The following is a 51,935-nucleotide window of genomic DNA, read 5'->3' on the forward strand; positions in this document are numbered from 1 at the left end:
GGCCAGGTCCCAGCCCAGCCTGCCGGCCAGAAGTCCCGCGACAGTTGATTTGCCGGATCCGGAGACGCCCATGATCACAAGAACGGGGTGTTGCGCAGTCTTCGCCATCAAAGTCTGCCTTCCATCAATAAATATGATTTAAACAGAGGCCAGCATATGGCAGAGGTTGTGCTGCAGCAACACTAGAAACCGGCGATGGTCCCCTGGCCGTTGACTGTTACGACATGGAACGCCTCGGCGCTGCGCCCGGCGGGAAGTCCGGCGCGGGCCCCGGTGCCGAGCATGAGGCCGCGGACCGTGCGCTCCATGGCGTCGACGTCGGGGTGCTGGCTGACGTGGATGTGGATGGCGGCCAGCTTGCTCTCCACATGCCCGGTGACGTCCACGAAGTGGTTTTCGCGCTCTTCCGGCCCGGCGAAGAGCCACAGCCAGGGCAATTTGTAGGCCTCCAGCCCGGACTCGGCCAGTTCCGGGTATGCGAACGGGTTTTCCAGCGCGGGGTACACGGCGCGGGTCACCGCCTCCCCCACGGCGAGATGATCCGGATGGCTCTTCTGTATCCGGTTCCAGTTGCGTTCCGGATGCATGGAGAGCACGACGTCGGGCCGGAGCTGCCGGATCAGGCGCACCACCTCGCGCATCACCTCATGCGAGGGTTCGAGGTAGCCGTCACGCTGGTGCAGGTAATGGATGTCTGTGACGCCGACCAGGGCGGCGGCGCGCTCCTGCTCCGCAACGCGCAGCCGCACAATTTCCTCGCGCTGCTCCGGATCAAAGCCGCCGGCGTCGCCGTCGGTCATGATGCAGTAGCTGACCTGGACTCCGGCGGCGGTCCAGGCTGCAACCGTGCCGGCTGCGCCGAAATCGATGTCGTCCGGGTGGGCCGTGAAACAAAGCACCCGCTCAATCCGGGTGGTCTCCGGGTCGAACGGGCTTTGTGCCGGGACGGCGGTGGTGCTCATGCGGTCAGCCTCTGCGCTTCTTGATTTCGGCGGTGGCCTGCGGCAGGACCTGGAAGAGGTCGCCCACAATGCCGAAGTCCGCGATCTCGAAAACCGGCGATTCGGCGTCCTTGTTCACGGCCACGATCACCTTCGCGGTCTGCATGCCTGCCTTCTGCTGGATGGCTCCGGAAATGCCCGCGGAGATGTAGAGCTGCGGTGCGACGGTCTTGCCGGTCTGGCCGATCTGCGCGTCGTGGCCGATCCAGCCGGCGTCCGTGGCCGCCCGCGAGGCTCCGATGGCTGCGCCGAGGGCGTCGGCGAGTTCCTCCAGCGGACCAAAGTTGCCGTCCACGCCACGGCCGCCGGCCACGACGATCCGCGCCTCGGACAGATCGGGGCGTCCGCTGGCAGGCTTGTCGGTGCGCGCCGTAACCCGTGCGGCAGCCGCGGTCACGTCAGGAACCTGGACAGTGATGCTCTCCGGCGCCGTGCCGGTGACCGCGGGCTCGGGCGTGATGCTGTTGGGCTTCACGGTCAGCACGGAAACGGGTGTCACCGCCTTCGCGGCGCTGGTGTAGGACCCGGCCAGGACCGACTTGTGCGCCGTTCCGTCGGGATCCACGGCCACGACGTCGGTGATGACGCCGGCGCCGAGCCTGATGCCGAGCCGGGCGGCGATTTCCTTGCCCTCGGCCGAGTTCTCGGCCAGGACCACGCCCGCACCGGCGGCGGCGGCGGCCGCGGCCAGGAATGCCGCCTTGGGTCCGACGAGGTAGTCGTCGAGGTCCGTGGCGGACGGGCGGTACAGTGCCTGGGCGCCGTACGCGGCCAGGGTCGAGGCGGCGTCGTCGTGCAGTTCGCCGTTGACGGCGGCGACGGTCTCGCCCAGGGACCGGGCGATGGTGAGCAGTTCCAGGCTCGACTTCTTCAGCGCCGCACCGGGGTTGTCGATGAAAACGAGTACTTTTGCCATGTTCGGATAATCCCCTTTAGAGCAGCTTCTGGGCGGCCAGGAACTCGACCAGCTGGATGCCGGCGTCGCCTTCGTCGGTAATGATGGTGCCGGCCGTCCGCGGCGGGCGGGCCTCTGCGGTCTCGACGGCGGTCCAGGAACCGGCCTGGCCCACCTGGGCGGCGTCCACGCCGATGTCGGCAAGGCTCAAGGTGGTGATGGTTTTCTTCTTCGCCGCCATGATGCCCTTGAAGTTCGGGTACCGCGGATCATTGATCTGGTCGGTGACGGAAACGACGGCCGGGAGTGTGGCCTCGATGGTGTCCGCGTGGGTGTCGCCGTCGCGGCGGGCGGTGAGCTTGCCGGCGTCGAGCTCGAGGGACGCAGCGAAGGTTACCTGCGGGAGGCCCAGCCGCTCAGCGAGCTGTGCCGGGACCAGCGAGGTCTCGCCGTCCGTGGAGGCCATTCCGGTGAGGATGAGGTCCGCGGGGACATCCGCGCCCAGGTGGCGGATCGCGGCGGCCAGCGCCAGCGACGTGGCCGCGGCATCCGAACCGGCCAGGGCCTCATCGCTGAGGTGCACGCCTTCCGTGGCGCCGATCTGGAGGGACTTCTTCACCGCATTGACTGCCCCGGCCGGGCCCATGCTCAGCGCAATGACCTTGTTGCCGGCCGCTTCTCCGCCGCGGGCCTCGGTCAGCTGCAGCGCAGCTTCCAGGGCGTATTCATCCAGTTCGGACAGGATGCTTTCGGAGCGGTCCACCGTGTTGGCCTCACCTGTGAGGTGGCGGTCGAACTGCGCATCCGGGACGTGCTTGACCAGCACAATGATTTTCAGAGTTTCTTCCACTGTGTCTACAGCAGCCTTCCATGCGGGTGGACAGCCGCCCCTGACGGGGTCATGGCCACGGAATGCCCGGCAGCCGGGCTGTTCCTAGCTAACCATATAGCCGCCGGGCAGCGCGGCCAGGGTTAAGGTCTGTGTCAGTGAACTGGCCCGGGACGGCAAAGGCCGGGCCGCACCTTTTCGGTGCCGCCCGGCCTGTTTGCTGCTGCCTTGATTTACAGCTGCGCTGTTTGCTTCCGCTCAGCTCTACTGCTCGGCTGCAGCGCCGAGCGTCACGTCGACGTCCTTGAGCTGGCCGCCGCGCAGCACCGTCACCTTGACCGTGGCCCCGGCGGCCTGTTCCCGCACCGCCGCGGTGAGCTGGTTGGGATCGCTGATGGTCAGGTTCTGGAACTTCGTCACGACGTCGCCGACCTTGATGCCGGCCTTGTCTGCGGCCGAGCCGGACTCGACGGTCGCGACCTCCGCGCCCACCGAGAACCCGGAGGAGGACGAGCCTGCGGCCTTGGGCTTCACGCTGACCCCGAACTGCCCGTGGGTGGCTTTGCCGGCGCTGATGATCTCCTGGGCCACGCGCTTGGCGTTGTTGATGGGGATGCTGAAGCCCACGCCGATGTTGCCGCTGCTGCTTCCGCTGGCCGCGTCGCCGCCGGCGGAGGCGATCGCGACGTTGACGCCAATGATTTCGCCCTTGGTGTTCACCAGCGCGCCGCCGGAGTTACCCGGGTTGATGGCCGCGTCCGTCTGGATTACGTTGATCGAGATGGATCCCTGATCCGCGGTGCTCGGAGTCTCGCCGCCGCCGGGGGGCGCGAACTGGAAGCCCTGGTCACCGCCCTGGGAGTTGTCCGCACCGCCCTTCGGCGCAGCCGAGGATGCCACGCTGATGGTCCGGTTCAGGGTTGAGACGATGCCGTCCGTGACTGTGCCGGTAAGTCCCAGCGGCGATCCAATGGCGACGGCGGTGTCACCGACGTTCAGCTTGCCCGAGTCACCGAGAGTTGCCGGGACCAGTCCCGAGGGGTTGTCGATCTTGATCACGGCGAGGTCGGAAAGCGGGTCGGTACCGACGATCTTCGCGGAGTAGACCTTGCCGTCGCTCGTCCGGACCTCCATGGTGGCGTTCGCGGCCTTGCCGTCGAGCGTCACCACGTGGGTATTGGTCAGCACATGGCCCTGGGTGTCGAGGATGATCCCGCTGCCGGTGCCGCCGTCGCTGCCGCTGGTCGCTTTGATGGTCACCACACTGGGGGAAGCCTTGAGGGCGGCGGCGCTGATGGCGTTGACGTCTTCCCTGTTGTTGACGATCACCGGACCGGCCTGGCTCGTGTTGCTCGCGGCGGACGGGGAAAGGCGATCGCCCAGCAGGGCGTTGCTGCCGGCCACCACGCCGCCGCCGATCAGGCCGGCGGCCACGATGCTGGCCACGAGGGTGGGGACGCCGAATGCCGCCTTGCGTTTGGGGGCGTGCGCCGGGTCGTTCGCAAAGCCGGGGCCGGAAGGGTAGGACGGACCCGGCTGCGGCTGGCCGCCGTAAGGGTTGGCGCCGTAGTGGGCCTGGCCGTACTGGGTTTGCGGCGACTGCCCGTACGGGGTTTGCTGGGACTGGCCGTAGGGCGGGTGGCCGGGCTGGGCGGGCTGGCCCTGGCCGGACTGGGAGAACCCGCCGTACGGGCCGGTTTGCTGGGCCGGGGCGCCGATCTGCTGGGTATCCGCGGCGGAGGGCTGTTGCTGCTGGTACACCGGACGCGGCGCGCCGTCCTCGGCGCGGTCCAGCCGGAGGGTCGGGTTCTCGGGCGCCGGGCTTCCGACTACTGAGTTTTCGGACGTCGTGCTTTCGGATGCCGGACTTCCCGGTGCCGCCTCAGGCGCGCGGCCGGCAGGCGGCTGCTCCGGCGAGCCCTCCCGCACTCCCGCCGGTTCCTGGTTCTGTTGTGTCGGCTCCGGTGACACACCCGGCACTGGGTTCTCAGTCATGAGACTTCCTTTCGTCCTCGTCTGCCTATAACTATGAACGCTCAGGCTGACACTAGAGCGGACATTTGCTGGGAGGTTCCTGAACGGACAGTTTGCGGCCTGCGGGCCCGTGTTTCCCAGTTTAAGCCCGTTTCGCTGGTGGCATATTCCCCTAGGTGGACTGCCTTTTGGGTGCACCATAGAATCAAATGGAAATGCCACAGCGACCTGCGGCTTTACATCTGCGTGGGGGCGCTGCTGCTTTCTGTGACGGCTGGTTCGACCGAACCGGTCCCAGAAGTGCTGAAGGGTTGCACATGCGGTCTAAGTTGAATCGTTTCCTCGCCGTCCTTGGCGTCGCTGGATTGCTGGCGCTCCCCGCCGCTCCGGCCCTCGCCGAAGATCCGGTGGCCATTCCGTCCGGGCAGAACATCGTGGACAGTGCGAACGTGCTCGGCAGCCGCAAGGCCGAAGTCCAGGACGCCATCCAGAAGCTCCTCAAGGACCACAAGTACAACCTCTACGTCATCACGGCAAAGACGTTCGAGAATCCGGCCGAACCCAAGGCGTGGGCCCAGGCCGTCGCGACCAACAAGGGCATGGGCAAGGCCGACGTCATCCTGACCATGTCCGACGACGGCAAGTACTACTTCTCCCCCAGCTCGGCCAGCGCCATCTATCCCAAGACGTCCACCATCGTCCAGAACGCCATCGTGCCGAACCTGGCCGGCGGAAAGCGCGACTTCGCCCAGGCAGCCATTGACACGGCCGCTGCGGTGGGCGACGCGGCGGGCGGCGGCAGCGGAACGGTGCCGTCCGGCGCCGGAGCGGGCAGCGCCGTCCTCGTGGGAGTCGGCGTCGTGGCTGTGGGCGGTGCGGGAACGTATCTGTACCTGCGCAGCCGCCGGAAGAAGGCCCTGCAAAGTTCGGGGGCGTCAGCCGGGGCCCAGGGCGGGCAGCCGGACCCGCTGGCGGGGCTCAGCGTGGCCGAGCTGCGCCGGAAGAGCGATTCGCTGCTGATCGAGGCCGATGACGCCATCAAGTCCAGCGAGCAGGAGCTGGGATTCGCCCAGGCCCAATACGGGGACGCCGCGGTGGGCAATTTCACCAAGGCTCTGCAGGAGGCCAAGGGCCACATGACGGAATCGTTCAAGCTGCAGCAGCAGCTTGACGACCACATCCCCGACACCGAGGAGCAGCAACGGAGCTGGCTCGTTGAAATCATCGGCCGCTCCGAAGCCGCGCTGGCATCGCTGCAGGAACAGAAAGCCGATTTCGATTCCCTCCGGGAGCTGGAAAAGAACGCCCCGCAGGCCCTCGCCGCCGTCGGCGCCGGCGCCGCGGACGCCCAGGCAAAGCTTGCCGCCGCCGAACAGTCACTGACCGATCTGCGGGCCAAGTACGCCGAGAGCGCCCTGGTCCAGGTCGCGGACAACATCAAACAGGCCAAGGAACGTCTCGACTTCGTGCAGAACGCCTCCACGGCGGCGCAGGAAAAGCTCGCCGCGGGTGAAAGCAGCCTCGCCGCGGTCGCCGTCCGCGCCGCCGAGGAGAGCCTGCACCAGACGAACGTGCTGATCGGCGCCATCACCAAGGTGGCCGGCAGCCTCGACGGGGCACGCAACAGCCTCGAAGCCGCCGTCGTCGATACCGCGCAGGACCTGGCCCAGGCGAAGGCGATGACCCAGTCCGGCGCCCATCCGGAACTTGCCGGCCCCGTGGCTGCGGCGGAAGCCGCGCTCGCCCAGGTCAAAACGGAAATCCAGGGCGGCAAGATTGATCCGATCGCGACGCTGGAACGGGTCGTCACGGCCCACCAGGCACTCGACCAGTCCCTGGCCGGAATCCGCGACCAGCAGGACCAGGCGCGCCGGGCCCAGGCCTCACTGCAGCAGAGCATCATGTCGGCCCAGGCCCAGATCAGCGCGACGTCGGACTACATCACCGCCCGCCGCGGCGGCGTAGGCACCGACGCGCGCACACGCCTGGCGGAAGCCCAGCGGAACCTGGACTATGCGCTCTCCATTTCCCGCACCGACCCCGTCACGGCCTTGCAGTACGCACAGCAGGCCTACGCGCTGGCGGCACAGGCCGCGCAGCTGGCCCAGTCCGACGTCGACCAATTCGGCGGCTACGCCAACCAGGGCCAAGGCTACGGTCGGGGCGGCATGTTCGGCGGCAGCGGCGGGGGCGGCCTCGGCGGCGCGATCCTCGGCGGAATCCTCATCAACTCGATCCTCCACGGCGGAGGCGGCGGAGGCTGGGGCGGCGGCGGAGGCGGAGGCGGCTGGGGCGGCGGAGGCGGCGATGACTCCGGCGGCGGCTGGGGCGGCGGCGACTTTGGCGGCGGCGGAGACTTCGGTGGCGGGGACTCCGGAAGTTTCTAGCCTGTTCGCCACCCCGCAGGGGACACAGTGGGAAAGCAGTAGCAGGAAACTCGACAGACCACGCGCCGGCCGCACGGGCCCGGACAGCGGATAGATGCGATACATCATCGATCACTGGAATCAGTGAGACAACGGAGCAGGACGAAAGGTAACACCATGGTTAAGCAGTCCATTTTCGGCCGCATGGCGCAGCTGGCGAAGGCAAACATCAATTCGCTGCTGGACCAGGCCGAAGATCCGCAGAAAATGCTGGACCAGATGGTCCGTGACTACACGAACAACATCGCGGAGGCGGAGTCCGCCGTGGCCCAGACCATCGGCAACCTGCGCATGCTCCAGGACGACTACAACGAGGACGTCCGCAACGCCCAGGACTGGGGCAGAAAGGCCCTCGCAGCCTCGCGCAAGGCCGACGAATACCGGGCGAAGGGCGACGTCGGCGATGCCGAGAAGTTCGACAACCTGGCCAAGGTGGCCCTGCAGCGCCAGATGGGTTCCGAGAACGAGGCCAAGGCCGCCGAGCCGAGCATCGCGTCCCAGACCGAGGTGGTGGACAAGCTCAAGCACGGCCTCGACCAGATGAAGGGCAAGCTCAACGAACTGACCAGCAAGCGCAATGAGCTGGTGGCCCGGTCCAAGACCGTGCAGGCCCAGAGCCAGGTCCACGATGCCCTCAAGAGCATCAACATCATGGACCCCACCTCCGAGGTGGGCCGCTTCGAACAGAAGATCCGCCGCGAGGAAGCCAAGGTCCGCGGCCAGCAGGAGCTCGCCGAGTCGAGCCTGGACGCCCAGTTCAATTCGCTGGAAGATCTTGGCGAGCAGACCGAGATCGAAGCCCGGCTGGCAGCGCTGAAGTCCGGCGGCGCCCCCGCTGCCATCGGCACCGGCGAAAAGAGCGCCGAGTCCGGTTCCACGGTCGAGGAGGCCGACTTCGACAAGCTCTGACCCGCCGGTCCGGCGCTTCCGCAGGACTGCTGCACGCTTCGGGCCCGGGGCCGGGCTCCGGCGGACGAACCTGACACCTCAGGATCGCCCGCCGGGGCCCGGCCCTCGTTGTGCCCTGCATGGCCCCATGTCTCACCGCACAGGCGCCCGCGGCGGCGGGCGCGCGTGTACCGTGGATCCATGTCTGCGACCCTTGTGTGGCTCCGTGATGACCTCCGGCTGGATGACAATCCGGCTCTGGCGGAGGCCGCTGCCCTGCACCAACCCCTGACCGTCGTCTATGTCCTGGATGAGGAGTCACCCGGCATCCGGCCGCTGGGCGGCGCGGTGAAGTGGTGGCTCCACCATTCCCTGGCCGGCCTGGCCGCCGCGCTCGAGGCCACGGGCTCGCGGCTGGTGCTCCGCCGCGGCCCCGCCGCCCGGGTCATCCAGGACCTCGCGGTGGAAACGTCGGCAGACGCCCTGCTGTGGAACCGCCGCTACGGCGGCCCTGAACGCGCCGTCGACGCCGGCCTGAAGAGCTGGGCCGGCGGGGAGGGCCTCAACGCCACGAGCTTCCAGGCGAACCTCATGTTCGAGCCCTGGACCGTGCGCACCGGCGGCGGGGGCCCCTACAAGGTCTTCACGCCGTTCTGGAAGGCCTGCCTGGCCGGTGCCGAGCCCCGGCAGCCGCTGGCTGCTCCGGACCAGCTGCCGGGCCCTGCACGCACCCAGAGCGGCGGCCTGCCGGCGAGCGAACCGCTCGAAAGCTGGGGCCTGCTCCCCCGGAGCCCGGACTGGAGCCCGGGGCTGGCCGACACCTGGACGCCGGGAGAAGCCGGCGCCCTCAGCCGCCTCGAGGACTTCGTGGACGGCCCGGCCGCAGAATACGGCACCGGCCGCGACGTCCCGGGCGTCGAGGGCACCAGCCGGCTCTCCCCGCATCTGCGCTTTGGCGAAATCAGCCCCTTCCGGATCTGGCACACGCTGCGCCACAGCTTTGCGGCGGGGGCGCCGGCCGACGTCGGGATCTTCCGTTCCGAACTTGGCTGGCGGGAATTCTGCTGGCAGCTGCTGTACGAGAATCCGGATCTGGCGACACAGAACTACCGGCCGGAGTTCGACCGCTTTCAATGGCAGCCGGCGTCGGGCGACGAGCTCCAGGCCTGGCAGCAGGGCCGTACGGGCTACCCGATGGTGGACGCGGGCATGCGCCAGCTCTGGCAGACGGGCTGGATGCACAACCGCGTGCGGATGGCGGCCGCGTCCTTCCTGGTGAAGAACCTGCTGGCCGACTGGCGGCTGGGCGAGGCCTGGTTCTGGGACACGCTGGTGGACGCCGATGCCGCGAGCAATCCGGCCAACTGGCAGTGGGTGGCGGGCTCGGGTGCCGACGCGTCGCCGTACTTCCGGATCTTCAACCCGGTCACGCAGAGCAAGAAGTTCGACGCCGCCGGTCGTTACCTGCGCGGGTACATTCCCGAGCTCGCCGCGCTGGACGACAAAACCGTCCACGAGCCCTGGAAGGCCGACAGCGCCGCCCCCGGCTACCCCGCACCGATCGTGGACCTTGCAGAGTCCCGGGCGCGGGCGCTGGCAACCTATCAGCGGCTCAAGGACGGCTGAGAGCCGGCACAGGGGCGCCGCCGGCGTTGCCCGCCACCGCGGACTTAAAGCGAAAGGTCCGGAACACTGTTTCCAGTGTTCCGGACCTTTTCTCCAGTTGCGGGGACAGGATTTGAACCTGTGACCTCTGGGTTATGAGCCCAGCGAGCTACCGAACTGCTCCACCCCGCGTCGCTTGATCAACTCTACCCTAGTTTCCGGACCGCCCTGACCACGTGCCCAGTCCGGCCCAGCTGGCGTCCAGTCCGGCCCATCCAGGTCGATGGACTGCGGGCCGGGCCGCTCGAGGGGTCGCCCCTTTTGTCCTATGACCGGTTTCCCGGTTTCCGGCTTCCGGACCGTCCCCAGCGGCTTAAAGCAAAAGGTCCGGAACACTGTTTCCAGTGTTCCGGACCTTTTCTCCAGTTGCGGGGACAGGATTTGAACCTGTGACCTCTGGGTTATGAGCCCAGCGAGCTACCGAACTGCTCCACCCCGCGTCGCAAGATCAACTCTACCTGCCGGTGAACTTGAGGCCAAATCGAGGCGACGTGATGTGCATCTCGCCGTCCGCGAGAGCGTCCGCCCGGGCCTCCCGGGCCCGGCCGGCCAAGGCCGCACAGGGATCGAATCCGGTCCGTCTACGCCACAGGCCGGGTTTGCCCCTCCGGAGGGGCAAACCCGGCCTGTCGCACCGTTCACAGCCTGCGCAGCGTTAGCCGCCCGCCGTCGCCGACGGAGAGGGCGACGGCGTGGCGGTGCCCGCCGGCGCCGCAGGTGTTTCCAGCTTCGCTTCGGCCTCGAGCGCCTTCTGCAAGGCAGCGTTCAGCTTCTTTTGCTGCTCGCCATAGGTCGCGAAGTCGCCCTTCGCGAGGGCGTCCTGGCCGGCCTTGATCGCCGCATTGGCCTCGTCCAGCGCGGCCTTCAGGTCTGCCTTCGCATCGGTAGTCCCAGGCGGCGGAGTGGCCCCACCTGGCGTGGCGGGCGTGGCCGGTGTTTGTCCCTTGTTCGCCGAGTCACCTGCTGCGGCCCCCGAATTTCCGCCGAAGAGCTGGTTCAAGGCCTCGTCCAGCGTGGGCGCGAACCCGATCTTGTCGCCGAAGGCCACCAGGACCCGCTGCAGCGTCGGGTAGGAGGTCTCCCCCGTGGAGCGCAGATAGACGGGCTGGACGTACGCCATGCCGCCACCGACCGGCAGGGTCAGGAGGTTGCCGTTGAGCACCGCCGACGCACCCTGGCGCAACAGGTTAAGGGCCTGCGAAACGGTGGGGTCGGAGTTGAATTTGTTCTGCGCCTGGCCAGGTCCGGGGACCTGGGTCTCCGGCGGGATCTGCAAGAGCCTCAGCTGGCCGTAGCTGTCCGCTTTGACGCCCTTCTGGTTGCCGGCGTCGGAGTCCGCGGCCAGGAAGCCGTAGAGCACGTTGCGGGCGTTGCCGTTGACCACCTGCGGGATGAACGACGAGGTCAGCTGGAACGCCGGCTTGTCCTGGTCGGGCATCTTCAGGGACATGTAGTACGGCGGCTGTTTGACTTCGTCCTTGACGGTGGGGTCGTTGGGAACGGACCAGGCGTCAATGTTGGTGTAGAAGCTGTCCGGGTTGGTCACGTGGTAGCGGCCCAGAAGCTCGCGCTGGACCTTGAACAGGTCCTCCGGGTAGCGCACGTGGCTCATGAGCGCACCGGACATCTCCGAATACGGCTTCACCGACGTCGGGAAGATCTTCTGCCAGGCCTTCAGGACCGGATCCTGGTCGTCCCAGGCATACAGCGTCACGGAACCGTCATAGGCGTCCACGGTGGCCTTGACCGAGTTGCGGATGTAGTTCACCGAGCTGTTGGGCAGGGCTACTGTCCGGTTCGCGGCGGTCTGTGAGTCGGCCGTGGCGGCCGAGAGCTGCTCCTGCTGGGAGTACGGGAAGTACGGGCTGGTGGTGTACCCGTCCACGATCCATTTCACCCTGCCGTCGACGACGGCGGGGTACGGATTGCCGTCAACAGTCAGGTAGGGCGCCACCTTTTCGACGCGGTCCCGCGGGTTGCGGTCGTAGAGGATCTGGGACTCGGCGTTCACGCCGTCGGAAAGCAGCAGGTCCGAGGACTGGAACTTGATCGCGTAAAGGATCTTGTTGAAGAAGCTGCCCACATTCGGGCCGCCGTTCCCGGTGAAGGTGTACTGCGTCTCGCCGTCGCCTTCCTTGGCCGCGGGCCGGTCCTGCTCACGGTGCGGTGCACCATCCGGGGCGCCCACGATCGAGTAGTCGGGCGAGTCCTGGCCGAAGTAGACGCGGGGCTGATAGGTCGAATCGTTGCCGAGCGCGCCGGTGGACGGGATGCCCGCCTGCAGGAAGTCCGGCTTGCCGTCCACGGTGAACTTGTTGCCCTTGGCGGCGACGACGCCGTAGCCGTGGGTGTAGACCACGTGCCGGTTCAGCCAGGACTGCTGGTTCGTGGCGAGCCCGTCCGGGTTAAGTTCGCGGACGGCGATGACCGTGTCCTGGATCTTGCCGTCGATCTCGTAGCGGTCCACGTTCAGGGCGCTGGGGAACTGGTAGTAGGGCCGGTACTGTTCGAGCTGCGAGAACGCATCCGAGATCAGGTTCGGATCCAGCAGCCGGATATTGGCGGTGGTCTGCGCATCGGGGGCCAGCGCGCCGGTGGTGGCGTTGGTGGTGGCGTTGTACCGCTTTTCCTGGACCTTATCCAGGCCGTAGGCCGCACGGGTCATCGCGATGTTCCGCTTGATGTATTCGTTCTCCAGCGTCTGCTCCGAGGGCCGGACCTGGAACTGCTGGATGACCCACGGGTAGACGCCGCCGGCCAGGATGGCCGTGATGATGAGCATGGCGGTGCCGATCACCGGCAACCGCCACTTGCCGATGACCGCGGCGACGATGAACAGCACGGCGACGATGGCAGCGGCCACGGCCAGGATGGCCTTGGTCGGAATGACGGCGTTCACGTCCGTGTACAGCGCACCGGCCCAGCGCCCGCCGTTGTTCTGCACCGTGGAGTAGCGGTCCAGCCAAAAGTTGAGGCCCATCAGCACCAGGAAGGCGGCGCCCGTGACAGCCAGGTGGATCTGCGCGGCGCGGCTGGTGAAGATCCCGCGTTCCATGATCCGGATGCTGCCGTAGAGGTAGTGGGTGAGGATGCCGGCAAGGCCAGCGATCACCGTGACGCTGATGAGGAACCCGGTGACGAAGCCGAGGAAGGGAAGAGTCATGAGGTAGAAGCTGATGTCGAGCCCGAACTGCGGATCGTTCTGGCCGAATGGCTCCTGGTTCAGGAACAGGAGGACTTTCTGCCACTGGCTGGCCGCGGCGCTGCCGGCGAACAGGCCAAAGAGGATGGGAAGCCCCACCATCACGACGCGGCGGATCGGTTCGAGCTGCGCCTGGTAGCGGTTGAGGTTGTCCCGGATTTCCGAATCGGGGGCGTACACCGGCCGCGCATGGTAGGCAATCCTGATGGCGAAGAAGACGGCCAGGAACATGACAGCGAAACCTGTCAGGAAGATCACGATCCTGGCCAGGTTCTCGGTCAGGAACACTTCGAAGTAGCCGAGCTGCTGGTACCAGAGGACATCCGTCCAGACATTGGCGAAGAAGATGAATCCGACCACGATCAGGGCCACGATGATCAGCGTCGGCGTCAGGGCGCCGCGTCGTGTCTGGGGTCTTCCGGGCGGGACAGTGCTGGCGGGACGGGACAAACTCGGTACCTCATAGCTGGTCGTCTACTGCTGGTTTTTAGTTATCAGTCGCTGCTGTGGCTCAGTCTGGCGACCAAGTGCCGGTGTTGCAGGTTGATGCATTCTAACGGCCGTCACCGCCGTTCCGTCAGGGCCCTGCAGCAGGGTCCCGGCGGGACGGCGCGGCCGTCAATTAGTGCCACGATTGGGGCCGGCGCTTAGTTCCGCGGCCAGTCTAGTTGTTGGTGCAGACCGGCAGGCCCGATGTGTCGCCGCCTGACGCCGCCAGTTCAACTGCCTTGCGGGCCTCGGTGAGGTTCTCGACCCGGACCACCTGCAGGCCGTCGGGGATGTGGCCCAGGACGTCTTCGCAGTTGGCCGCCGGGGCCAGGAACAGCGTGGCCCCGCCGGACCGCGCCCCCTGCATCTTCTGGGCGATCCCGCCGATGGGTCCTACGGCACCGTCCGGGGTGATGGTTCCGGTTCCGGCGATGTGCCTGCCACCGGTCAGGTCCCCGGGAGTGACGGTGTCAATGATGCCAAGCGCGAACATCATGCCCGCACTGGGGCCACCGACCTTGTCGAGCGAGATGGTGACATCAAACGGGAAGGTGAACTTGTACTGCAGCAAGACACCGAGGATGTAGCGGCCCGCACTGTTTTTGGCCGGCGTGATGGTGACTGGCACCCGGGCGCCGGCGCGTTCCACGATGACCTTGGCGGGCTTGCCGTTGCCGGCGGCCAGTTCAGCCTGGACCACGCCGAGCGCAGTGATGGGCTTGTCATTGATGGAGACAAGTTCGTCCCCTGCCTGCAGCAGTCCCTTCGAGGCGGAGTCGTCCGGGAGCCCGGCCACCTGCATTTTCTGCCCGAACGGAATCTTCAGTTCCTTCAGTGCCGAGGCGATGGCGTTCTCCTGGGAGGTGGTCATCGCGGTGGCGCTCTCCTGCTGGGACTGTTCCTTGGTGACGCCGGTGGGGAACAGCAGTTCCTGGGGGTAGACGGCCTTGGTCCCGTTCAGCCATGCCGAGAACGCCTCGAAGACGCTGACCGAACCGTTGGGACCGCCGTCGACATAGACAGTGGTCAGGTCCAGGCTGCCCTTGGCGGGAAACGACTCATGGCCGCTGACGCTGATCACCGGTTTGCCGTTATCCTGGCCGATGGTGTTGAAGGTGGGGCCGGGAGACTCGATCACGTAGGGCACGGGAAGACTCACCGCGGTGATGCCCAGCGCGGCGGCAAGCAGCCCCGAGACAAGCATGGCTGAAGACCGGTTGTTGCGCGGGCGCCGCACGCCGGCGCCAGCCAGTCGCGCCCTCCTGCCCCGGGCAGGGCCGGCCGCTGGGTCGCTGGCGGGCTGCTCACCGTGGGTGATTGTCATTGAACGACCTCTCCGTGCCGGCACGAGGGGCTGCGGCCCTGCCAGGACAAGCCCGAGAGGCCACCGCGACCACGCACCAGGGCCGCAGCCTAACCCGAGGCTGCCGCGTGCAAATATTCCAACTTCCAAGCCTACGCGCTCGGGACCCCGGACGGCTCTTTGCCTACAGCGAACGTGGCGCGGTTTCGGCAGACAGCCCCTCTTGCACAGGGGTACCGTGAAGTTGAGAAGCAGCCACACCGACGATCGGCGGGATCATGACCTCCAACCCACTCAATCCGTCCAATGGCGACGAGGAACCCAAGGATCCCTTGGCCGAAATGCTCAAAAACCTGATGGGCGGGCAGGGCATGGGCAATATCGACCCCGCCGAGCTCGCCAAGGCGGCAGGCCTCCCGGACGATCCAAACCTCCTGGCCCAGATGTTCTCCCAGGTGCAGGCGATGATGAGTGCCCCCTCGGAGGGGCCCGTCAATTGGCAGCTGGCACATGACAACGCCCGGCGCGTCGCCGCCAGCGGATCCGACCCCTCGGTCACGGCGCATCAGTCGCGGGAGGTCGACGAGGCCCTTCGGCTGGCCGAACTGTGGCTCGACCAGGTCACAGGGCTTCCGGCCACGGGACTGATCGGCCGGGCGTGGTCCCGCGCCGAATGGGTCGAGGAAACCCTTGGGACGTGGAAGCGGCTGACCGAGCCCGTGGCCAACAGCATTGCCAATGCGCTCTCGGCCGCCATGACCGAGCAGATGCCCGAGGAAATGAAGTCCATGATGGGCGGCGCCTCCTCGATGATCCAGAACATGGGCGGGGCGATCTTCGGCATGCAGCTCGGCCAGGCGATCGGCGCGCTCTCGGCCGAAGTGGTCAGCTCGACGGACATTGGCGTGCCCCTCGCAGACCTTGAAATGGCGCTTCTGCCGGCCAACGTGGAGAAATTCGGTGAGGGCCTCAGCCTGCCGGAGAACGACATCCGCCTGTTCCTGGCCGTGCGCGAGGCGGCACACGCCCGCCTCTTCGTCCAGGTCCCCTGGCTGCGCGGGCACCTGCTCGGCGCTATCGAGGCCTACGCCCGCGGCATCCACATCGACACGTCCAAGATCGAAGAACTGGCACGCGAGATCGATCCCAGCAACCCCGAGGGCATCCAGGAGGCGCTCTCGCAGGGTGTCTTCATGCCGCAGCGGACTCCCGCCCAGGAGCAGGCCCTCGAAAAGCTGGAGACCGCGCTGGCCCTGGTGGAGGGCTGGGTGGACGAACTCACCTGGGGTGCGACCGAGAAGATGTTGCCGTCCGCCGCCGCACTGCGCGAAACCGTCCGGCGGCGCCGGGCCACCGGGGGCCCCGCGGAGCACGCGTTCTCCTCCCTCGTGGGACTCGAACTGCGGCCGCGCCGGCTCCGCGAGGCTGCCACACTGTGGGCCTTGCTCAAGGAAGAGCGTGGGGTCGACGGCCGCGACGCCGTTTGGCAGCATCCCGATCTGCTTCCCACGGCAGAGGACCTGGAAGATCCGCAAGGCTTCAGCGAACGCCGCAAACTCGCCGAAGCCAGCGACAGCGAAGTGGATGACGCCCTGCAGAAACTGCTTAGCGGAGGGTTCGACGAGCCGGCCGGCGCCGACGCAACGGACACCGAGGGCACTCCGGATTCAGAGGGCACTCCGGATTCAGAGGGAACGACGGATTCAGAGGGCACCGCGGATTCAGAGGGCACGGACGAACCGGCGGCCAAGGACGACGGCCGTCAGGACGGCGGACCGGACGACGGCGGACCGCCCAAGGCCTAGCCGAACGCTAGTCGGCCCCGGCCGGGATTTCGGTTCCGTCCGGGGCTTCGTCGTATCCGCCGTCGGGCGCCAGGCCGCGTGAGGTCGCGAACGAGACCCCTTCCAGGAAGGCCTTGGCGCGCTCAGTCTCCGGGTACGCCGTCAGCAACCGCCAGAAGGCGGCATCGTGGCCGGCCACCAGGAGGTGGGCCAGTTCGTGAAGCAGCACGTAGTCGATCACCCACTGCGGCATGGGCTGCAGCTTCGCCGAGAGCCGGATGGTGCCTTCGGACGGCGTCGCGGAACCCCAGCGCGAATTCTGGTTGGTGACCCAGCGGACCGAGGAGGGCACCGCCCTGCCGCCCAGGTACTTCGCCGACAGATCCGCGGCGTGGGCGGCAAGGTCGGCATCGCTGCGGGGGCGGCGCCGGCCGGAACCCCGCGCCGCCCGGTCCCCTTGGCGCCGGAGTTTTTCCAGCATGCGATGGACCCACTCCCGTTCCTGCGCCCTGCTGAAGGACGCGGGGATGGCGACGACGGCGGTGCCGTCCTCCCAGAACGCGGCGACCGTGCGGCGTCGGCGCGCAGAGCGGCGGACCACGACCGGGGCGCCGTCGGCGGTGGTCAGCGGAATGGCAGCCGGAACTGAACCGGGCATCACTGAACCCCCAGGCTTCACTGAACCGGGCGTCACTGAACCGTGCTTTCGGCCAGGACTGTCAGAACGGCCTCGCCGTACTTCTCCAGTTTGGATGGACCCACGCCGGCGAGTTTGGCCAACTGCTCCAGCGACTCGGGGCGTGCCTCGGCGATGGCGGTCAGGGTGGCATCGGTGAACACGACGAATGCCGGGACGTCCGCCTCAAGGGCCACGTCCTTCCGCCACTGCCTGAGCGCGTCGAACGTCTGTTCCTCGTAACTGGGCGGGCACTGGTTGCAGCGGCCCACCTTGCGCTCCGCGCCGCTGGAGAGCATGCTGCCGCAGACCCTGCACGACGCCGGAACGGCCGCCTTCCGGCGCGGCGCCGGGCCCTTGCCCCGCAGGTGGGAGCTGGCCACCGAGTCGGGGCGCAGGCCGTCCAGGAAGCGCGAGGGCTTGCGGTTGGCGCGTCCGCCGGGTGTCCGGGCAGTGCACCAGGACAGGGACAGGTGTTCGCGGGCGCGGGTGATCCCGACGTACAGGAGCCGGCGTTCCTCGTCCACCGCTTCCGGAGTGTCCGCGAACGAGATCGGCACGAGGCCCTCACTCAGCCCGACCAGGAACACGGCGTCCCATTCCAGGCCCTTGGCGGCGTGCAGCGATGCCAGGGTAACGCCCTGCACGGTCGGTGCGTGCTGGGCCAGGGACCGTTCCTGGAGCTCGTTGACAAAGTCCGGGAGCGAGAACTGCGGGCCCCTGCTGATCACGAGTTCGTCGGCCAGCGCCACGAGGGCGGCCAGCGATTCCCAGCGCTCCCGGAGAGCGCCGCCGCTGTGCGGCGCCGCGTCCGTGTAGCCCAGGGAGGCGACGATGTCCCGGACCAGCTGCCCGAGCGGCTCGGGCGTGGCGGTTTCAGCCACCGCCCGGGTCGCGGCCCGGAGCTGCAGGATGGCGTCCCGGACCTCCTTCCGCGCGAAGAACCGCTCACCGCCGCGCAGCTGGTAGCCGATCCCCGCCGAGGCCAGCGCCTGTTCGTAGGCTTCGGACTGCCCGTTGGTGCGGAAGAGCACGGCGACCTGGCTCGCCGGAGTTCCGGCATCGAGGAGCTCGCGGATCCGCGCGGCGACAGTGGCGGCCTCCGCCTCGTCATCCGAGCATTCGGTGAACCGCGGCACCGGGCCCGCCGGCCGCTGCGCCACGAGCTGCAAAGGTGTGGCCCAGGCGGCGTCCGCCACCGGTCCGCCGCTGCGCCGGCCGGCGAGGAGGTCGTTGGCGAGCCTGACTACCTGGGGAGTGGACCGGTAGTCCCGGATCAGCTTAACGACGTGGGCCTCGGGATACATCGCTTTGAACCCGAGCAGGTGCTTCGGGGAGGCGCCGGTGAATGAGTAGATGGTCTGGCTGGCGTCGCCCACGACGCAGAGCTCGTCGCGTCCGCCGAGCCACAGCTCCAGGAGCCGCTGCTGCAGCGGCGAGACGTCCTGGTACTCGTCGACGACGAAGTGCCGGTACTGTTCCCGGACGGTCGCTGCCACCTTTGGGTCCTCCTGCAGGATCCCCACGGTGATCAGCAGCACGTCCTCGAAGTCGATGACGTTGCGGTCGGTCTTGACGTCCTCATAGGACTGGAAGACCCGTGCCACGGCCGTCAGGTCGAAGCCGCCCGGATTGCCACGGCCCTGGGCGTTCTCCAGATAGTTCGCCGGGGTCAGCATGGATACCTTGGCCCACTCGATTTCGGAGGCGAGGTCCCGGACGGAGGCGCGGTCCGTGCTGAGCCGGAGCCGCCGCGCGGCCTCGGCAATCATTTGCGCCTTGTGGTCCAGCAGGTTGGGCAAGGTGCCGCCGACCGCCTGCGGCCAGAAGAACTGCAACTGGCGCAGCGCCGCGGCGTGGAAGGTACGGGCCTGAACGTTGCCGACGCCGAGGTCACGGAGCCGGCTGCGCATCTCGGCGGCAGCCCGGGCCGTGAAGGTGACAGCGAGGAGCCGTTGCGGGCTGTACACCCCTGAGTGCACGCCGTAGGCGATCCGGTGCGTGATGGCGCGGGTCTTGCCGGTCCCGGCACCGGCCAGGACACACATGGGCCCCTGGAGGGTGCTGGCGACCTCGCGCTGCTCGGCGTCGAGGCCGCCGAGGATCCGTTCCTCCAGCGAACGGCTGTCAGGTTCGGGGGCATCGCCAGGCGGGGCATCGCCCGACGTCGTGCCGCCCGACGGTTCCCCGCCGGGGATGGTGCTGAAGTTCAATTTCTCTGTGGTCACTTTTGCTGCTCAGTCGGTAGTCGGTGTCCTGCGGACAGGGGCAGGCGGTGTCAGCCTGTATACGGCAGTGTCAGGCGCTGTCCGCGGCGTCCTGAATGACGCCGCCGTACCAGTGTTCAATAAGGGACCGGGCGATGGAGAGCCTGCTGGAAATGACAATCTCGCCGCTGAGGACGGCGTCCTGCAGTTCGCTCCGGCTGAACCACCGTGCCCTGGTGACCTCGACGCCGTCGGGCCGGGCTTCGGTGTCCGGCGTGGTGGCCGTGAAGCCGAGCATCAGGGAGGCGGGAAACGGCCAGGACTGCGATCCAAGGTACTGGGACGCGGTGACGCGGACCCCGACTTCCTCGCCGATTTCGCGCTGCACGGCCTGTTCGAGGGACTCCCCCGGTTCGACGAAGCCGGCGAGGGTCGAATAGTTCCGGGCGTCGAGCGGTCCGCCTCCGCCCAACAGCAGCCTCCCGTCGGGGCCCACCACGGTGACGATGATGGCCGGATCCGTCCGGGGGAAGTGCTCGGAGTTATCGGCCGGGCAGCGCCGGACCCAGCCACCGGCTTCCGGCTGCGTGGGAGTGCCACAGCGCGGGCAGTGCGTGTGGGTGGAGTGCCAGTTGGCGATGGCGCTGGCTTCGATGAACAACGCCGTGTCCGTGGCGTTCAGGCGTGCCGCGACTTCGCGGAAACCCACCCACTGCGCATCGCTGGGAACGCCGGCCACGTGAGCCTCAAATTCCTCGGCCTGCACTTCGAACTGAAGCGGGAGGACAAAGAGGACAAGCTCAGTGCCGGCGTCGAGGTCCGAACCGGCCAGGGCGGAACCGAGGTAAATCACGTGTTCGGGAGCGTACGGGGTGTCGGCCAGGTGCCCGGAGAGCTCGGCCGCGTTGAGGAGCACGAGGCTGTTGCCGCTGACGAGGGCCTGCCGGCCGGAGAGCACCACGGCCTGCGCCGCGCCTGAACCGACCAGCTCCGCGAGCATTCCGGGTTTCGCCCGCGCCGCGGATCCGCGGTCGATTAGGGCCGGGCGCACGGGAAGGACCGTCTCCATGAGGTGGTTTGCCGGCAGGAGATGCACCGGCGGGGCCGCACCGTCGGGTGCCGGGGATTCGGAGGGTGTTTGCTGTGATGCCGATGAAGATGCCGCTGACTCCGCAAGACTCATACACCCACCGTACTGACTCGGGCAGACAATTGACATTTGCCGACCATGCCGCCGGGCGCTCCACAGCGTGTGCGGAACAGGCCGCTTGCCCCGGATTCAGCGCCTATTTCCCTCCGATTTGTCCCCGATCTCAAGACTCGCCGCAGTGCATCGCCGACTTGGGCGCCGCTCAATCTACCGTGGAAGGGTGAGAAGGAAACCAATCGAACTGGCAGCTGTAGCAACGGCGGCGGTACCCGGCCTGACCCCGACCGCCGTCAGCTCTGCGCCCGACGATCCGGCGGACTTCGACGCGGCCCTCCTGCTGGACTCTGAGGGCAAGCGTTGGCGCGTCCGCTCCCCCCGGCATGCCGAAGCGAGCGCCCGGCTGGAAACCGAATTCCTGGTACTGCGGGCCTTCGCTCCCGGCATCCGGGCCGAGCTCCCGTTCCTCATGCCCACCGTGGCGGGAACGGTCCGGCAAGGCCAGCTCAGCACGTTTGTCTATTCGCACCTGGCCGGCGCCACCCGCTCCCTGGACGAGCTCAGCAACGGCTCTCCCGCGCTGGCCCGCGAAATCGGGGCGGCCCTGGCAGCGATCCATGACCTCCCGCGGTCAATCGTGAGCAACGCCGATCTGCCCAGCTATACGCCCAACGAATTCCGCCAGCGGCGCCTTAACGAACTGGACCAGGCGGCCACGACCGGAAAAATCCCGCCGCTGCTGCTGCGGCGCTGGGAACACGCCATGGAAGACGTCTCGCTCTGGCGCTTCAATCCCTGCGTCGTTCACGGCGACCTCCACGAGGACAACCTGCTGGTCGAGGGTGAGCGTGTGACCGCAGTGACGGGCTGGACCGACTTGCGCATCGGTGACCCGGCGGACGACATGGCCTGGCTGGTCGCCTCCAACGAACAGGACTTTGTGAACGCGGTCCTGGATCACTACACCTCCAGCCGGCGCGACGCGCCCGATGCGCACCTGTTGCGGCGGGCCGCGCTCTCTGCCGAATTCGCCCTGGCGCAGTATCTGGTCAAGGGCATGGCCGCCGGCAACCAGGAAATGGTCGACGAGGCGGAATCCATGCTCGCCACACTGGCGGAGGACGTGGCGGAACACGGCGGCCAGCCGATCAGCGTGGAACCGCTGCCGCAGCCGGTCGCGGCCCCCGACCCCGGCACAGAACAAGCCATTGCCGACGCCGGTGCTCATGTCGATGCGCCGACGGTCCCGGCCGCGCCGGCCCCTGCGGCCAACGGGACGGCGCCCGCCGTCAGCAAGGTCACGCTGCTGCCTATGGAGCCGGTCCCGGGCAGCGCTTCGGCTGATGGTGCCACTGCCGGCATCAGTGCCATGCCCGCTGTGCACGTCACGCCTATCCCCCGCGAAACGGGCGCCGACGAACCGGCGGCTGTCCCCCAGCCCGTCGCAGAAACAGCCACAGCCGCTGAGGCAGGCGACCCGGCAAGCGCCGAGCCGGGCGCCGGTAAGGCCGCAGGTGCGCCCGCCGACATCACCGCAATCCCCGGTGCCGCCAAGTCCTCCACGTCCTCCGAGTCCTCCAGCGCTGATGCCGCGCTGGACGGCGCCCCGCAGGCGGCGGCCCCCGACACGGACGCCGGGAAGGTCAGTGAGGCCGGTGACAGTGACGCCGGGGCAGCGGTTCCCGCCGGTAACGACACGTCGACGCAATCGATCGCCGTCGTCCAGCCCGGCTCTGTCGTACATCCCGAGACCGCTGTGCAGCGCGACTCCCCTGTACAGCCCGAGACCGCTGCGGAGCCCGGATCCGGTGACAACACGTCAACCGCCGCGATCACGGTGGTCGACTCCGCGTCCCGCTAGCGCCGGCTGCCGGCCGGTTCAGGTGTACTGCCCCGCCGGCTCGTTCGGCGGGCTTTCTCCGGCCGGATGACATCCGCTAGGCGCCGCTGTGCGTCGCCGTCCTCCCCAGCGCCGCCGCCACGATTTCCTCAAGCTTTTCCGCTGATCCGAGGTCATGGGGGCGGACCACCTGGTTGTCGGCCACGTAGTAGAAAGCGGCCCGGACGTCCTCCAACGGGACCCCCTTGAGCCGGGCCCAGGCCAGCCGGTAGACGGCGAGCTGGACTGCCTTGACCTTCAATTGGGCCGCCGAGGGGCGGCGGCCGGTCTTCCAGTCCACAAGATCCCAGCGGCCGTCGGCGTCGCGGAACACGGCGTCGATCCTGCCCCGGACCACGACGTCGCCGATCCGTGTCTCGACCGGGACCTCGACGTGGGCGGGGGCGCGGTGGGCCCACTCGGACTGACGGAAAGTTTCCACCATGGAATCCAGGCCGTAGGCCTCGTCGATGTGGTCGTCGGCGCCGGCGGCCTCACCCAGGTCCAGCATCCCGGCGGCGCCGAAGTATTCCTCCACCCAGGCGTGGAAGGCCGTGCCCTTGCGGGCCGACATCCCCGGTTCGCGCGGTATCGGCCGGCGCAGCCGGGCCACAACGGAGCCTGGGTCATCTTCCAGGTCCACGAGAGTCGACGCCGAGATGTGCCCGGGCAGATGCACATCCTGTACCACCGAACGCCGGGACCGGCGTTCCAGCAAAGTGGCCGCCTCCTGCGCCCACCCGGCGGCAGGACCGCGCAGGACGGGACGTTTTCCGGCCTCCGCGCCATCCGGGCCGGCGTCCATTGCCCGCAGGACGCGGGCCGCTGCGGATTCCATGGCCGCCCGCCGGCCCGGGACAAGCCGCAGCCGTTTTCCCGTCCGGGGGTCATGCGGGCCCTCCAGCGGATCATAGGGCCAGGCGGCGACTTCGAGTTCAGAGGTCAGGGGGCTTTCGGCCGGCAGCGCGTCCTCGGTGACGGACAGCGGATGGATTTCGGCCGAGCCGTCGGCGGTGAGGCCCTCGAGCCCGGCAAGGAAGGGAGACATCTCCGCCAAACCTGCCCGGGACCCCACCCACGCCGCACTCGATAGCCAGAGCACGTGTTTGGCACGGGTGTACGCCACGTAGGCCAGGCGCCGTTCCTCGGCCTCGCCGTGCGCCTGGACGGCAGACTTGAACTCCTTCTCGGCGTCGAGCCAGCCTTTTTGGTCCGGCTGGACCAGGTCCCATTGGGGCAAATCGGTGCGATCGCCGCGCAACGGCCACGGCAGTGCCGCACTGCCGCTGCTCCACCGCGAGTCACGGCTGCTGGGGAACGCCCCGGAATTGAGCCCGGGAACGAACACGACGTCCCATTCCAGCCCCTTGGAGGCATGCACGGTCAGCAGCTGGACGGCCTCGTGGTTCACCTCCGGCGCTGCGGCATCCAGACCGTTTTCCTCGGCCGCCGCGGCTTCCAGCCATGCAAGGAACGCCAGGACGTCGACCCGCTGCGAGGTGTGCAGGAACCCGGCCGCCGCGTCCTGGAAGGCGTCCAGATTGCGGCGGGCCTGATGGATACTGATCCCCGGCCGCGCCGCAACTTCGATGTCCAGGAGCATCGCCCGTTCGACCTCGCCGAGCAAAGTGGTGAGGTCGTCCCCCATGTAGCTGCGCAACTGCCGGAGCTCGTCCGAGAGCCGCTGCAGACGGTCCCGGGCCTCCTGGCTCAGTCTGCGTCCGTGCGCCGAGGTCCAGCCGTCGCGGGGCAGCCAGTCCAGGGCCTCGACCAGGCTGGCGGCGTCCGTGATGTCGCCTTCAATCACTGCGTCGTCAGTATCGTCTACGGCACCCCCGGCGTCTCCGGCACCCTGTCCGGCGTCGCCGGCGTCCAGGCCGCCGGGGTGGCCCCGACGGCGGGCCAGGAAACTTGACCAGTCCCGCAGGGCCATCAGGTCCGCCGGGCCGATCCGCCACCGCGCGCCGGCCAGCAGGCGCATGAGGGAGTCCGAGCGGCCCGGGTCGGCCAAAACCCGGAGCGTAGCGACAAGATCGATGATTTCCGGCGTGTCCAACAGCCCGCCGAGCCCAACGATTTCATAGGGAATGCCCCGGACTTCGAACTCGCGGCGAATGCATTCCATCTGTGCCCGGCGCCGGCACAGGACAGCCATGGCCGGCGGAACCGGGTCGGCGGAGTGCGCGGCGTCGAAGTCCGTTACGCGAAATTTCAGCACATCGCCGGCGATCGCCGCAGCCTCGGCTTCGTCCGTGGCGAACCGTCCCATCACCACTCTGCCGTCCACCGCGGCCGGGCTGGGCTGCAGTGGCGGGACCTCGACGGCGTCGGCGCTTTCCCGGGCCCCGGCGGCCCCGAGGTTCGCCGCCGCCTTGCTCAGCGGCGCCGAAATGAGGTTGGCCGTGGCCAGGATGTTGCGTCCGTTGCGCCACGCTGTAGTCAAGTAGGAGGTGGGCGCCACGGCAAAGCGCCGGGCCTGCCCGCTGCCCCGGCCCCGCGAGCTGCCATTGGCGGTGTCGGTGCCTTCGCCGCTGACGAGGATCGGGAATTCGCGGACGAAATGGAAGAGTTGCCCGGCGGACGCTCCCCGGAATCCGTAGATGGACTGGTTCGGGTCCCCCACCGCGGTAACCGCATGGCCGTCGCCGAAGAGCCGGGAGAACAGCACCAACTGGGCGTGCGAGGTGTCCTGGAACTCATCGAGCAGCACCACCTTGTAACGCTGGCGCTCCGTTTGGGCGGCGACCGGAATCTCACTGGCCACCCGCGCCGCCAGGGCCACCAGGTCACCGAAGTCCAGGGCGCCGCGGGCGCGCTTCGCCTCGGAATAGCGGCCCACCATGTCCGCGACGCTGGCCCGCGTGCGAAGCATCGCGCTGAGCTCGCCCGCAGCCTGGGTGGGGTTCTTCTTGGCTTCTGCGACATACGGGAGCGACTCGAACTCGGCGACCCGCTCCAAGAGCCAGCCACGGACCTGGGTCGGGTCCTGCAAATGCTCGGAGCACTCTCCCGCCAGCTGGATCACGGCCTTGACGAGCGTCGATTTGGCGGACCGGAAGTGTTCGTAGTCCCCGTCAAAGGCTTCCACCACCTCGCTGGCGAGCTGGAACGACTGGGCGCCGCCGAGCAGCACGACGTCGCGTTCGACACCGAGGCGGAGACCGTAGTCGGACACAATGCCGCTCGCATACGAGTGGTAGGTGGAGACCTTGGGTTCAAGCGCATCCGCGCTCAGCAGCCCGGCAGGGAAGAGCGTGTTCCCGGTGTCGGCCGCCGCGATGCGCGCCAGGGCGGCCAGCTTGGCCCGGATCCGCGAGGCGAGTTCACCGGCGGCCTTGCGGGTGAAGGTGACGCCGAGGACTTCCTCCGGCCGGACCCAGCCGTTGGCGACGAGCCACACCACCCGGTCCGCCATGGTTGCGGTCTTCCCCGACCCCGCCCCGGCGATCACGAGCCGCGGCGTGAGGGGCGAGGAAATGATCAGGGACTGTTCGGCCGTGGGGCTGTTCCCCTCCCCCAGCAGTGCCGACAGCTCTTCCGGGCTGAACCGTGGCTCGGGAAGGGGCGCGGGAAGGGGAGCCGGTGCCGGATGCGGGTCGGTCGGGCCGCTTGCCGGCGCCTCGGGGCTCATTCAGTAACCTGCTTTCCCCGCACGCACAGCGGGCACACTTCAGGGAGCCGGCAGCCGTGGCCGCCGTGGCCTCCCTTGGACGGATCGTGGCGGGCCTGGAAAACGCTCCCGGACATTACGCGGGCGGCGTCGCCGACCATCTCCAGTGCCCAGTTGTCCTGCGGATCCAGCGGTGCCTGGGCCTGGATGCCGGGGCTCTTGGTGGTGGTGCCCAGCTGGGCCAGGACGGCGCCGCCCGGCAGCGGCGGCGGACCGTCGTCGGGACCCGCGAAGCCGCCGGCCAGCACGGCGGCCTGATAGGCGCCCAGCTGCGGGTGCCGGTCCAGATCCGCTTTGCCGGGCTGGCGTTTTCCGGTCTTGAGGTCGATGATCACCAGCCTGCCCTCGGCGTCGATCTCGAGCCGGTCGACCTGACCCCTGAGCACGGCGGGCCGCGCCGGACCGGTGCTTCCGCCGTCGCCGGGATCGGATCCGGCCTGTGTGGAAGCGGCCTCCGCCGGAACGTCCGGCAGCTTCACCTCAAAGTCCTGTTCGACGCCGATCAGGCTCCGGCCCTCGCTGCGCATCACGAGGACATACTGGGCGAGCTTGCGGACCATGGACTCGGCTCGCTGGAAGTCCAGTTTGCCTTCCCAGTTGTCCTTCATCCCCAGCGTGGGCCAGCGCCGGACGAGTTCGGCGACATATTCGCTTCCCGAGGCGTCCGGGAGGTCCTGCGCAATGGCGTGGACCAGCGTTCCGAGGCTGCGGGCAAAATCGGTTGCGGCTTCACCGCCGGCGGCTTGGACAAACCAGTCCAGCGGAGATTTCTGCACGGTTTCGACCTTCGAGGGCGACACGAACACGGTACCGCCCGGCGGAACCACCGCCTCCTCCGAGGACAACTCCACCAGCCCCCACCAGCTCGCGGGGTGCGCGCCCGGAACCGGCGGCTGGGCCGTGGCCAGGCCCCCCAGCACGGCAGCGGCTTCCGCCGATTCGGCCGCCCTCGGGTCGAGCTGGGCGTACTGCCGCAGTTCCGCGACCAGCGCCCGGAGGGTCAGCGGACGCTCGACCGGGGTAAAGCCCCGGCGGTCCTGCCCGGGCCGCAACGGCGCCACATAGTCCAGGAACGAGGACGGCTGCTCGTCCTCCGAGGACACCGCCGTGCAGATCAGCACCTCCCGGGCGCGGGACACTGCCGTGGAAAAGCTCCGGAGCTCGTCATAGCGTATTTCGCGCAGCCGGCTCTGCGGATCCAGTCGCAGGGCATACTCCACGCCGTGCTCGACGGCGTCGGCGAACAACGTGCTGCCGAGCAGCTCGCCGCGCAACCGGGTGTTGGGCCACACGCCTTCCTGAAGTCCGGGCACAATTACCACCGGCCATTCGCGGCCGGCCGCGCTGGCAGGGGTCATGAGCTCCACCGCGTCTTCCAGCTGCGCCCGGGCGGCCAGGGTATCCATGGGAAGTTCCTGGCTGAGCAGGTATTCAAGGAACTGCTCCGGGCCGGAACCGGGCAGCTGGTCCACAAAGCGTTCCGCGGTATGGAACAGCGCCATCATGGCATCAAGGTCACGGTCGGCCCGGGCACCGGCTGATCCTCCGGCGAGGGCGGCGTCGGTCCAGCGCGAGGCCAGGCCGGTGGAATGCCAGAGCGCCCAGAGTACCGTCTCGGCGTTGCCTCCGGGGGCACCGGCGGCGTCCCGGCCCGCTGCGATCATCCGGGCAATCCGGCGGGCCGAGTGACCCTCGATGCCCAGCGTTGCGAGCGCTCCCGGCTCCAGCAGGGCTTCGACCAGGAGCGCGTCGCTGGTGCGTCCGCCGCCGCCCAGGAGTTCCTCCCGGCGCAGCGACTGCCGCAGCCTCCGCAGTTCAATCGCGGTGGCGCCGCCTATCCGGGACGTCAGCAAGGACACCGCTGACTCGGGTGTGAGCACGGCAGGGTCCAGGGCCACCGCATAGGCATCGAGCAGCGGACGGACCGCGACCTCGTCCCGGACTGCGGATTCGGCGACGGGGATCCGGACCGGGATCCCCTGGCCGGCCAGGTACCGCTGCAACTGGCTGAGCTGGCCGCCGTTGCGCACGATCACGGCGATGTCCCCGAGTTCCCGGGCGTCGTTCAGCTGGGCTTCGAGGATCCGCTGGGCCACATACCGCAGCTCGTGGACCGGGGACGGCAACAGGTGGGCCTCGACCGTCCCCGCGCGGGCGCCGGCGGCTCTGTCCGGTGTCGGGACTGGTCGCCCGTCCGGCGCCGGCACTGGTCCGGGCTGTTCAAGCCGGCGGGCGGACTGCCCTCCGGACCTGCGGGAGATGCGCCCGGCCACTGACAGCCATGCCTCTGCCACGGCCGGGTCCTGCCGATGCGCCGTCCACAGGGGTCGTTCCAGGATCGTCCCGTCAGGGGCCAGGAGGCCGGGAAGCTCCGCCACGAGATCGGGGCGTGCCCCGCGGAAGCCCTGAACCACGGTGTCCGGCGAGGCGGTGATGATGGCATCCTTGCCGGCGGCGATGTCGGCGAGCAATTCGAAGACCGCCGGGTTCGCCTCCTGGATGTCATCCACGAGAATCAGCTGCAGGCGGTCGCGTTCGGCGGCGAGGAAATCGGGTGAGTCCTGGAAGATCTGGCGCGCGGCAGTGATGATGCCGGCGGGGTCGAAGGCCTCGGGCATGCGGAGGTCCAGGACATCACGGTACTCGGAGTACAGGGCGGCCGCCGGAATCCAGTCCGGCCGGTTGCACTGCCTGGCCAAGGCTACAAGGTCCTCGGCGGTCCGCCCGGATTCGATGATCCGGTCAAAGAGCTGGCGCACTTCCTGCCGGAAACCGCGGGTCTGCAGGGCGGCGCCCAGGTCCTCGGGCCAGGGCAGCTCGAGGCCGGGCAGCGCATGGCCCTCCAGCAGTTCCTTGATGATCAGGTCCTGTTCCGGGCCGGAGAGCAGCTTCGGTTGGCGCGGAAGCGGCAGGAGGCCTTCGGCCTTGGCACGGCGGATCAGATCGAAGGCATATGACGCCCAGGTCCGTGCCGGCGTCGTGCTCAGGCTCCGGTCCAGGCGGGCCGTGAACCGGTCGCGGAGCGTATCCGCGGCGAGCCGCCCGGGAGCCAGGATGAGCATCCGCTCCGGATCCAGGCCATCGCGCAGGGTGCGGCGGACGGCAGCCTCGACAAGGACCGTCGACTTGCCGGTGCCGGGCGCGCCGGGCACCAGGACGGGGCCGGAGCCGGGCGGGACCTCGACGGCGGCGAGCTGGTCCGGTGACAGCACCGGCACCGCGCTGTGCTGGGTCCGGGGCGGCAACAGGCGCAGCCCCGCTCCCGTTGCGCGCCCCGCCCCGGGAAGGGGACGGGACCCGGACCGCTGCAGGCTTGGTTCGAGGTGGCTGGGGGTACTCACACAGTCATTTCATCATCGGGTACCGACAATTTATGCGACTCCCGCTCGAGCCGCTCCGCGATGGCATCGATCCGGTCGAAATCGGCGTCGGTGGGCGCCCACCGGCCGGAGGCCAGGTCAACACGCCAGCGCCCCTCGCCGGTCCGGCGGAAGTCCTCGTAGCGGCCCAGCAGCGGCGTCCCCTCCTGCAGATAAAGGCCCAATGCCTCGTGCTCCAGGCCGGGCGGGGCGTCCCCGCTGGATTTCAGGACGCGCCACCAGGGCACGCTGCTGCCATAGTGGCTCATGACCGATCCGACCTGGCGCGGGCCGCCGGCGCCGAGGAGTTCCGCAACGTCGCCATAGGCCACCGCCGTGCCGGCCGGGATCAACGCCACGAGCTCCAGAACCGCCTCCACATACTCCGTCCGCATCGGTCCAGCCTAGCCGTTCCGGACTCCGGAACCGTGCCCGGGCGGCACACGGGCACGGCGGTCAGGAACTGTCAGTGGCAGCAGTTACGGTTGAAGCATGAGCACTTGGAACACCCTCCCCCGCGCAGCCTTCGACCTCGAAACGACCGGGCGGAACTCCCGCGCGGCGCGGATTGTCACAGCATCCATCACCGTGGTGGACTCCGACGGCGGGATCGTCCAAGAACACGAGTGGCTCGCCGACCCCGGCGTTGAGATTCCCACCGAGGCCAGCGACATCCACGGCGTCACCACCGAGAAGGCCCGCAGCGAAGGCCGCCCCGCCGCGGAAGTGACGCGGGAGGTCGCAGCCGTGCTTCAGGAGCTCTTCGACACGGGTGTTCCGGTCATCGCCTTCAACGCCAGCTACGACTTCACGGTGCTCGCCGCCGAGTCGGCCCGCTACGGCGTCCCGCAGTTGAGCCGCTTCCCCGTGCTGGATCCGTACGTCATGAACAAACAGGTGGACCGGTACCGCAAGGGCAAGCGCACGCTCACCGCCTTGTGCGAGGAGTACGGCGTCAATCTGGACAACGCGCACACCTCGGCTGCCGATGCCCTGGCAACCCTTCGGATGCTCGATGCCATGGCCGGAAAATTCCCCAAGCTCAGGATGCCGGCGGGCAACCTGCACCAGCTCCAGGTCGAATGGGCCTCTGCCCAGGCCGCGGACTTCCAAAGCTACCTGCGCAAGACGAAGCCGGCCGCCGTGATCGAAGGCGACTGGCCCGTCCTGCCTCCCGAGGATGCCAGCCGGGGCGACTTCTAGGATTTCGGAACGGCGGGATTCCGGACGCCTGGGCGCCGGCGCGGGAACACTTCTTAAAACGAAACGTTCGCCGGCGGAACGGCTTAACTAGTCCGCCGCTGCGCGCAAATCCAGTGATTGCGACGGAGGTCACACCGCCCGGGGCTTCCACTTGCCGCCTGCTCCGGCGCCGATGATTCCGCGCTACCCCGCCAGCACTATCAGGATCGCCGCCGATCACACATGAACCTGAAGATAGTTCGCAGAACGCACACGTCAGCTCTGATCTGTTCGGATTGAATGGGCGTCCACGTCGGATGACACAATTATCTTTCGCGGCGTGTCTGCTCCACCCGGCGCCCAAGCCAGCGGCCGGGGGCCCGATGAGCCTCCCGCGACCCACTGAATTTCAGACGAAAGTGATTGCGTGATGAAAAGCAAAGCCTTGAAGTGGCTGACCACCGTTCCCGTGGCCATCGCCGTGGCGGTTTCCCTTGCAGCCTGCGGCGGCGGTTCGGCCCAGTCAACGGCGTCACCGACGGATGCCCTCCAGGGCAGCGACCAGAAGTCCTTGGACAAGTACACCACCAAGGACGTCACTCCCCTGGACAAGATTGACAAGTCCAAGCTCGGCCTGATCAGCGAGGGAACCCTGACTGTGGGCACCCTTTCGGACGCCCCGCCGAACATCTACATCGATAAGTCGGGCAAGTTCACCGGCTACGACAACGAGCTCCTGCGCGCCATTGCGGACAAGCTGGGCCTCAAGGTGGAGTTCAAGGCGACCGGCTTCGCCTCGCTGCTCGCCCAGGTCCAGAATAAGCAGTTCGACCTCGGGTCCTCCTCGATCTCCACCACCGACGCGCGCCGTAAGACCGTCGGCTTCACGAACGGTTACGACTTCGGCTACATGGCCGTCGTCGCCAAGAAGGACTCCAACATCAAGGGGTTCAAGGACCTGACCAAGGACACCCGCATCGCCGTGGTCCAGGGCACGGTGCAGGATGACTACGTCACCAACACCCTCCAGATCGAACCCGTCCGCTTCGAGGACTACAACACCGCCTACGCCAACTTGAAGAACGGTCAGGTTGACGCCTGGGTCGCTCCGTCCCAGCAGGCCACCGGCCAGGTCAAGGAAGGCGACGGCACGGTCATTGCCGAGTCGGTTGTGAACACCCAGAACTTCACCGCGTACGCCGTGAACAAGGAAAACCAGCCGCTCATTGACGCGCTGAACTCCGGCCTCGACGCCGTGATTGCTGACGGCACCTGGTCCAAGTTGACCAAGGAATGGTACCCGGACCGCGAGACCCCGGCCACGTGGTCCCCGGGCTCCAAGGCCGTCACCGTTCCGAAGTCCTAGTCCATGGATGCACTCGATCAACTCGTAAAGACCTTCTTTGACTGGGAGGCGATGGCAGCCGTCCTGCCGAACATGATTATGTTCGGCCTGCCCAACACCCTGATCCTGGCGGTTTCCTCGGGCGTGCTCGGGTGCATCCTGGGCATGGTCCTGGCCGTCATGGGCACGTCCCGCCTGACGCCGCTGCGGTGGCTCTCCCGGATCTACACGGACATCTTCCGCGGCGTTCCGGCTATTGTCATCATCCTCCTCATCGGCCTCGGGCTCGGACCCATAGTCCGGGTAGCGACCGGATCCACGAACCCGTTCCCGCTGGCCATCTTCGCCCTGACGCTCATGGCGGCGGCCTACATCGGCGAGATTTTCCGCTCGGGCATCCAGAGCGTGGAAAAGGGCCAGCTGGAGGCGTCCCGGGCCCTGGGCTTCAGCTATGGTTCGTCTATGCGCCTCGTGGTGATTCCACAGGGGGTCCGGCGCGTGCTCCCGGCCCTGGTCAACCAGTTCATCGCGCTGATCAAGGACTCGTCCCTGATCTATCTGCTGGGCCTGATCGCCAGCCAGCGCGAGATCTTCCGGATCGGTAACGACGCCGCCGCCAATACGGGAAACCTCTCGCCTCTGGTTGCCGCGGCGTTCATGTACCTCATCCTGACGGTTCCGCTCACCCACTTGGTCAACTACATCGACAAGCGCCTGCGCACCGGCCGTCCGGAGAAGCGTCAGCCTGACGACGCCGCAGCCTTGATCGGGAAGGGAGCACAGCCATGAGCGAATTCGCCTCTGGCTCGCTGACCGGCAAGAACCTGCACTTGTCCTTCGGCACGAACCATGTCCTCCGCGGCATCGACCTTCATGTCGAGAAGGGCACCACCGCCTCGGTGATCGGGCCCTCCGGCTCAGGGAAGTCCACGCTGCTGCGTGTCATGAACCGCCTGATCGAACCGGACCAGGGCGACATCCTGCTCGATGGCCGCTCGGTCCTGAAGGACAACCCGGACGAGCTGCGCCAGCGGATCGGGATGGTGTTCCAGCAGTTCAACCTGTTCCCGCACAAGACCGTGGTGGACAACGTCTCGCTGGCGCTGCGGAAGCTGCGCAAGCTGCCGGCCGAGCAGGCCCGGGCCGAGGCACTCGAGCAGCTCGACCTGGTGGGGCTCAAGCACAAGGCCGACGCCCGTCCTGCCAACCTCTCCGGCGGCCAGCAGCAGCGTGTCGCCATTGCCCGCGCCCTGGCCATGAAGCCGGAGGTGATGTTCTTTGATGAGGCCACCTCCGCCCTCGACCCCGAGCTCGTCAAGGGTGTGCTGGCGCTGATGGCCGACCTCGCCAAGGGCGGCATGACCATGGTGGTGGTGACCCACGAGATGGGCTTCTCCCGCAATGTCTCGGACACCGTGACGTTCATGGACGCCGGCGTCGTCGTCGAGTCCGGTCCCCCGGAACAGATCTTTACCAGCCCGCGGACCGAGCGGCTGCAGGGGTTCCTCGCGGACGTTCTGTAGTTCGCGCCAGAGTCCCGGCAGCTTAAATGACTGATGGCACCCGCAGCGGCGGGTGCCATCAGTCATTTAAGGGCTAAGGCTATGGCTTGGCGCCGGCGGCCGCCTTCGCCGCGGCCGGCAGGGCGTCGAAGATCCGGTTCATCGCGGTGTCGTCGTGCGCGGCGGAGAGGAACCAGGCTTCGAAGACCGACGGCGGCAGGTAGACGCCGGAGTCCAGCATGGAGTGGAAGAACGGGGCGTAGCGGAACACTTCCTGGCCCTGGGCGTCCTCGTAGTTGTGGACCCCCCGGGCGCCCGTGCCGAAGGCCACGGAGAACAGGTTGCCTGCGCGCTGGATGGAGTGGTCCACACCGGCCGCATCGAGTGCGGAGGACAGCGCCGCGGAGAGTTCCAGCGAGCGGGCATCCACGAACGAATAGACCTCGGGGGTGGCGTGCGTGAGGGTCGCGACCCCGGCGGCCATGGCCACCGGGTTACCGCTCAGCGTCCCGGCCTGGTAGACGGGGCCCAGGGGCGCCAGGTAGTCCATGACCTCCGCGCGTCCGGCGAGGGCCGCCGTCGGCATGCCTCCACCAATCACCTTCCCAAACGTCAGCAGGTCCGGGGTCCACGGCTGGGCGGCACCGGCGGCGCCGCCGGTGAGGCCCCAGTAGCCGGAGTAGCCGGTGCGGAATCCGGTCAGGACCTCGTCGAGGATCAGCAGGGCGCCGTGTTCGCGGGTGATCCGGGAAAGGCCTGCGTTGAAGCCGTCGCCGGGGGTGACCACGCCCATGTTGGCGGGAGCGGCTTCGGTGATGACGGCGGCAATGCTGTCACCGTGCTTGGCGAAGGCGGCTTCGACGGCGCCGAGGTCGTTGTAGGGCAGCACGAGCGTCTCGGCGGCGGTCGCGGCGGTGACCCCGGCTGAGCCGGGCAGCGCGAGGGTCGCCAGGCCGGAGCCTGCGGCGGCGAGGAGGCCGTCGAGGTGGCCGTGGTAGCAGCCGGCGAACTTGATGATCAGGTTGCGGCCGGTGAAGCCGCGGGCGAGCCGGACGGCCGTCATGGTCGCCTCGGTGCCGGTGGAGACCATCCGGACGCGCTCGGCAGCCGGGACGCGCTCCTTGACGATTGCGGCAAGGTTGGCCTCGTCCGGTGTGGAAGCGCCGAAGGAGAGACCGCGGTCGACGGCTGCGTGCACGGCTGCCAGGACCTCCGGGTGGGCGTGCCCCAGCAGCGCCGGGCCCCAGGAGCAGACGAGGTCGACGTAGTCGGCACCGTCGGCGTCGGTCAGGTAGGCACCCTTGGCGGACACCATGAACCGCGGCGTCCCGCCCACAGAGCCGAAGGCGCGCACGGGCGAGTTCACCCCGCCCGGCATCAGCTGGCGGGCACGGTCAAAGAGTTCCTCGTTGCGAGGCATGCTGGAAGTCATGGTTCCTATTCTTTCAGTTCGCGGCGAGGTCAGTTCGCGGCCAGTTCAGTTGGCGCTAAGCAAGGCGGCCACGCGGGGCGCCACTTCGGTGCCGAACAGTTCAATGGAGCGCATCATGGCCGTGTGCGGCAGGGTGCCGTTGCTGTACTTGAGGTCAAAGCGGTCCACCCCCAGGTTCTTTTTGAGCAGGGCAATCTTCGCAGCCACGGTTTCCGGTGACCCGACATAGAGGGCTCCCTCGGGCGTACACATCGCGTCAAACTCGCCACGGCTGGCCGGACCCCAGCCGCGTTCGGCCCCGATCCGGTTCCGCTGCTCTAGCCAGTGCGGGAAGAACTCCTCGCGGGCGTCCTCATCCGTGGCGGCAACGTGGCCGGGCGAATGCGTGGCCATCTGCTGCATCGGGTGCCCGTACTTGGCCATGGCCTCACGGTAGAGGTTGGCCAGGGGCGCGAAAGACCGCGGCTGGCCGCCAATGATCGCGAAAATGATCGGGTAGCCGTACTCGGCGCAGCGCAGCACCGACTCGGGCGTGCCGCCGACGCCGATCCAGGTCGGCAGCAGGTGGTGTTCCAGCGGCGGGTAGACGCTCAGGCCGCTGATGGCCGGCCGGGTGCGTCCCTCCCAGTGGACCGGTTTCTGCGCCCGGACCTTGTCGAAGAGCTCGAGCTTTTCCTCGAACAGGACCTCGTAGTCCGCCAGGTCCAGGCCGAACAGCGGGAAAGACTCGATGAAGGACCCGCGGCCCAGCATGACCTCTGCCCGGCCCCCGGAGATGGCGTCCACGGTGGCGAAGCGCTGGAACACCCGTATCGGGTCATCGGAGCTGAGCACTGTCACAGCCGAGCCGAGCCGGATGTTCTTGGTGCGGGCGGCCGCCGCGGCCAGGAATACCTCCGGGGCGGAGACCGCGAAGTCGCGGCGGTGGTGCTCCCCCACCGCGAAGGCGTGCAGGCCGATCTGGTCCGCGAGTTCGGCCTGTTCCAGGAGCTGGCGCAGCACCTGGGCGTGCGGGACGGGATGGCCGTCCGGGAAGACCCCGACGTCGCCGAAGGTGTTCAGGCCTAGGAGGATGCGGTTGGGCCCCACCGGCGCGGTGGGTATGGAATTGAGCGGGGCGTCCGCGGATTCGGGGGCCGTGTTCATCGGGTTTCCTTCAGCCAGCCGGCGAGCTCGCTCGCCCAGTAGGTCAGCACCATGTTGGCGCCGGCGCGCTTGATGCCCAGGACGGACTCAGTGATGGCGGCCCGGCGGTCGATCCAGCCGTTTGCGGCGGCGGCCTCGATCATCGAGTACTCGCCGGAAATCTGGTAGGCGGCCACGGGGACCGGGCTCATGGCGGCGACGTCGGCGAGGATGTCCAGGTAGCTCATGGCAGGCTTCACCATGACCATGTCGGCGCCTTCGGCCAGGTCCAGGTCCACCTCGAGGATGGCCTCCCGGCGGTTGGCGGCGTCCATCTGGTAGGTGCGGCGGTCGCCGGTCAGCTGCGAGTCGACGGCCTCGCGGAACGGGCCGTAGAACGCGGAGGCATATTTCGCGGCGTAGGCCACGATGGCGGTGTTGGCGTGGCCGGCGTCCTCGAGGGCCTGCCGGATCACGGCGACCTGGCCGTCCATCATGCCCGACGGGCCCAGGACGTGGGCGCCGGCGTCGGCCTGGGCAACCGCCATCTGGCCGTAGATTTCCAGGGTGGCATCGTTGTCGACGTAGCCGTTGGCGTCCAGGACACCGCAGTGGCCGTGGTCGGTGAATTCGTCCAGGCACACGTCGCTCATGACCACGAGGTCGTCGCCGACCTCGGCGCGGACGTCCCGGATGGCTTTGTTCAGCACGCCGTCGGGGTCCAGCGACGCCGTCCCGCGCGCGTCCCGGACGGCGGGGACGCCGAACAGCATGATGCCGCCGACGCCCAGCCGGACAGCCTCGGCCGCCGCACGCCTGAGCGAATCGGTGGTGTGCTGCTGCACGCCGGGCATCGAGGCGATCGGGTTGGGCTCACTCAGGCCTTCGCGGATGAAGGCCGGCAGGATGAGCTCCGAGGCTGAGAGCCGGTGTTCGGCCGTCAGCCGGCGCATGGCCGGGGTGGTGCGGAGCCGGCGGGGGCGGTGGGTCGGGAAGCTCATATGGTGTCCTTTGCTGAGGGCTCTGCGGCTGACGGATGCGATGGGGGCTGCTGGTGGTCAAGGGACCGCACGACGGCGGCAACCAGGCCGGACGCCGTCGGCTCTTCGGCGACGGCGTCGACGCTGAGTCCGAGGGAGGCCGCCTCGGCCGCCGTCGAGCGTCCGATGGCGACGAAACGGCAGGTGCCCAGCGGGCCGAGGTCCGCGTGGATGCGGCGGGCGGCGCTCGGGGAGGCGGCGACGACGGCGTGCAGCCGACCGGCCCCGATTTCGGCTTTCGCCTCGGCCGTGGTGAGCACGGTGGGCGGCGCGTCCTGCCCGGCCGGACTGATCCCCTGCGACAAGGTCGCCTGCGGCGGGGCCGGTGGGAATGCGGGCAGCGCCCGCCGCGGATCGGCAGGATAGTCGACGGTGTTGTACGCGGTGACGGTCTGGACGGCCGCGCCGCGGGCCTCGAGGCCCTTGCGCAGCCGCGGGTCCGCTATGTCCGCCTGGGGCAGGAGCACGCTGCCCTGGTTCGCGGGCCAGATGTCGAGCAGGCCCGTGCCGGATTGCTGGCCCGTGGGTGCAAGGTCGACGCTGATGCCCCGGGACTCCAGCTCACGGCGGGTCGCCGGGCCGATCGTGGCCACGAGGATGCTGCCGGGCAGCCAGTTGCTGAGGGAGGCGCCGCGTTCGGCGGCTTTCGCCTCCAGTGCCTGGACCGTGGTCACGCTGCTGATCACGAGCCACGTGTAGGCCCCGGCGCCGAGGGCGTCGAAGGCGACGTCGAGGGAGTGCTGGTCGTTGGCCTGCTCAAAGTCAATCAGCGGGAGCAGCAACGGCTCGGCGCCGGCACGGCGGAGGGCCGTGACGAGTTCCCCCGCGCGGTCCGGGCTGCGGGCAACCAACACGCGGGCGCCCTCCGGCACCCTCATGCCGGTTGGGCCGCCCGTGTGGTTGCGGTCGCTGTGGGGTGCCATGAAGTGGTGGATCCGCGGTTCAGGAAGCTGCCAGGTCCGCGATGTCCGCGGCGCCTCGGGCCAGCAGCACTTCCGCCAGCTCGATCCCGAGCAGCGTTGCCCCGACCTCGGTGAGGCCGTCAGTGGCTTTCTTGTCGCGGACGGTTGCCGTGCCGTCGACGGCGCAGACCACCGCTTCGAGGTACAGCATGCTGCCCTTGCGGTAGGCGTAGGCGCCCACCGGGGCGGCGCATCCGGCCTCCAGCCGGGCCAGCAAAGCCCGTTCGGCCGTGACGGCGAGCCGGGTGTCCGGATCATCGAGGGCCGCGAGGGCCTGCGCCAGCACGCCCTGGGAGCCTTCCGTGGACCCGGCCCTGCGGGGAGCGTCGGCGGTCCGGCATTCGATCGCCAAGGCACCCTGCCCGGCGGCCGGCAGCATAATGTCCGTCTCAAGGTATTCGCTGACCGCGTCGAGCCGGCCAATCCGGTGCAGTCCGGCGGCTGCGAGAACGACGGCGTCGAGGTCGTTCGACTTGCCGTCAACGACGGCATCGTTCGTGTTGCCCGGCAGCCCGGGAACGCGTCCCAGCCGGGTGTCCACGTTGCCGCGGATGTCGCGGATGTCCAGGTCCGGACGCACGGCGCGGAGCTGGGCCGCGCGGCGCGGGGAGCCGGTGCCGACGCTCGCGCCGCTCGGCAGGTCCGCGAGCTTCAGTCCGTCGCGGGCGCACAGCACGTCCCGGACGTCGACGCGTTGGGGTGTGGCCGCGAGGCTCAGGCCGAGGGCCGGACCGGTCGGGAGGTCTTTGAGCGAATGCACGGCGATATCGCAGGTGTCCTGCAGCAAGGCCTCGCGGAGCGCGGCGACGAAGACGCCGGTACCGCCCATCTGGGACAGCGAGCCTTTGAGGACGTCGCCGTCGGTCCGGATATGGACCAGCTCCACGGGGAACCCGCCGATGGCGGCCAGCTGGTCCGCGGTCTGCTGGGTCTGGGTCAGGGCGAGTTTGCTGGCGCGCGTGCCGATCCGGACGCTCATGCGGTCCCCTCGCCCGCCGCCGCAGCAGCCGCGGCTGCCCTTCCCGCCGCCGCGGGGGCGGCCGGGTAGGGATCGTGTCCGGTCCCGACGGTGGTGTCGGCTCCGGCGATGGTGGGCTTTTCGCCGCGGAAGTTAGCGCAGCAGCCGGGACGGCAGACGTCGTACCAGGGGCCGAGCTTGGTCAGGTGCGGCCGCTCGGCAATGTTGTTCGCGACAGTCCGCTCGCAGATGAGGTCGACAAGCCCGGCGACAAACTTGCGGTGCGTTCCGGGCGTGGGGACACGGGTTGCGGCCAGTTCCAGCCGGGCGCAGGTCTCAAGCGCCTCGGTGTCCAGGTCCCAGACCACTTCCATGTGGTCGCTGACAAAGCCCAGCGGCACAATCACGATGCCCTTGACGCCCTGGCGCGCGAGCTCCTCGATGGCGTCGTTGATGTCCGGCTCGAGCCACGGCACGTGCGGGGCGCCGGAGCGGGACTGGTAGACGAGGGACCAGGGTGCGGTCAGGCCGGTCGCGTCTTCCACCCGGCGGATGATCTCGGTGCCGGAGGCCAGGTGCTGTGCGGCGTAGGCGGAGTCTTCCTCAAAAGTGCGCGGCTCACCCTCGGACCGGCCGGCGGCCTCGGCGTCGCGGGTCGGGATGGAGTGCGTCGCGAACAGGATGTGCACGGGGGCGTCCGGGGTGCCGGCCGCGGCCAGCTGGGCACGGACGTCGGCGAGGCCGGCGGCGGTTCCCTCGATGAAGGGCTCCACGAACCCGGGGTGGTCGAAATACTGGCGCACCTTGTCGACCTCGAGCTTGCCGTCGAGCCCGGTTTCGGTCAGCGCCATGCCGATGTCCTCGCGGTACTGGCGGCAGCTGGAGTAACAGGAGTAGGCACTCGTGGTGAGCATGAGCACCTTGCGGTGGCCGGCGTCGTAGATCTCCTGCAGGGTCTGCGGGATGTACGGGTCCCAGTTGCGGTTGCCCCAGAACACCGGCAGCGCGATGCCGCGGGCTGCAAGTTCGGCCTCGAGGCCGGCCTTGAGCTGACGGTTCTGTCCGTTGATGGGGCTGATGCCGCCGTTGGCGCGGTAGTGGTGCGAGACCTCTTCGAGCCGTTCGTCGGGGATGCCGCGGCCGCGGGTGACGTTGCGGAGGAACGGGATGACGTCCTCCTGGCCTTCAGGCCCGCCGAACGAGGCGAGGAGCACGGCGTCGTACTCCTTGGGGGCCATCCGGCCGGCCTCGGTGACGGTGTTCACGGCGGTTACCGAAGCGGCGGATTCCTGCGGATCGATCGGGCTCATGCCAGGACCTCGGCGATCTCGGCGGCGGTGACGCGGCGGCCGGTGTAGAAGGGGATTTCCTCGCGGACGTGGTGCCGGGCTTCGGTGGCGCGCAGGTGGCGCATCAGGTCCACGAGGTCCACGAGCTCGGGGGCTTCCAGTCCGAGGATCCATTCCCAGTCGCCGAGGGCGAAGGAGGAGACGGTGTTGGAGATGACCTGGGGGAAGTCGCGGCCCAGCATGCCGTGGTCGCGGAGCATGGCGCCGCGCTCGGCGTCCGGGAGCAGGTACCACTCGTAGGAGCGGACGAAGGGGTAGACGCAGAGCCATTCCGCCGGTTCCACGCCGCGGGAAAACGCCGGGGTGTGGTTCTTGGCGAACTCGGCCTCCCGGTGCACGCCCATGGCGGACCAGACGATCTCGGTGCCGGCGAACAGCTTGCTGCGCCGAATGTCCCGCACTGCCCGCTGCAGCGCTTCCGGCCGGGGACCGTGCAGCCAAACCATGATGTCCGCGTCGGCCCGCATCGCCGAGACGTCGTAGCTGCCGCGGTGGACAACTCCGGCGTCGGCGAGGGTATTCATCAGGGCCTCGAAGTCCTCAGCGGCATCGGCGCCGCGCAGGATGTCCGCTGACCGCTTGAATACGGTCCAAAGGGTGAAGAACTGCTCAGTTGAATCTTCGGGCGCCGATGCCCCGGCGACTGATTCTCCGGGGGCTGACATTCCGGTTTTAGTGACAGATTCGGCAGAAGTGTGGCTCATGCATACCAGTCTGCCTCCTCTCCCCAGCTAAGTCGAAAAAAAGCACTTCTACAACGCGTAGAAGTGCTTTATTTCACATGCGGGGCGCGGGAGGCGGGGGCGTGTCCGTGGGAGGCGGGTCCTGTCAGCTCCGGCGCATCCGGAGGACCGCGGCGCCGGCGCCGAGCGAGAGCGCCACCAGGCCGATGCCCCAGCCGACCAGCGGGGACAGGCCGGCCGGTTCCAACGTCGAGGTTGCCTCGAGGGAGGAGTTGCCGGAGTGGCCCTTGGCCGGAGCCGGTGCCTGGGTCCAGCCGGCTGTGTTTGAACCCGTCGGGGACGGCTGCGGTGTGGCCGACTTCGAGGCCGACGTCTGCGCGCCGGCACCGTTGCTCGTGGCCGGCACCGCGGTGCCGGACTGTGGATCGGCGGCCGGGTCGGCGGCCGCGCTGCCCGGCGCCGGCCGCTCTGGGGCCTGCCCGGTGGGGGCAGACCCGGCGGATCCGCCTGCGGCGGGAGCTCCCGGAGCCGGGGCGGCGGGCGGCGCGGCGGGGTCCTGCGGCCCGGCGGGCGGCGCAACCTTCGCGGGCGGGGTGCTCGAGGCCGGTGGGGTACTGGTGCGCGGTGACGTGGGTTCCGGGTCGCTGGGCTCGGGCTCGGGGTCGCTGGGCTCGGGGTGGCTGGGCTCGGGGTCGCTGGGTTCCGGGCTGCTGCCGTGCGACGGCGACGGGGAGGACTCGCCCGAGCCGGCGGACGGCGAGGGGCTCGGCGTCGTCGAGGAGCCCAGCAGGCTGTCCAGCACGTCGCCGAGGCCGAGGGTCAGCGAACCCTGCGCGGACGGTGCGGTGGACGCCGCCGCGGACAACCCTGCGGCCGCCTGCGAGGCAGGAGCCCCGGCGGTGCCAGCCAGTACGGCCCCGAGCGCGACCGCCGCCGCGCCGCTTCGAAGGCCCCGATGGCGGCCGGTCTTCGTTGTTGACACCTTGGACCTGAAAATAAACATGGTCATCGAGCCTAGCCGGAATCGACCAGCAGGAAAAACTTGCAAAAACCGCGAATTGCCGGCACGAAACCGCCGGGTCCGGAGGGGCTCAGGGTGCCTTTGGAACCGCTGTGATTCCTGTGACTGAAGGTGTGCCTGGGACTCAGGAACGTCGTTCGGGACAGCCAAAATCAGGGTCACCAAATTCAGCGCAGCCGCGTTCAGGACAACGTTCAGGACAACAGGGTGCGGACCTGCTGCGGGGTGTCGGCCACGATCGCTGCCAGGCCATTGCCGGACAGCCAGCCGCCCACCACGGCAAGCGTGCCGTCCGCGGCACAGACGCTCCGGACGGCCGCGACGCGCTGCCTGTGGCCCAGGGACGCAAACGGCAGCGCGCCGGCCCAGCGGACCACGTCCCAATCGGCCACGTCCCCGGCGCCGACTGGCACCACCAGCAGGGCCGACGCATCAGCAAGGGCTGCGCGGAAAAGTTCATCGTCGGAGCGCGGCGCCGCGGCCAGTCCGCCGCCGCGGGACTCGGGCAATGCCCCGGGAGTAACAGCCCCTGGAGCTGTGCTCCGCCCATAGGAGAGCCGGAGCACATGCCTTCCCGGGCCTGCCTGCTCCGCCAGCCACGCCCATTTGGCGGTGGCGTGCGTCAGCGCCTTGGCCTGCACACCCGGGCTCTGCGGGGCAACAAGCACGCCGGTGCCGCGTGGCGCCGCGTCAAGGGCCGGGAGGTCCACCACGAGCGTGACAAGGCTGACGTCGGGTCCGGCATCGGGGCGGAGGCCGGCAAGTTCCGGCAGGGACTCCTCAAGCAGCCCGACGGCGGCGGGACCCTCGACCGCAACCGCGAGGAGCCCGGCGTCGAAAGTGGCCTGGTCCGTGGCCACGCGCCAGCCGTCGGCTGAGCGCCGCACTGACCGGGCCGCGGTGCCGGGCAGCAGGGTGACTCCGCGCTGACGCAGATCGGCCAGCAGGGCGGCGACGAGGGTGTGCATGCCACCGCGCAGCCCGGCGACGGCGGAACCGGCCTTCTGGAGCCCGCCGGCCTGGCCTGCTCCGGACGGTCCGGGGGGTCCGCCCGTGGCGACCGCCGCTCCCCTGCGCTGGGCCGCGACGGCGGCGGCGAGGGAACCATGCTGGCGGATGAGGGCCCGCAGACCGGGGGCCACCATGTCGACGTCGAGCACTGAGGGGTCGGCCGAGTGCACGCCGCCGACCACCGGTGCGACGAGCCGGTCCAGGACCCGCTTGCCCATCCGCCGGCGGACCAGGGCTGACACGCTCGTTGCCGCGTCAGCGGTGCCCAGCGAGGCCGGCAGCACGGCGTCGACGGAGGCGCGGAGGGATCCCAGCAGGCCCAGCGACCGGCGGACTTCCGGGTCCCACGGGCTCGCCGGGATGCCCAGCACACCGGTCTTAGGCAGTTCCCGGGGGCCGTCAGGCAACTGGACCCAGGCCCCGCCGGGGTTCGGCGCGACGATCTCGCCGGCCAGCCCCAGCTCCGCGGCGAGATCGGCTACGGCGGCGGTGCGGGTGGCGAAAGACTCCGCACCGCTGTCCAGGGTCAGTCCGGCCACGACATGGCTGCCGACACAGCCGCCCCAGGCCTCGCCGGCCTCCAGGACGGTGGTGCGGACCCCGGCCCGGGCGAATTCCCGTGCCGCAAGCAGTCCGGAAATCCCGCCCCCGATCACAACGGCGGTACCTTCCACGGGAGTCCCGGCGGCGCCTGCGTCCACGCCCCTACTCCGGAGCGATGGAGTGGATGAGTTCGACGACGCGCGTGAGCACCTCAGGGTCCGTCTCCGGCGGCACACCGTGGCCGAGGTTCAGGACGTGCCCGGGCGCCGCGGAGCCGGCCGCGATCACCTCTCGGACGTGGGCTTCGAGGACTTCCCACGGCGCCGAAAGCAGTGCCGGGTCGATGTTGCCCTGCAGCGGGACGGTGCCGCCGAGGCGGCGGTTGGCTTCGTCCAGCGGCAGCCGGTAGTCGACCCCCACGACGTCAACGCCGACGTCGCGCATCGCGACGAGCAGTTCCGAGGTGCCGGTGCCGAAGTGGATCAGGGGTGCGCCCAGGTGCCGGACATGGTCCAGGGCACGGGACGACGCCGGCGCAACGAAGCGCTGGTAGTCGGCAAGTCCCAGCGAACCGGCCCAGGAGTCGAAGAGCTGGCCGGCGGAAGCGCCGGCTTCCAGCTGTGCGCGGAGGAACATCCCCGAGGCATCGGCGGCCCAGTTGGCCAGGGCAGTCCAGGTTTCGGGGTCGGCGTGCATCATGGTGCGCGGGCCGAGGTGGTCGCGGGAAGGCTTGCCTTCCACCATGTACGCGGCGAGGGTAAAGGGCGCACCGGCGAAGCCGATCAGCGGGGTGCTGCCGAGCTCGGCCACCGTGAGCCGGACGGCTTCGCGGATGGGCTCCAGGGCCTCCCAGGTCAGCTGCGGCAGGGCGGCAACGTCCGCGGCCGTGCGGACCGGTTTGTCCAGCACGGGTCCGACGCCGGGCACGATGTCCACTCCGACGCCGGCCAGCTTGAGCGGGATGACAATGTCCGAGAAGAAGATGGCGGCATCGACGTCGTGGCGGCGTACCGGCTGCAGGGTGATCTCTGAGGCCAGCTCGGGGCGCAGGCACGAGTCCAGCATCGCGACGCCCTCACGGACCTTGAGGTATTCGGGCAGCGAGCGGCCGGCCTGGCGCATGAACCAGACGGGACGGCGGGAGGGCTTGCCGCCGCGGTAGGCGGTGATCAGCGGCGAATCCGCGGTGCGGCCGTCCATCAGCGGGTGGCCGGCGTCGAGGCCGCGGGCGGCGCCATCTGTGGCGGCGCCGTCAATGGCTGCATTGCCGGCTGCGCCGTTGTCGGACGTACTGAATGTGGTCGTGCCGGCACGTGCCGCAGCGCTTGGAGTCATGACTTCGATTGTGCCCAAATTTGTGCCCAAAAGATAACGACAGCCTGTCACGCCGGCTCTGACACCGGCCCCGAGTGCCGCGTCGTGGCGGGAATCACAGGCCAGGGTGCCTGAGCCCACGCCCGGACAGTTGTTCTACACGGGCGCGAAAAAGCTATGATGGTGATGCTGTGGTTCTTTTTTCATTGGTGGCTACACACGCCGACATCGACCTCGAAACCGTTGCTCAGTTGAGCACCGGTGCTTCAGGGATCGCCACATCCGCCCTCGCCGGATCGCCGGCTGTGGCGGGTGCCGTTGTCCTTGCCACCTGCAACCGCCTTGAAATCTACGGCGAAGCACCCCATCCGGACGCCGTCGCCGCCGCCCGGGCGGCCCTCATCACCCACATCAGCGGCGCCAGCGGACTCAACGACCAGCTCGTCTCCCGCGCCTTCAGCACCCGCACCGGCGCCGAGGTCAGCCAGCACCTCTTCTCGGTCAGCTCCGGTCTGGACTCCGCCGTGGTGGGCGAACGGGAAATTGCCGGGCAGGTGCGCCGCGCCTTGATCACGGCCCAGCACGAGGGCACCGCCAGCTCCGGCCTGGTCCGGCTGTTCCAGGCCGCGTCCAAGACCGCGAAGGACGTCGGCGCCCAGACGGCGTTGGGTTCGCGCGGGCTCTCCATCGTCTCCGTGGCCCTTGATCTCGCCACTGACCTGTCGGAAAACCCGGACTGGTCCGCCAAGAAAGCCGTTGTCTTCGGGACCGGCGCCTACGCCGGTGCCACCATGTCCCTGCTGCGGGAACGTGGCTGCACCGATGTCTTTGTCTATTCCTCCTCCGGCCGCGCCGCCGGCTTCGTCGCCACCCGGGGCGGCACGGCACTGAACGAGGACACGCTTCCGGGCGCAGTTGCCGCCGCCGACGTCATGATCGGCTGCAGCGGCTCCGACAGCCGGGTCGAAGCGGACGAACTCGCCCGGATCCGGGCGAACTCGGCCCAGCCGCTGATCGCGATCGATCTCGCTTTGACCCATGACTTCGACCCCGCGGTCGGCGACCTCGACGGCGTTGAACTGCTTACGCTGGAATCGGTCCGGCTGGCCGCACCGCAGGAACAGGCCGAGTCGCTCGAACAGGCCAGCAGCATCGTGGCCGGGGCGGCCAGCGCCTTTGAGCAGGAGCGCGAGGCCAGGAGCGTCGACTCGGCGATCGTCGCCTTGCGCCGCCACACGATGAACGTCCTGGATGCGGAAATGGAAAAGGTCCGGGCCCGGCACGGCTGCACGGCCGCCGCCGAAGAAGTCGAATTTGCCCTGCGCCGCATGGTGAAGCAGCTTCTCCACGTCCCCACCGTCAGGGCCCGCGAACTGGCCTCCAACGGACAGCAGGACGCCTACATTGCCGGTCTTGAGGCGCTGTACGGCATCACCGTGGAGCCCACCGCCGGCGCAACGGTTGCAGGTGCCGCCGGTTCCGGGGCCGCGTGCCCCGTGGACCACAACGCCGCTGTCCACAACCCCGGCGACCCCGGCGACGCCGGCCCCGCAACGGGCGACATCCGCGAAACCGCGTAGCTGGCCCGCGCCTCCCCGCGCCGCGGCTTATCCCTGGATTATCCGGGGAAAGCGTTGATCCCGGTCATATCGGCCGACACCTGCCACAGCCGTGTGGCCGCCTCCCGGTCCACCGCGTGGGCATCTACTCCCCTGATCCTGGCTTCGGGCGATCCCGGCACCGTGGCTTCGGCGATGTCGCAGTCCTCGCAGTAGACGCCGCCCATTCCTTCGAGCGCCGGCGCAGTTGCGGCCCAGACCGAGGTGGCGGCGCCCTGCGCGGGTGTCTTGAAGCGCGGGTCGAGTTTGCCGTGCTCATCCATCCAGCCCGCGGCGATCATCTCCTCCCGCGGCAGGTGCCGTTGCAGCTCCGTCATGATCCCGCCGGGATGTACTGCGAAGGCGCGCACGCCAAAGTTCCGGCCCAGGGCATCGAGCTGGACGGCGAAGAGCGCGTTTGCCGTCTTGGCCTGGCCGTAGGCACGCCATTTGTCGTAGCCGGCGTCGAAATTGATGTCATCGAAGCGAATGGCCGAGAGCTTGTGGCCGGTCGAGGACAGCGAGACCACGCGGGCCCCCTGCGCCGCGGCAAGAGCCGGCCACAGCAGGTTGGTCAAGGCAAAATGGCCCAGGTGGTTCGTGGCGAACTGTGATTCCCAGCCGGGTCCCACCCTTTGCTCCGGACTTGCCATGATGGCGGCGTTGTTGATGAGGATGTCCAGGCTGCGGCCTGAGCCCGGCGCCGCGCCAAGTGCCGCGTCAGGCGCGGCGCCAGGTGCCGTTTCGGTCGCCAGGCCGGCCAGGAAGCCGGCGGCGAACGCCTTCACACTGGCCAGGTCCGCAAGGTCCAGCTCGGCGACGCTGACGCCGCCGCCAGCCGTTGCCGGCGTCAGCCCCGCCGCGGCCAGGACGTCGCGGGCATGCTCGGGCCGCCGGGCCGGCACCACGACGGTGGCGCCGGCGGAGGCCAGCGCCCGCACGGTCTCCAAGCCCAGCCCCGAGTAGCCGCCGGTGACAATGGCGGTCTTCCCGGTCAGGTCGATGCCGGCAATGACGTCGGCCGCCGTCGAATCCCGGCCGAACCCCGAGCCAATCTTGCGCTGGGACGTCACTGTATTTTCCTCGCTCATGACCAAGCCTTTCGTTTTAGGGCGCCGCTCAGCGGAGCGTGTTGTGCGGTATCGCGGCCTTGCTGGCCATATGGCCCGCCAAGGCTCAGTACACCGGTTTCCCGGGCTCCACGTCCCTTACCCAGGCGAGAATGCCGCCTTCGAGGTGGCTGACGCGCCCGTACCCTGCGGCGCGGGCTGCGGACAGGACGGCGGCGGATCGTGTTCCGGCCTTGCAGTGGAAGACAATTTCGGCATCCTGGGGCAGTTCCTGCCACGCCTCGCCGGCAAGGATGCGGCCTTGCGGGATCAGCTCCGACCCCTCAATGCGGACGATTTCGTATTCTCCCTGCTCCCGCACGTCCACGAGGTGGAAGTCCTTGAGGCCGGCCTTGCGGGAGGCCAGCATGGTGGCGAGCTGGGTCGCCGTCACAGTGTGCTCGGTACCGGGATCCGCCGTTGGAGTGATCCCGCAGAAGGCCTCGTAGTCGGTGAGTTCGGTGATTCGTGCAGCCGCCGGGTCCTTGGTCACCTTGATCTCGCGCCAGGTGCCGCCCAGCGCGTCATAGAGCGCCAGCCGGCCCAGCAGGGACCGGCCGACGCCGGTGATCAGTTTGACCGCCTCGGTCACCATCAGCGCTCCGACGGCGGCGCACAGCATGCCGAACACGCCGCCTTCGCCGCAGGACGGCACGGATCCGGGCGGCGGCGCCTCCGGGTAGAGGTCCCGGTAGGTGGGCCCGAACTGTTCCCAAAAGACGCTGACCTGGCCGTCGAAACGGAAAATCGATCCCCAAATGTAGGGCTTGCCGAGGATGGCGGCGGCGTCGTTGACGAGGTAGCGCGTGGCAAAGTTGTCGGCGCCGTCGAGGATCAGGTCGTAGCCGGCAAAGAGTTCCAATGCGTTGGACGCGTCGAGCCGGACGTTGTGAAGCCGGACATCCACGAGCGGGTTCAGGGCCGTAAGGGCGTCGCGGGCGGACTCGATTTTCGGCCGGCCCACATCCGCGACACCATGGATGATCTGGCGTTGGAGGTTGCTGAGGTCGACGTCGTCGTCATCGACGATGCCAAGGGTGCCGACCCCCGCCGCGGCGAGGTAGAGCAGCGCCGGGGAGCCGAGGCCACCGGCACCGATCACCAGGACTTTCGCGTTCTTGAGGCGTCGCTGGCCGATCGCGCCGATCTCCGGAATGATCAGGTGCCGCGAGTAGCGTTCCACCTCGTCCGGACTGAGGTCCGCAGCCGGGTCGACCAGCGGTCCGGGCTGCGGATCCAGCTTCGTCTGGGGGGTTGCGGGGGCACCGGCGGCGGTGAACTTGGAAGCCATACTTCAATCTATGCCCGAAGATACCACCAGGTCATATTACCCGCGCGTAAGGTGTAATTGAGTGCAAGGTAGTTCAGTACAGAATGCAGACGATTGCCATTGCGCGCAATGGGGTGAATAAGGGAAAGAAGGCCGACAGTGGTTCATCAGGCACCGTTGGAGCGGGACGAGTCGGGCAAGCCGACGACAGTGCAGCCCCGGAGCGGACAACGCTCGGCCCGCCTCCCCCGCGACGAACGCCGGGCGCAGCTGCTGGCGGCCGCGCAGGAAGTTTTCGTGGCGAACGGCTACCACGGTGCCGCCATGGACGAGATCGCCGAGACCGCCCACGTCAGCAAGCCGGTGCTGTACCAGCACTTCCCCTCCAAGCGGGACCTCTACCTGGCTCTGCTGGACAGCCACCTCAGCAAGCTGACCGACCTCCTGCTTGGCGCCCTGAACTCCACCACCGACAATGACGAGCGCGTCCAGGCCGTCATGCGCGCTTACTTCCGCTTCATCGCGCACGACGACCAGGCCCACAGGCTCGTCTTCGAGTCGGACCTGATTAACGACCCCGACGTCAGCGCGCGGCTGGAAACGTTCAACAAGACCTTTGCCGACGCCGTCGCGCACGTCATCGCCGAGGACACCAAACTGCCTGAACTGGAGGCCCAGCTGCTGGGCCGCGGACTCGCCGGAATGGCCCACGTGAGCGCACGGTATTGGCTGGAAACGGACGGGAACCTGGATCTCGATGTAGCCAGCGACCTCATCTACCGTTTAGCTTGGCGCGGAATCTCCCGCTTCCCCAAAGAGACCTAGACTACAACTAGAGATTGACCTTAGACATTTTTTGGACGTTGATTGGCTGGGAGGCCTTGCTGTGGAAGTAAAGATTGGTATTCAAAACATTGGCCGCGAAATTGTCCTCGAATCGGCGCAGGATGCCGAAGCCGTCGCCAAGGTAGTGGGCGACGCGATCGCCAAGGGCAGCGAACTGCGGCTGACGGACGACAAAGGCCGCCTGGTGATCGTCCCCGCCAATGTTCTGGGCTACGTGGAAATCGGCGCAGAAGAGGCCCGCCGCGTCGGCTTCGGTGCCCTCTAGCCCGTTCTTCCCACCACCGTTCCTTCATCGCAGTTTCTCCATCGTGAGGTGTCCTGAATGCTTTCCCTGATTGTGGTCGCCATGGTGACCGTGGCTGCGGGTTTCTTGGTGTGGGCCAACGACAAACGGCACCAGAAGTACGGCGTCGCCGTCCCCGCGGGAGTCGCTGCATCCGTCGGTATGCTCAGCTGGATCATCTTCATAGCGGCCGGATTCGGCTACCAGCCGGGCCTGACCTGGATCCCGTGGATTCTGCCAATGGTCCTGGGCACTGCGGCCTCGATCGCGGCCGTGGTGTATCTCGGCAAGGCCCGGACGAGGCAGGACACCGAGCGGCTCACCARCATCCTGAAGCTCTAGCTCTTTAGCCCCGCAGCTGTTTTCCGCGCGCAACCGTGACCACGCACCCAACGGGGTGCGTGGTCACAGTTCGTTTGGGGTTCGGCCGGGTGCACCGTACCGGAGTCACTCCGAGGCGGAACCGTGCCCATCACTTTTGTCGGAGCCCTCAAATAGACTCGAGCCATGGAAGCCGTCAGGGATTTCATCAGGGATTTCACCGCCTGCGGGGACGAGGCGSAGGGMACGGACCGGGGTGCAGCCCCGGTCGGGCAATCCGGTMTGGACGCCGCCCTGGCMGCGCTGCGGGCGGTGGGTTCGACGGCGGTGGAGGATGCGGGGTCGTGGGGATTCCGGGCCGCGTCGGACTTCGCCGGCAGCGTGGAGGAAGTCTCCCGCGCGGTGGAGTATCTGCAGCTCGTCGCKGCGGCCGCCGTGGACCGGACCCGGAAGCAGYCCGCCGCCGCGGCCACGGGGGCKGYRGCGGGGGCGGTCACCGGGTGGACCACCGGCTGGCGTGAGAGCCCCGCCGGGTGGCAGACCGGCGCACCCGGCACGTCCGTTGCGGCGGCGCCCGCCGGCGCCTCCTTGGCCTCGGCTCCCGCCGGCACCTCCGCCGGGGCGGTTCCAGCCGGCACCTCCTTGTCCTCTGCTCCCTCCGGCACGTCCGTTGCGGCGGTTCCCTCCGGTACCTCCTTGTCCTCGGCTCCCGCCGGCACGTCTGTTGSGRCGGYGCCCGCCGGAASCCCYGGAACGGGTGAGCCGGCGGTGCCGGAATCGGTGCTGGATGACGGGTACCGGAACACGGYGGAGTTCCTGCGGGCGCGGCTGCGGATCGGCGCCGCGGAGGCCAGGCGCCGGCTCKGCCTCGCCGACACRCTGCTGCCTCGGCAGGGACTCGCCGGCCGGCCCGTCCCGCCCGTACACCCGGAGCTTGGAGCCGCCGTCGCGGCCGGCGAGGTCGCGTCCCGCGCCGCAACCGTCATCACGCTCGCCCTGGACCGGGTCCGGCACAGCTGCCTCCCCGAGGCCGCCGCAACCATGGAACATGCCCTGACAGTGACGGCCATCGAAAACGACGCCGACTTCCTGGCCCGGATCGCCCGCCGGTGGGCCGAGGCGCTGGACCAGGACGGCGCCGAGCCCTCCGAGGAACTGCTCCGCCAGCTCCAGGGCGCCTTTCTCCGCAAACCCCGGCACGGCCTGCAGCACCTGGAAATCTTCGCGACCGCGGACCAGTTCGAACACCTGGTGACAGTGATGAACACCGCCACCAACCCCCGCACCGGCCCCGACACCGGAGAAGGCACCGCCACCGGCCACACGGCGCAGGCCGGACCGGGCGACGGGTCCGAAGCGGCCGACGAGCCCGGCCCGGCTAACGAGCCCGCCACGGCCGAAAAGGACGCCGCACTGCCTCCCCTGGACCTCCGCTCCCGGCCCCAACGGCTGCTCGACGGCCTGGTCGGTGCCTGCAAAGCAGCCCTCGCCACCGGAGGGCTGCCCGCCGCGGGCGGGCTCCGGCCGCAGATCATGGCCACCATCGACTACCACGACCTGCTCACCCGGCTCGGGACGACTCCCGCCGAAGCAGGCGCCCCTGCCAACACCGCACAGCACGGCACCGGAACCAGACAGGGCACCGGG

Annotated in this window: 38 protein-coding genes, 2 tRNA genes and 1 pseudogene; 14 read left to right on the forward strand and 27 right to left on the reverse strand. The window is 68.6% G+C overall.

Annotated features, from left to right (window positions below; genetic code table 11):
• The 5 genes and pseudogenes from AC1D1W_RS09630 to AC1D1W_RS09650 form a co-directional block, all read right to left on the reverse strand.
• Positions 1–108: pseudogene (locus AC1D1W_RS09630) on the reverse strand (gluconokinase); the annotation flags it as partial.
• Positions 109–182: 74 nt separating this feature from the next.
• Positions 183–962: a PIG-L deacetylase family protein gene (locus tag AC1D1W_RS09635; RefSeq protein WP_230008546.1), complete on the reverse strand. Its 780-nt coding sequence runs from the start codon at positions 960–962 to the stop codon at positions 183–185.
• 4 nt (positions 963–966) lie between these two features.
• Positions 967–1,917: an electron transfer flavoprotein subunit alpha/FixB family protein gene (locus AC1D1W_RS09640; protein WP_223913937.1), complete on the reverse strand. Its 951-nt coding sequence runs from the start codon at positions 1,915–1,917 to the stop codon at positions 967–969.
• 16 nt (positions 1,918–1,933) lie between these two features.
• Positions 1,934–2,734: an electron transfer flavoprotein subunit beta/FixA family protein gene (locus AC1D1W_RS09645; RefSeq protein WP_230008547.1), complete on the reverse strand. Its 801-nt coding sequence runs from the start codon at positions 2,732–2,734 to the stop codon at positions 1,934–1,936.
• Between the two features lie 255 nt (positions 2,735–2,989).
• Complete coding sequence (locus tag AC1D1W_RS09650) at positions 2,990–4,720, reverse strand: S1C family serine protease (RefSeq protein ID WP_476943542.1); 1,731 nt, start codon at positions 4,718–4,720, stop codon at positions 2,990–2,992.
• Between the two features lie 296 nt (positions 4,721–5,016).
• Between AC1D1W_RS09650 and AC1D1W_RS09655 the strand changes: the two genes are divergently transcribed.
• The 3 genes from AC1D1W_RS09655 to AC1D1W_RS09665 all read left to right on the forward strand — a co-directional run bounded on the left by AC1D1W_RS09655 (position 5,017) and on the right by AC1D1W_RS09665 (position 9,639).
• Positions 5,017–7,086, forward strand: coding sequence for a TPM domain-containing protein (locus AC1D1W_RS09655; protein WP_476943543.1), 2,070 nt, complete (start codon positions 5,017–5,019; stop codon positions 7,084–7,086).
• A gap of 156 nt (positions 7,087–7,242) precedes the next feature.
• The gene (locus AC1D1W_RS09660) at positions 7,243–8,034 is read left to right on the forward strand and encodes a PspA/IM30 family protein (protein ID WP_223913934.1); all 792 of its coding nucleotides are present in this window, start codon (positions 7,243–7,245) and stop codon (positions 8,032–8,034) included.
• Between the two features lie 180 nt (positions 8,035–8,214).
• The gene (locus AC1D1W_RS09665) at positions 8,215–9,639 is read left to right on the forward strand and encodes a cryptochrome/photolyase family protein (protein ID WP_476943544.1); all 1,425 of its coding nucleotides are present in this window, start codon (positions 8,215–8,217) and stop codon (positions 9,637–9,639) included.
• 97 nt (positions 9,640–9,736) lie between these two features.
• Here the strand turns inward: AC1D1W_RS09665 and AC1D1W_RS09670 are convergent.
• The 4 genes from AC1D1W_RS09670 to AC1D1W_RS09685 form a co-directional block, all read right to left on the reverse strand.
• A tRNA-Met gene (locus AC1D1W_RS09670) sits at positions 9,737–9,810 on the reverse strand.
• Between the two features lie 234 nt (positions 9,811–10,044).
• Positions 10,045–10,118, reverse strand: a tRNA-Met gene (locus AC1D1W_RS09675).
• 215 nt (positions 10,119–10,333) lie between these two features.
• Entirely contained in the window at positions 10,334–13,330 is a 2,997-nt protein-coding gene (locus AC1D1W_RS09680; RefSeq protein ID WP_243181171.1) for a UPF0182 family membrane protein, read from the reverse strand.
• Between the two features lie 214 nt (positions 13,331–13,544).
• Entirely contained in the window at positions 13,545–14,693 is a 1,149-nt protein-coding gene (locus tag AC1D1W_RS09685) for a YlbL family protein (RefSeq protein ID WP_243181170.1), read from the reverse strand.
• Between the two features lie 257 nt (positions 14,694–14,950).
• Here AC1D1W_RS09685 and AC1D1W_RS09690 point away from each other — a divergent pair, with 257 nt between their 5' ends.
• Positions 14,951–16,477, forward strand: a complete 1,527-nt coding sequence (locus AC1D1W_RS09690) for a zinc-dependent metalloprotease (protein WP_476943545.1) — start codon at positions 14,951–14,953, stop codon at positions 16,475–16,477.
• 7 nt (positions 16,478–16,484) lie between these two features.
• Here the strand turns inward: AC1D1W_RS09690 and AC1D1W_RS09695 are convergent, their stop codons facing one another.
• From AC1D1W_RS09695 to nudC, 3 genes are all read right to left on the reverse strand, one after another.
• Positions 16,485–17,114 carry a M48 metallopeptidase family protein gene (locus AC1D1W_RS09695; protein ID WP_476943546.1) on the reverse strand — a complete coding sequence of 210 codons (630 nt, stop codon included), beginning with the start codon at positions 17,112–17,114 and terminating at the stop codon, positions 16,485–16,487.
• Positions 17,115–17,146: 32 nt separating this feature from the next.
• Positions 17,147–19,249 carry an ATP-dependent DNA helicase UvrD2 gene (locus tag AC1D1W_RS09700; protein ID WP_476943556.1) on the reverse strand — a complete coding sequence of 701 codons (2,103 nt, stop codon included), beginning with the start codon at positions 19,247–19,249 and terminating at the stop codon, positions 17,147–17,149.
• A gap of 181 nt (positions 19,250–19,430) precedes the next feature.
• The gene (gene nudC, locus AC1D1W_RS09705) at positions 19,431–20,522 is read right to left on the reverse strand and encodes an NAD(+) diphosphatase (protein ID WP_243181167.1); all 1,092 of its coding nucleotides are present in this window, start codon (positions 20,520–20,522) and stop codon (positions 19,431–19,433) included.
• A gap of 187 nt (positions 20,523–20,709) precedes the next feature.
• Between nudC and AC1D1W_RS09710 the strand changes: the two genes are divergently transcribed.
• Positions 20,710–22,347 (forward strand): macrolide 2'-phosphotransferase, encoded by a 1,638-nt coding sequence (locus AC1D1W_RS09710; RefSeq protein WP_476943547.1) that lies wholly within the window; start codon positions 20,710–20,712, stop codon positions 22,345–22,347.
• Between the two features lie 76 nt (positions 22,348–22,423).
• On the opposite strand, the gene AC1D1W_RS09715 is transcribed toward AC1D1W_RS09710, so the two are convergent.
• Genes AC1D1W_RS09715 through AC1D1W_RS09725 form a run of 3 tightly spaced genes read right to left on the reverse strand, consistent with a single transcriptional unit; the run spans position 22,424 to position 29,789 of the window.
• Positions 22,424–25,996 (reverse strand): ATP-dependent helicase, encoded by a 3,573-nt coding sequence (locus AC1D1W_RS09715; protein ID WP_476943548.1) that lies wholly within the window; start codon positions 25,994–25,996, stop codon positions 22,424–22,426.
• Complete coding sequence (locus tag AC1D1W_RS09720) at positions 25,993–29,346, reverse strand: ATP-dependent helicase (protein ID WP_476943557.1); 3,354 nt, start codon at positions 29,344–29,346, stop codon at positions 25,993–25,995. Before AC1D1W_RS09720 ends, AC1D1W_RS09715 begins: the two co-directional genes overlap by 4 nt.
• A gap of 26 nt (positions 29,347–29,372) precedes the next feature.
• Positions 29,373–29,789, reverse strand: coding sequence for an MGMT family protein (locus tag AC1D1W_RS09725; protein ID WP_028277185.1), 417 nt, complete (start codon positions 29,787–29,789; stop codon positions 29,373–29,375).
• A gap of 97 nt (positions 29,790–29,886) precedes the next feature.
• On the opposite strand from AC1D1W_RS09725, the gene AC1D1W_RS09730 reads away from it, so the two are divergent.
• The 4 genes from AC1D1W_RS09730 to AC1D1W_RS09745 all read left to right on the forward strand — a co-directional run bounded on the left by AC1D1W_RS09730 (position 29,887) and on the right by AC1D1W_RS09745 (position 33,444).
• Positions 29,887–30,597: a 3'-5' exonuclease gene (locus AC1D1W_RS09730; RefSeq protein WP_028277186.1), complete on the forward strand. Its 711-nt coding sequence runs from the start codon at positions 29,887–29,889 to the stop codon at positions 30,595–30,597.
• 409 nt (positions 30,598–31,006) lie between these two features.
• The gene (locus tag AC1D1W_RS09735) at positions 31,007–31,942 is read left to right on the forward strand and encodes an ABC transporter substrate-binding protein (protein WP_028277187.1); all 936 of its coding nucleotides are present in this window, start codon (positions 31,007–31,009) and stop codon (positions 31,940–31,942) included.
• Positions 31,943–31,945: 3 nt separating this feature from the next.
• Positions 31,946–32,710 (forward strand): amino acid ABC transporter permease, encoded by a 765-nt coding sequence (locus tag AC1D1W_RS09740; RefSeq protein ID WP_028277188.1) that lies wholly within the window; start codon positions 31,946–31,948, stop codon positions 32,708–32,710.
• On the forward strand, positions 32,707–33,444 hold the full coding sequence (locus AC1D1W_RS09745) for an amino acid ABC transporter ATP-binding protein (RefSeq protein WP_028277189.1): 738 nt from the start codon (positions 32,707–32,709) through the stop codon (positions 33,442–33,444). The genes AC1D1W_RS09740 and AC1D1W_RS09745 overlap by 4 nt, the downstream gene beginning before the upstream one ends.
• A 79-nt stretch (positions 33,445–33,523) precedes the next feature.
• On the opposite strand, the gene hemL is transcribed toward AC1D1W_RS09745, so the two are convergent.
• The 10 genes from hemL to hemE form a co-directional block, all read right to left on the reverse strand.
• The gene (hemL, locus tag AC1D1W_RS09750; protein ID WP_243181165.1) at positions 33,524–34,855 is read right to left on the reverse strand and encodes a glutamate-1-semialdehyde 2,1-aminomutase; all 1,332 of its coding nucleotides are present in this window, start codon (positions 34,853–34,855) and stop codon (positions 33,524–33,526) included.
• 45 nt (positions 34,856–34,900) lie between these two features.
• Positions 34,901–36,001, reverse strand: a complete 1,101-nt coding sequence (locus AC1D1W_RS09755; RefSeq protein WP_243181164.1) for an LLM class flavin-dependent oxidoreductase — start codon at positions 35,999–36,001, stop codon at positions 34,901–34,903.
• On the reverse strand, positions 35,998–36,981 hold the full coding sequence (hemB, locus tag AC1D1W_RS09760; RefSeq protein ID WP_243181163.1) for a porphobilinogen synthase: 984 nt from the start codon (positions 36,979–36,981) through the stop codon (positions 35,998–36,000). The genes AC1D1W_RS09755 and hemB overlap by 4 nt, the downstream gene beginning before the upstream one ends.
• Complete coding sequence (locus tag AC1D1W_RS09765; protein ID WP_243181162.1) at positions 36,978–37,943, reverse strand: uroporphyrinogen-III synthase; 966 nt, start codon at positions 37,941–37,943, stop codon at positions 36,978–36,980. Before AC1D1W_RS09765 ends, hemB begins: the two co-directional genes overlap by 4 nt.
• Positions 37,944–37,962: 19 nt before the next feature.
• The gene (gene hemC, locus AC1D1W_RS09770; RefSeq protein WP_243181161.1) at positions 37,963–38,961 is read right to left on the reverse strand and encodes a hydroxymethylbilane synthase; all 999 of its coding nucleotides are present in this window, start codon (positions 38,959–38,961) and stop codon (positions 37,963–37,965) included.
• Positions 38,958–40,250, reverse strand: coding sequence for a ferrochelatase (locus tag AC1D1W_RS09775; protein ID WP_243181160.1), 1,293 nt, complete (start codon positions 40,248–40,250; stop codon positions 38,958–38,960). Before AC1D1W_RS09775 ends, hemC begins: the two co-directional genes overlap by 4 nt.
• Positions 40,247–40,993 carry a hydrogen peroxide-dependent heme synthase gene (gene hemQ / locus AC1D1W_RS09780; protein WP_243181159.1) on the reverse strand — a complete coding sequence of 249 codons (747 nt, stop codon included), beginning with the start codon at positions 40,991–40,993 and terminating at the stop codon, positions 40,247–40,249. The genes AC1D1W_RS09775 and hemQ overlap by 4 nt, the downstream gene beginning before the upstream one ends.
• A gap of 124 nt (positions 40,994–41,117) precedes the next feature.
• Positions 41,118–41,954, reverse strand: a complete 837-nt coding sequence (locus AC1D1W_RS09785; RefSeq protein ID WP_476943549.1) for a hypothetical protein — start codon at positions 41,952–41,954, stop codon at positions 41,118–41,120.
• A 233-nt stretch (positions 41,955–42,187) separates the two neighbouring features.
• A complete protein-coding gene (hemG, locus tag AC1D1W_RS09790) occupies positions 42,188–43,705 on the reverse strand; it encodes a protoporphyrinogen oxidase (RefSeq protein WP_476943550.1) in 1,518 nt (505 codons plus the stop codon).
• A gap of 4 nt (positions 43,706–43,709) precedes the next feature.
• The gene (gene hemE, locus AC1D1W_RS09795; RefSeq protein ID WP_476943551.1) at positions 43,710–44,882 is read right to left on the reverse strand and encodes a uroporphyrinogen decarboxylase; all 1,173 of its coding nucleotides are present in this window, start codon (positions 44,880–44,882) and stop codon (positions 43,710–43,712) included.
• 170 nt (positions 44,883–45,052) lie between these two features.
• On the opposite strand from hemE, the gene AC1D1W_RS09800 reads away from it, so the two are divergent.
• Positions 45,053–46,441, forward strand: a complete 1,389-nt coding sequence (locus tag AC1D1W_RS09800; RefSeq protein WP_476943552.1) for a glutamyl-tRNA reductase — start codon at positions 45,053–45,055, stop codon at positions 46,439–46,441.
• 38 nt (positions 46,442–46,479) lie between these two features.
• On the opposite strand, the gene AC1D1W_RS09805 is transcribed toward AC1D1W_RS09800, so the two are convergent.
• Together AC1D1W_RS09805 and moeB are read right to left on the reverse strand one after the other, a co-directional pair.
• Positions 46,480–47,550 (reverse strand): SDR family NAD(P)-dependent oxidoreductase, encoded by a 1,071-nt coding sequence (locus AC1D1W_RS09805; RefSeq protein ID WP_243182247.1) that lies wholly within the window; start codon positions 47,548–47,550, stop codon positions 46,480–46,482.
• Positions 47,551–47,635: 85 nt separating this feature from the next.
• The gene (gene moeB / locus AC1D1W_RS09810) at positions 47,636–48,859 is read right to left on the reverse strand and encodes a molybdopterin-synthase adenylyltransferase MoeB (RefSeq protein WP_476943553.1); all 1,224 of its coding nucleotides are present in this window, start codon (positions 48,857–48,859) and stop codon (positions 47,636–47,638) included.
• Between the two features lie 156 nt (positions 48,860–49,015).
• On the opposite strand from moeB, the gene AC1D1W_RS09815 reads away from it, so the two are divergent.
• The 4 genes from AC1D1W_RS09815 to AC1D1W_RS09830 all read left to right on the forward strand — a co-directional run.
• Complete coding sequence (locus tag AC1D1W_RS09815; protein WP_476943558.1) at positions 49,016–49,663, forward strand: TetR/AcrR family transcriptional regulator; 648 nt, start codon at positions 49,016–49,018, stop codon at positions 49,661–49,663.
• Positions 49,664–49,724: 61 nt separating this feature from the next.
• Positions 49,725–49,949, forward strand: a complete 225-nt coding sequence (locus AC1D1W_RS09820; protein WP_028278253.1) for a DUF3107 domain-containing protein — start codon at positions 49,725–49,727, stop codon at positions 49,947–49,949.
• Positions 49,950–50,006: 57 nt separating this feature from the next.
• Positions 50,007–50,309: a hypothetical protein gene (locus AC1D1W_RS09825; protein ID WP_476943554.1), complete on the forward strand. Its 303-nt coding sequence runs from the start codon at positions 50,007–50,009 to the stop codon at positions 50,307–50,309.
• Between the two features lie 165 nt (positions 50,310–50,474).
• On the forward strand, positions 50,475–51,935 hold a 1,461-nt coding region (locus tag AC1D1W_RS09830; protein WP_476943555.1), incomplete at its 3' end, for a DUF222 domain-containing protein.

The organism is Arthrobacter sp. P1_B4 (assembly GCF_056406555.1).

Excerpts from the sequence above, each read along its gene's own strand:
- AC1D1W_RS09635 (WP_230008546.1), bottom strand. The coding sequence starts at position 962 with ATGAGCACCACCGCCGTCCCGGCACAAAGCCCGTTCGACCCGGAGACC.
- AC1D1W_RS09640 (WP_223913937.1), bottom strand. The coding sequence starts at position 1,917 with ATGGCAAAAGTACTCGTTTTCATCGACAACCCCGGTGCGGCGCTGAAG.
- AC1D1W_RS09650 (WP_476943542.1), bottom strand. The coding sequence starts at position 4,720 with ATGACTGAGAACCCAGTGCCGGGTGTGTCACCGGAGCCGACACAACAG.
- AC1D1W_RS09655 (WP_476943543.1), top strand. The coding sequence starts at position 5,017 with ATGCGGTCTAAGTTGAATCGTTTCCTCGCCGTCCTTGGCGTCGCTGGA.
- AC1D1W_RS09660 (WP_223913934.1), top strand. The coding sequence starts at position 7,243 with ATGGTTAAGCAGTCCATTTTCGGCCGCATGGCGCAGCTGGCGAAGGCA.
- AC1D1W_RS09665 (WP_476943544.1), top strand. The coding sequence starts at position 8,215 with ATGTCTGCGACCCTTGTGTGGCTCCGTGATGACCTCCGGCTGGATGAC.
- AC1D1W_RS09685 (WP_243181170.1), bottom strand. The coding sequence starts at position 14,693 with ATGACAATCACCCACGGTGAGCAGCCCGCCAGCGACCCAGCGGCCGGC.
- AC1D1W_RS09690 (WP_476943545.1), top strand. The coding sequence starts at position 14,951 with ATGACCTCCAACCCACTCAATCCGTCCAATGGCGACGAGGAACCCAAG.
- AC1D1W_RS09695 (WP_476943546.1), bottom strand. The coding sequence starts at position 17,114 with ATGCCCGGTTCAGTTCCGGCTGCCATTCCGCTGACCACCGCCGACGGC.
- nudC (WP_243181167.1), bottom strand. The coding sequence starts at position 20,522 with ATGAGTCTTGCGGAGTCAGCGGCATCTTCATCGGCATCACAGCAAACA.
- AC1D1W_RS09715 (WP_476943548.1), bottom strand. The coding sequence starts at position 25,996 with ATGAGCCCCGAGGCGCCGGCAAGCGGCCCGACCGACCCGCATCCGGCA.
- AC1D1W_RS09725 (WP_028277185.1), bottom strand. The coding sequence starts at position 29,789 with ATGCGGACGGAGTATGTGGAGGCGGTTCTGGAGCTCGTGGCGTTGATC.
- AC1D1W_RS09730 (WP_028277186.1), top strand. The coding sequence starts at position 29,887 with ATGAGCACTTGGAACACCCTCCCCCGCGCAGCCTTCGACCTCGAAACG.
- AC1D1W_RS09735 (WP_028277187.1), top strand. The coding sequence starts at position 31,007 with ATGAAAAGCAAAGCCTTGAAGTGGCTGACCACCGTTCCCGTGGCCATC.
- AC1D1W_RS09740 (WP_028277188.1), top strand. The coding sequence starts at position 31,946 with ATGGATGCACTCGATCAACTCGTAAAGACCTTCTTTGACTGGGAGGCG.
- AC1D1W_RS09745 (WP_028277189.1), top strand. The coding sequence starts at position 32,707 with ATGAGCGAATTCGCCTCTGGCTCGCTGACCGGCAAGAACCTGCACTTG.
- hemL (WP_243181165.1), bottom strand. The coding sequence starts at position 34,855 with ATGACTTCCAGCATGCCTCGCAACGAGGAACTCTTTGACCGTGCCCGC.
- AC1D1W_RS09755 (WP_243181164.1), bottom strand. The coding sequence starts at position 36,001 with ATGAACACGGCCCCCGAATCCGCGGACGCCCCGCTCAATTCCATACCC.
- hemB (WP_243181163.1), bottom strand. The coding sequence starts at position 36,981 with ATGAGCTTCCCGACCCACCGCCCCCGCCGGCTCCGCACCACCCCGGCC.
- AC1D1W_RS09765 (WP_243181162.1), bottom strand. The coding sequence starts at position 37,943 with ATGGCACCCCACAGCGACCGCAACCACACGGGCGGCCCAACCGGCATG.
- hemC (WP_243181161.1), bottom strand. The coding sequence starts at position 38,961 with ATGAGCGTCCGGATCGGCACGCGCGCCAGCAAACTCGCCCTGACCCAG.
- AC1D1W_RS09775 (WP_243181160.1), bottom strand. The coding sequence starts at position 40,250 with ATGAGCCCGATCGATCCGCAGGAATCCGCCGCTTCGGTAACCGCCGTG.
- hemQ (WP_243181159.1), bottom strand. The coding sequence starts at position 40,993 with ATGAGCCACACTTCTGCCGAATCTGTCACTAAAACCGGAATGTCAGCC.
- hemE (WP_476943551.1), bottom strand. The coding sequence starts at position 44,882 with ATGACTCCAAGCGCTGCGGCACGTGCCGGCACGACCACATTCAGTACG.
- AC1D1W_RS09805 (WP_243182247.1), bottom strand. The coding sequence starts at position 47,550 with ATGAGCGAGGAAAATACAGTGACGTCCCAGCGCAAGATTGGCTCGGGG.
- moeB (WP_476943553.1), bottom strand. The coding sequence starts at position 48,859 with ATGGCTTCCAAGTTCACCGCCGCCGGTGCCCCCGCAACCCCCCAGACG.